A 56,366-nucleotide genomic window follows, 5' to 3' on the forward strand; every position below is an offset into this window, starting at 1 on the left:
ATTTAGTGTTAGAGTCCTCACTTTCGTGCATGGGATTGTGGCTCGCTGCGCCTGCCGGGAGGCAATCATGTCCTGGGCAGGGACTGCCTGCACGCGCAGGCCGGGCGCGTACCACAGACTGTGAATCATCTGCGACAAGGTAAGGGGCATGGAATACATTCAGCATGGCTACCTGGGCATTCTCCTCTTTTTGCTGCTGGGCTCGTTGTTCGCCCTGCTCGCCCTCTTCATCGGGCGCTATTTTCGTCTGAGTCGGCCCTATGCCGAAAAACTGATTGCCTACGAGTCGGGCAATGATCCGACCGAGGCACCTCAGATGCGCTTTTCGGTCAAGTTTTACCTGGTCGCCATCATTTTTGTCCTCTTTGACGTGGAGGCCATCTATCTCTATCCCTGGGCCATCACCTACGATTTCCTGGGGATTTTTGCCCTGGTTGAGATGCTGCTTTTCATTTTTCTGCTTTTGGTCGGCTATGTGTATGCCTGGAGAAAGGGGGCACTTGAATGGATGAAGTAAAAGATATGGGGCTGGGGGGGATGATCCGGCAGCGGGCCGCCCACCTGCCTGAGGGCATGCGGATTTTCCCCGGGGCAGGCGCGATATTGGGCACAATTGATGCCTTCGTCAATCTGAGCCGTGCCAATTCCATCTGGCCTGTGACCTTTGGCCTGGCCTGCTGCGCCATTGAAATGATGGACACGGGTGCGTCCACCAACGATCTGGACCGATTTGGCATTATCTTCCGCGCCAGTCCCCGCCAGGCGGACTGCATGGTGGTGGCGGGCACGGTCACCAAGAAGATGGCGCCGCTGATGCGCCGTCTCTACGATCAGATGCCCGAGCCCCGCTATGTTATCGCCATGGGGAGCTGCGCGTGCAGCGGCGGTGTGTTCGACACCTATGCGGTGACCCAGGGCGCCGATCAGGTTGTGCCGGTTGATGTTTACGTTCCTGGCTGCCCCCCACGGCCCGAGGCTTTGCTGGATGGCTTTCTCAAATTGAAAAAAATCATACTTGCCGAGGAATACCGATGGAGCAAGGCGAGATAGCGGAAAAGATTCGAGACAGATTTCCGGACGACGTGCTGGGCGTAGTCGCCCACAGCGGACAGTTGGGCGTTGTGCTCAAAGCCGACAACAGCGCGGCCATTCTGGCTTGGCTGCAGCAGGACCCCGAGATGCAGATGGATCATCTGCGCGGCCTCTGCGGGGTTGACAACAGTAAACGGGAAACTGGTTTCGACGGTCGTTTTGAAGTGGTGTACCAGTTGTATTCCATCAGTCTTCGCCATGGCATTCGCCTGCGTGTGCCCCTGCCGGCAGACAATCCCCGCGTGGCCACCGTGACGCCGCTCTGGGCTGGGGCGGACTGGCTGGAGCGAGAGGTCTTCGACATGTTCGGCATTCTCTTCGACGGTCACCCCAATCTGAGTCGTGTCCTTATGCCGGATGACTGGGAGGGCCATCCGCTCCAGAAGGAGTACCCCCTGAAAGGCCCGGCCGAATGGTCAGGTCTGGTGGAAACGCAGGAAAAGGCAAAAATGCTCGATGAGCGCTACGGCTTTCATCCGCAGGCTGAACCAGACGGTCAGGCAGAGACAACAGCCGCGGGCACGCAGGAAGGCAAACTATGAATGCAGCAGGCAGACAGACATTGGATGTGCCGGTTCCACGGGGGGACGAGGACCGTTACCACGAGGACCGTTACCGTTTGCGCTTGGGACCGCAGCATCCGGCCACACACGGCGTTTTGCGGCTGGATGTGGAGTTGGACGGTGAGACCATTGTGGTATGCGAGCCCAAGGTCGGTTATCTGCATCGGGGCATCGAAAAGCTGGCGGAAAACCGAACCTATATTCAGGATCTGGTCCTGACCGACCGGCTTGACTATATCGCGGCCATGGCCAACAACTGCGGTTTCTGTGTCGCGGCGGAGGGGCTTTTGGGCATCGAAACGCCCATTCGGGCCAAATACATCCGCACCATGGTCAGCGAGATGTCTCGTTTGGCCTCGCACCTGCTGTGGCTGGCCTCGCACGCGCTGGACATCGGCGCCATGACGGTCTTTCTCTACTGCTTCCGCGAGCGCGAGATCCTGCTGGAGCTGTTCGAGGAACTCTGCGGTGCACGCCTGACCTTTTCCTACGCGCGCATAGGCGGGGTGCGGCAGGATGTGAGCACGTCCTTCATCAGCAAGCTGCAGGACTTCGTCGATATTTTTCCGGACAAGATTCCGGAGTATGAAACCCTGATCGATACGAACCGCATCTGGCTGAAGCGCACGGTTGGCGTGGGGGTGCTGAGCCGGGAGCAGGCGCTTTCCCTTGGCATGACCGGGGCCTGTCTGCGCGCCTCCGGGGTGGATTACGATGTCCGCAAACACCATCCCTACGATGCCTACGATCAGGTGGATTTCGAGGTGCCCATTGCCACGGAGGGCGACTCCTACGCCCGCTACCGTTGCCGCATGGAAGAGATGCACCAGTCGGTGCGGATTCTCCAGCAGTGCATCGACCAATTGCCCCCCGGCCCGATTTTGAGCGAGGATGCGCCCGATCTCCTGATGAAGCCGGCAAGCCGCGCGGCCAAGGCCGGCGAAGACGGAGAGGCGGAAAAGGCGAAAACCCCCTTCCCCGAGGGCGATTTTTATTCCTCCACCGAGGTGCCCAAGGGCGAGCTCGGCTTCTACTTCATTTCCGATGGCTCGGGAAAACCCTACCGGATGCATGTCCGCTCGCCTTCCTTCATTCATATCAGCGCGTTGAAGGCCATGTCCGAAGGCGGCCTGATTGCGGACCTCATTACCAATATCGGCAGCATCGACATCGTGTTGGGAGAATCCGACCGGTAATCCAGGAGAAACATCATGCATGCTCTGGTTCTGTTGCTCTATATCATTCTGCTCTTTGTGGTGGTGCTCTTGCATGTTGCCTATGCCACCTACTTTGAGCGCAAGATCATTGGTCACATGCAGGTCCGCATGGGGCCGATGGAGGCCTGCTGGCACGGGATCCTGCAGCCCTTTGCCGATGGCATCAAGTGCTTTTTCAAGGAAGATGTGGTGCCCGATCAGGTGGACCGGCTGTGCTTCCGCCTGGCCCCGATCGTGAGCTTCACCGCCATGACCGCCTCCCTGGCCGTGCTGCCCTTTGCGCCCGGCTGGGTCGTGGCGGATATCGACATTGGCCTCCTGTTCATCTTTGCCATGAGCGGCCTGGGCAGCTACGGTGTCGTGCTCGCCGGCTGGGGCTCCAATTCCAAATTCAGCTTTTTGGGCGGCCTGCGCTCCATGGCCCAGGTCATCAGCTATGAAATTGCCATGGGTCTCAGCCTGGTGGGGGTGATGCTCATGGCGGGCACGCTGAACTTAAGCGCCATTGTGGCCGCCCAGGGTTCCACCTTTACCGGGATGTACATCTTCCCGCAGATTATCGGCTTCGGCGTGTTCTTTGTGGCCATGCTGGCCGAGACCAACCGCGTGCCTTTCGACCTGCCCGAGGCGGAGAGCGAACTGGTGTCCGGTTACTCCACCGAGTACAGCGGCTTTCGCTACGCCATGTTCTTCATGGCCGAATATATTGGCATGTTCGTCATGTCCGCCATCGGCACGGTCTGTTTCTTCGGCGGCTGGAGCGGCCCCTTTGCCGTGCCCTTCTTTCCCGCCTTCTGGTTCGTGCTCAAGGTCTATGCCTTCATGTTCGTCTTCATCTGGATTCGGGCGACCATGCCGCGTTACCGCTACGATCAGCTCATGACGCTGGGCTGGAAATGGCTCATTCCCCTTGCACTCGCCAATGTGGTCTTGACGGCCCTGTGCAAGGCTATCTTCTGAGGGGCTGACTATGCGGATTCAGTATAAGAAAAAACGCAACCTGCTGCAAAATCTCCTCCTGGTCGAGCTGATGCAGGGTATGTGGCTGACCCTGAAGCGGCTGTTCTCGAAACCCATAACCCTGCAGTATCCCCACGAAATGCCCGTGGTGCGGCGGGGCTTCCGCGGCCAGCACGCCATGGTGCGCAACCCCAAGACGGGCCAGGCCCGCTGCATCGGCTGCATGAAATGTGTTTCCGTGTGCCCCTCCCGCTGTATTCATGTGCATGCGGGCAAAGATCCGGAGACCAACCGCCGCGTGGTCGATCGATACGACGTGGATGCGCTGCGCTGTGTGTACTGTGGTTTTTGTGCCGAGATCTGCCCGGTCAACGCCATCATCCTGACCGAAGTTTTCGCCTACTCGGCCCAGAACCGGGAAGCGCTCCACTGGGATTTGCCCCATCTTCTGGAGAACTGGGACCAGTATCTGGCCTCGACCGGCGAAAGCTTGGAGCATTATGTGAATCCCACGTGGCGGCCACGCGGATTTGCCGACAAACTTCTGCCTCCGGGCAAGCGCTTGCCCGTGGATGAGGAATGGAAGGGTGAAAAGCAGGTGACCGGCCGCGTGTGGCAGCAATCCGTTTCGGAACAAGGCAGGTAATCCCATGTTTCTCTCCATTTTTTTCTGGTATTGCGCGCTGGTGATCGTGAGCTGTGGCCTGCTGGCCATCAGTCTGCGCAACCCGGTGCACAGTGTGTTGTCGGTCCTGGTGCTGTTTTTCCATCTGGCCGGTTTATACCTGATCTTACAGGCCGAATTCCTGGCGGCCGTGCAGATCATTGTTTATGCCGGGGCCATTCTGGTGCTGTACCTCTTTGTCCTCTTCCTCATCAACAGGAAGGCGGAACTCCGTCTGGACAGCCTGGTGCCTGACGCCTGGATGGGCCGGCTCGCAGCCCTGGGCCTGTGCGCCTTCCTGTTCTGGGGACTGCGCTCTTTCAGACCGGGCATTCACGGTTCCTGGACCACGGACAGCATCGCCCAGGGCAGCCAGGCCCGCGCCCTGGGGCTGGAACTCTTCACCAAGTATCTGATTCCCTTTGAAATAGCGGGTGTCATTTTGCTGATGGCCCTGATCGGCGGCCTGGTGCTGGCGAAGAAAATCGACCGCTCGGCAGCCCCGCAGGAAGCAGATGCGCTTTTGCTTGAACAGGAGAAGGAGAACACGCCATGATTCCTCTGGGATGGTATCTGATGCTCTCGGCCGCGCTGTTTTGCATCGGGGTATGCGGCTTTCTGACGCGGCGCAACTTTATCATGATGCTGCTCTCCGCCGAGCTGATGCTCAACGCCGTTAACCTGAATCTGGTGGCCATGAGTCACTATCTGGAATCGCTGCGCGGTCAGGCCTTCACCTTTTTTATCATCACCGTGGCCGCCGCGGAGGCTGTGATCGGTCTGGGCATTGCCGTTGCCCTGTTCCAGCACCGCCGTGACGTCCATACGGATTCCTTCACTGATCTGAAAGGTTGAGGCCATGCCTATTTCCGTTCTTGCCATACCCCTGCTGCCGCTTGCGGCCTTTGTGTTGACCCTCCTCTTCGGCCGGCAGATCGGGACGAAGGTGCACTGGCTGCCCATAGCGGCGGTGCTCGGTTCCTTCTGCTGCGCTGTGGCCGCCTTTTTCCGCACGCTGTCGGGCGAAATCATCAATCAGGATGTCTACCTGTGGATTCACTCGGATGCGTTCCGGGTTTCGGTGGGCTTTTTGGTGGATCAGCTCACGGCAGTGATGCTCTTGGTCGTGACCAGCGTGAGTGCACTGGTGCACATCTATTCGGTAGGCTACATGAAGGGAGAAGAGGGCTATTACCGCTTTTTCGCCTACCTGAGCCTCTTTACCTTCTCCATGCTCATGCTGGTCATGGGTAACAACTTCATGCAGCTCTTCTTTGGCTGGGAGGCGGTTGGTCTCTGCTCCTACCTGCTCATCGGCTTTTATTTCGAAAAAAAGTCTGCCAGCGACGCAGGCAAGAAGGCCTTTATCGTAAACCGCTTCGGCGATTTCGGTTTCCTGCTGGGCATGCTTCTGGTGTACCTGCAGTTCGGCAGCCTGCACTATGCCGATGTCTTTGGCAAGGCGCAGCAGATCAGCGGCATGAGCCTGCACCTGCTGGGCATGGATGTGTCCTTGGCAACGGTGATCGCCATGCTGCTCTTCTGCGGGGCCATCGGGAAATCGGCCCAGATCCCGCTCCACGTGTGGTTGCCTGACGCGATGGAAGGGCCGACCCCGGTGAGCGCGCTCATTCATGCGGCCACCATGGTGACGGCTGGCGTGTTTCTGGTGGCGCGTTGCCATGTGCTGTTTGCCCTGTCGCCCTTTACCCTGCACTTCATTGCCGTCCTGGGTGCCGTCACGGCCCTCTTCGCCGCCACGATTGCCCTGGTGCAGACGGACATCAAGCGGGTTGTGGCCTATTCCACGGTCAGCCAACTGGCCTACATGTTCATCGCCTGCGGTGTTGGCGCCTATGCGGCCGGCATTTTTCATCTCTTTACCCACGCTTTTTTCAAGGCCCTGCTCTTTCTGGGCTGCGGCTCGGTTATACTGGGCATGCACCACGAGCAGGATCTGAAGTATATGGGCGGCCTGAAGAAGTTGATGCCTGTTACCTATCTGACCTTCCTGATGGCCTCACTCTCGATCTCGGGCATTCCTCCCTTTGCCGGTTTTTACAGCAAGGATGAAATCCTGCTTATGGCCTTCAGTTCCGGTAGCGCCGCCGGCCGCTTTGCCTACCTGATCGGACTTTTCGTCGCCTTTCTGACCGCCTTCTACTCTTTCCGTCTGCTCTTTCTGGTCTTCCACGGGACATTCCGGGGGAGCGAGGAGCAGAAGCGCCACGTGCATGAATCTTCGCCAGTGGTGCTGTTCCCGCTCGCGCTTCTCGCCCTGGGCGCGATCTGTGCCGGTTGGTTCGGCATTCCCGAGGCGCTGGGCGGCTCCAACCACTGGGCCAGTTTTCTGGAACCTGTGCTGGGTGAGCCGGAAACCCATGTGTCAAGGCCGCTTGAGCTGGGCCTGATGCTGGTGTCGGTGCTGGCCGGCCTGGGCGGCATTGCCCTGGCCTGGTTCATGTACTGCCTGAAGCCCGATATCGCGCCGGGGCTCGCCAGCCGCTTCCCTGGCCTGTACCGGGTGCTGTTCCACAAGTACTACGTGGACGAGTTCTACCAGCGTGCCATTGTCCAGCCGGCGCTGTGGCTGGCGCGTTCGGTCTTGCTGAAGGGGGTCGACACCCGGGGCATTGAAGGCGTCGTCAACGGTGTGCCGCATTTTTTTGGCACTCTGGCCCAGAGGCTGCGCCTGTTGCAGGACGGTGCGGTCTCCCACTACCTGGCCTGGATGGGTGGCGGCGTCCTGTTGCTCATGGCGTTGCTTCTGGTCAGATAATCAAAAAAAACACGGTTGAGCGGGGCTCATATGCCACTTTTAAGTGTTCTCATTTTCTTTCCGGTGCTGGGCGGCCTTTCACTGCTGTTTTTGGAGCGGAAGACCGAGACGGTACGCCTTGTGGCGCTGATTGTCAGTATCTTTGAGCTGCTTTTTGCGCTGCCCATCTTCTTTCTTTTCGACAAGACGACGCCCCTGGTGCAGTTCAAAGAGCAGCACGCCTGGATCGATGCACTGAATATCCACTATTTTCTGGGCATAGACGGCATCAGCGTGCTGTTCGTCCTCCTGACCGCGCTGTTGACGGTGCTCTGCGTCATGGTCTCGTGGGAGGCCATTCAGGACAGGGCCAAGGAGTTCTATATCGCCCTGCTGACGCTTGAAGGCGCCATGATGGGCGTCTTCTGCGCGCTCGATCTGTTTTTGTTTTATGTGTTCTGGGAGGCCATGCTGATTCCGATGTTCCTGATCATCGGCATCTGGGGCGGACCGAACCGCATCTATGCGACCATCAAGTTCTTCCTGTATACCCTGGCGGGCAGTCTGCTGATGCTTGTCGGCATTATCCTGCTCTATCTGGCAGGCGGCCACAGCTTCGACGTCCTGGCCCTGGCCGAAGCCGGCTTTGACTTCCGCCTGCAGGTCCTGGTGTTCTGGCTCTTCTTTGCAGCCTTTGCCGTCAAGGTGCCCATGTGGCCGGTGCACACCTGGCTGCCAGACGCCCACACCGAAGCCCCGGCCGCCGGGTCGGTCATCCTGGCCGGCGTGCTGATCAAGATGGGAGCCTACGGCTTCCTGCGCTTTTCGCTGCCCCTCCTGCCGCAGGCCACGCTGGCGATGATGGGGCCCATGCTGGCCCTCTCGGTCGTTGCCATCGTGTACGGCGCTTTCGTCTGCCTGGCGCAGAGCGATCTGAAGCGGCTCGTGGCCTATAGTTCGGTCAGTCACATGGGCTTTGTCACCCTGGGGCTCTTTGCGCTGAACCAGAACAGTCTCGAGGGCAGCATCCTGCAAATGATCAACCACGGTCTGGTTACGGGGGCGCTTTTCCTGGCCATCGGCATTGTCTACGAGCGCACCCATACCCGGGAGATTTCGGATTACGGCGGGCTGGCCAAAACCATGCCCATTTTTGCCGCATTCTTCATGGTGTTCACGCTGGCAGCCATCGGCCTGCCCGGCACCTGCGGTTTTATCGGGGAATGGCTGATTCTGCTGGGCGCCTTCCAGGCAAAGCCGCTGGTGGCGATCCTGGCCGCGAGCGGCCTGATCCTGGGTGCCTGGTACATGCTGTGGCTTTACCAGAGGGTCTTTTTCATGGAAGTGGGCGAAAAGGTGAAAGCGCTCAAGCAGCTCAGGCTGCGGGAAGTGCTGACGCTGAGTCCGATGGTGTTGCTGATTTTCTGGATCGGCATCTACCCGGACGTCTTCCTCGACTTTCTCCGCGTTTCCGTCAGCCGCCTGATCGAGCAGGTGCACAGTGCCGGCGGCGCCGAGATCGGGTTCAACCTCCAGACCTTTTGGCCCTGAATCTTCAGTGAGGAACGTAGCGCCATGAACGAACGCTTGCTTGCCTTGAGTGTCCGGTCTTTCGACTGGAGCATTGCGGCTCCGGCCATGCCGGAAATGATACTGCTGGCCATTGCTGTGGGCCTGATTGCTCTCGACCTTTTCGCGCCCCGTCAGCGCCAGTTGCTGCCGTGGCTCACCGTGCTGGGCGTACTGGCGGCCCTGGGGGTCAATCTGGGCATGGTCGTGCCGGCGCGGCCGGACGCCATGCTGGTCAACGACTCCTATGCGGCCTTCTTTGGCGTACTTTGCCTGGCCACTGTCATTCTGACCGCGCTCATGCGGGAGATGTACGCAGACCAAGTGGGGGCGCATCAGGGCGAATTTTACAGTCTTTTGGTCTTTTCCTCGGTCGGGATGCTGGTCATGGCCTCGGCGGTTGATCTGATAAGCATTTATCTGGGCGTGGAGCTGATGGCCCTCCCCATCTACGTGCTGGCCGGGATGCAGAAGGGGGAACGGCGCAGCAGCGAGGCGGCGGCCAAATATTTTCTGATGGGGGTTTTTGCCTCGGCCATGCTGCTCTTCGGCATGTCCCTGCTCTATGGTTTGAGCGGCAGCACCAGTGTGGCCGCGATCGGCAGTTGCATCGCCAATGCAAATCTGGCTGACAATCCGGCGCTTTTGGTGGCCCTGGCCCTGGTGCTGGCCGGGCTCTGTTTCAAGGTGGCGGTGGCGCCTTTCCACATGTGGACGCCGGATGTGTACGAAGGTGCCCCCACAGTGCTGAGCGCCTTTATGAGCGTGGCGCCCAAGGCTGCCGGCTTTGCCGTATTCGGCCGGATTATGCTGGCCATTTTTCCCGAGCTGCAGGGCGACTGGGGGCCGGTGCTGGCCTTTCTCGCGGTACTGACCATGGCGATAGGCAATATTGTGGCTCTGGCCCAGGCCAGCCTGAAACGGATGCTGGCCTACTCGGCCATCGCCCATGCAGGCTATGCGCTCCTGGGCATTGCCGCCGGTACGGCAGACGGCATGGCCGCTACCATGAGCTATCTCGTTATCTATCTGTTCATGAACATGGGGGCCTTTGCCATCCTGATCGTGCTCGCCCAGGGCAAGGAGCAGCTCGAGGGCATCGATTCCTGCAGGGGCCTGGCCGGCAGAAACCCGCTTCTGGCGCTGTGCATGCTGGTCTTCATGTTTTCCCTGACCGGGATTCCGCCCACCGGCGGCTTTACCGGCAAATTCTACCTCTTTCAGGCCGCGCTGGCAGCGGGCTACACCGGTGCGGTCATTGTCGCGGTGTTGCTGAGCGCCGTGTCCGCCTTCTTCTACCTGCGCATTGTCCGCTTGATGTACATGAGCGCCAGCGAGGGCCGGGCCAGCCTGAACAGCCCCTCCCCCGGGCTGGCGCTGGTCCTGGTCATAGCCGTGGCTGGCACGCTGCTTCTGGGCATGGCGCCGGGTCCGCTTTTTGACTGGGCGCTCAAGGCCATGCTGCTGTAATTCCGCCTGGACGCCGATTTTTCCAAACGCCGGGCCAGACTCCTGGCCCGGTTCGAGGCCCAGGCCCGCTTCTGCAAGGCCGCCTCTCCACTCTATCACCGCCTTTTTACCCTTTTGGGCGAAAGGCTCGCTCAGGATGCGGCCTTTGCCGCCTGGATCCTGGAGGCGGCGGCAGGCCGCTCCTCCTTTGACGTGCCGCTTCTGGTGCTGGCCGGTCTGCACTTTCAGGTGCTTAGCCGGCGACCGGAGGCCCGCGAACTGGCCGCCTACTATCCCAGCGTGGGCGGCCCGGCCCCGGCCACTGCGCCTGGACTCGGCCCTACGCTTTTTGCCACGCTGGACGCGCTTCGGGACGAGCTGGCCGCCTTCATCGCCACCCGGCCGGTGCAGACGAACGAGGGCGCGCGCGGTCTCTGCTGGCTGTTGCCGGCAACCTATACCGGCTGGAAAAGCGCGCATCTGGTGGAGCTGGGTGCAAGTGCCGGCCTGAACCTGGCAGCCGATGGCAGGCGCTACGAACTCTCCCTGCAGGGCGGCGGCCTGCAGGTCTTTGGCCTGGGCCGGGAAGACGCCTTTGCCGTGCAGGGCGAGGGGGATTTTGCGCCGCCCGCAACCGGAGTTCCGCCGCAGATCCTGTCTCGAAGCGGCTGCGATCTGGCGCCGCTTGCCCTGGCCGACAGCGCAAAGCGGGCCTATCTGGCCGCCTTTGTCTGGGCCGACCAGCCCGCCCGGCTGCAGGCACTCAAGGCCGGCATCTCAGCCCTGCTGCAGGCAAGCAGCCACTCGCCGCTCTCCTTCGAAGCCTGCCGCCTGCCGGAAGAGCTGCCGGCCTATCTTGCGGGCCTTGGCCGGCTGGCTGCACCCTGTATCCTCTTCAACAGCTATATCACCATGTATCTGCCGGACAGGGGCCGGGGACTTGCCCCACTGGTTGCACGCTGGGCCAGGGCACAGCCTCATCCCGTGCTCTGGCTGCAGTGGGAGCATCTGCGCGGCGACCATGCGCCCAAGGCCCCGGTCCCCGGCTGGCTGGCCTGGCAGGTGGATCTGTGGCAAAACGGTCGGCATGGGCACTGGCATCTGGCGTGGGTGCACCCGCACGGCAGCCGCGTCTGCTGGCTTCCGGCTCTGGCCCCATGGCGGGATTTCTGGTCCTAGGCTCAGGCGCCTGGCCCTGAAGGGCGACTCCGCTTCCTCTTGCCGCGGGCGGCCAGATTGTGTATGTTTGCCGCACACGGCTCCGGCTGTAATGAAAAGAGCGAGGCGCGCCTGGCCGGTGCGCCATCGCGCGTCTCTGGGGTGCGAGCTCTCCTGCCCGCATCCGCTCAGCCCGAATAGAGGAGATACGCCCATGGAAGCACGCGAAGTGACCGATACCAGTCGGGTCAGAAACAAGGCATTCTTGAGCAAAATCATGAGCGCCGAGCAGGCGGCCGAGCTGGTGCCCAACGGCGCGATCGTCGGCTTCAGCGGCTTTGTCGGTTCCGGCTGCCCGCTTTTGGTGCCGCCCAAGCTGGCGGAACGCGCCAAGCGGCTGCACGCCGCGGGTCAGGACTTCAAAATCAGCATCCTCTCCGGCGCCTCCACCGATCCCAACGTGGACGGCGTGCTGGCCGAGGCCGAGGCAGTGGCCTTCCGGACGCCCTTCTTCACCGACAAGAATCTCCGCGCTGCGGTCAACAGCGGCAAAACCGGCTATATGGACGTGCATCTCTCGTCTCTGGCCGGGCAGGTCGAAGCCGGCTTTTTCGGCAAAATGGACTGCGCCATTATCGAGGTGACGGGCATTACCGAGGAGGGCAAGCTCATCCCCTCGACCTCCATCGGCAACAATCCCCTGTGGCTCAAGCTGGCCGACAAAATCATTCTCGAGGTCAACACCATCCAGCCGCCGGAGCTGGAAGGCATCCACGATGTGGCGCTTCTGGGCATCGCGCCCAATCGCAAGCCGATTGGCATCAACAGGGTCAGTGACCGCATCGGCTCGCCCTACATGGACGTTGACCCGAACAAGGTTGTGGCTGTCGTGTTGACCGAATCCGGCGATCGTGTCAACAAGTTCAATCCGCCTGATCCGGTCTCCACCGCCATCGGCGACCATGTCGTGGCCTTTCTCAAGCAGGAAGAGGCGGCCGGCCGCCTGCCCAAGGGCAGGCTCCTGCCCCTGCAATCCGGTATCGGCAACGTGGCCAACGCCGTCCTGGCAGGGCTCGCGCGCGCGGGCTACAGGGGCCTGGAATGCTATACCGAGGTCATTCAGGACGGGCTGCTGTACCTGATTCGTGATGGCGTGGTGGATATGGCGAGCACCGCCACCATTTCGCTCTCCCCGGATGCGGTGGCGGAGTTCCGCAGGGACGTGGCCTTCTACAGCAAGCACATCATTCTGCGTCCCCAGGAATTTTCCAACAATCCCGAGGTGATTCGTCGCATAGGGGTGATCGGCATGAACGGCATGCTGGAGGCCGACATCTACGGCAATGTCAACTCCACCCACATCATGGGCACCGGCATGATGAACGGCATCGGTGGTTCCGGCGACTTTGCCCGCAACGGCTACATCTCCATCTTCCTGACCGGTTCCACGGCCAAAAACGGGGCGATTTCCTCCATCGTGCCCTTTGCCGCCCACATCGACCATACCGAGCACGACACCATGGTGGTGGTCACGGAGTACGGTTTTGCCGACCTGCGCGGCAAATGCCCGCGCGACCGGGCCAGGGCCATGATCGCCATTGCCCATCCGGATTACCGGCCCATGCTGCAGGACTATTTCGACCGCGCCTGCGCCCAGCCCAAGCCCGGCCAGACCCCGCACATCCTCTCCGAGGCCCTGTCCTGGCACGACCGCTATGTAAAAACCGGCACCATGAAGCCGTAAGGCATACGTCTGGTTTATATCCCCTCTCCCTGCCCGGGCAGGGAGAGGCTTCGTTTTTTTGGGCAACAACTTCCTGCTGGAACATGAACATGGCGCCAGAGCATCTGGAGATCGAATACCCCTGCCTCTGGCAGTACCGCCTGATTGGCGAGGACGAGGATAGGCTGCGGGCCGCGCTGGCCGAATGCGTGGATCCGGCGCGCTGCACGATCGGCCGGGGCCATGTCAGCACGGGCGGCCATTATCTGAGTCTGGTGGTGGACCTGACGGTGGACAGCGAGGAGGAACGGCTGCGGCTCTACCAAAGGCTGGCGGCCCATCCCCACATCAGGATGGTGCTGTAATGGCGCAGACGGATGCAATAGCAGGGGACAACAGGCTGCTGCCCCTGATGCGGGAGGCGGTGCTTATGGTGCGGATGCTCCTGCACAGGCAGTTGCTGCAGGACTTTGCGGCGCAGAGGCCGGAACTTGCGCCGGAAGACCGGGTGCGGCTGGCCGGCGCCCTGATCAACGACCTCTTCGGCACAGTGCCTGCAGACGAAAGCGTGGTGGCCTTTGCCCGGGCCCAGCGAGCGCTTGTCGAGGCGGCGATGCGGGGGCTGGCGGCGCACAGCGGCAAGCTCCGGCCGCTCATTACCGATGCCCTCAGGATGCACTGCATCTGCGACGGGCAGGAAGGCGTCAATACCACCGCATCCCTGCTCATGGCCAGGGCCATCGGCCTGCTCGAGGCGGAGCGCCCCATGCCCATGCCTTCGACCTTCATGCTGGCCGTACGGGCGGCTGCTGTTGCTGAAGGCCTGGTGCTGCCCATGGCGCCGGCGCGGGCCGAGGCGGCAAGCCAGCCCCTCTCACCAGGTGGTGGCGATGTCGATCATCTGGGGATTTCTCCGGGCAAAGCCGCCGGTGTCGCAGACAATGCCCGGGCCCAGCGAGGTGGCGACGAGTGAGCCGCGAGGATGGATGCGGTAGTTGGCCGCGACCATGATGTACTTGCCCAGCATCTTGCAGCCGTCAGCCCGCACCCAGTAATCGGTGGCTGCATAGCCGTAGCGTTTCATGTCGCGGACTTTCTGGGCCATGTTGAAATTGTAGTGGGTTTCCCTGCCTGAAGGTCCCTCGATGCAGCCCTTTCTGCGCGTGAGCACCGCGCCTTTGTACCTGGGGTTGGTGATCAGGGGGAAGTGCGGGGACCGCTTGCCTGCATGGGCGCCTGGCGCGGCGGAAGAAGGCACATTTTTTGCGGCGCTTGCCGCTTTTTTCTTTTTTGCCGCGTTTTTCCCGCCTGCAGCCCCGTTGCCCCCTGTTGTTTTCTTGCCCCTCTTTTTGGCAGTCCGCGTCAGGGCCTGCATTGGCCTTTTTGCTGGGCCGCTCTTTATGGTCTGAGGCGCGGCGCCACCCTTGCCCTCTGCTGCAGCAGGCAGTGGCGTCAGGATCAGCGCTGCCATCAGATAGAGGAACAGCGCCGTACAGGGCCAGTGATGTTTATACGTTGTGTTCATTTTGCTTTCAGTCTCCTGAGCCCTAAAGGTCTGCTTCATCCCGGCGCAGCCCGCCATCTCCCATGAGCTGCAGCGCCAGCCGGGCGGTACGGCGGGCGGCGCCGGCAGAGCCCAGTTGTTTTTTGATTTCGTCAAAGCCCGCAAGCATCTCGCTGCGGGCCTTGCCCGCGCCCAGTAGCGGTCGGATGCTGGCCAGCAGCCGTTTAGGTGTGACCGCATCCTGCAGCAGCTCAGGAATGATCTGACGACCCGCAATCAGGTTGGGCAGAGAAAAGAAGGGCAGAACGCGGATGATGAGTTTGCCGAGCCAGTAGGAATGGAAGGCCACGCGATAGGCGGCCACGGTCGGCACCCGAAGCAGGGCCAGCTCCAGCGTGACCGTGCCCGAGGCGGCGAGCGCCGCGTCGCAGGCGGCCATCAGGCTGTAGCGCTGTTCGGTGAGGACCCGGATATCCAGCCGGCTCTGATATTGCAGGAGGCCGCATTCGTCCAGCAGGCTCCGCTTGACGGTCGAGGCCTGGGGCAGCAGAAACACCGGCCGTCTTGCCTCCGGGGCCTCGGCGTCCAGTCGGGCCGCGGTGGCCAGAAAGGCCGGCAGCAGGCTCTGGATCTCCCGTCGCCGGCTGCCAGGCATGATGCCCACGACCGGCCGCTCTGCGGCAAGGTGCAGATTCGCCAGAAACTGCGCGCGCGGCACTTCCGGATGCACGCGGTCCAGGAGCGGATGGCCCACAAAGCGGGCCTGATAGCCGTGTCTCGTGTACAGTTCCGCCTCAAAGGGCAGGATCACGGCCACGCAGTCTGTCAGGCGGCCGATGCTGTGCACCCGCTGCTTGCGCCAGGCCCAGATCTGCGGGCTGATATAGTACAGAACCGGAATGCCCAGTTTTTTGGCGAAGCGGGCCAGCAGGAGATTGAAGTCCGGATAGTCGATGAGAATGAGCAGCTCCGGCCGCCGGGCCCGCATCCGCGCGGTCAGCGCACGTCTGGCCCGCAGGATGTCGGGCAGCCGGCTCAGAACCTCCACCAGGCCCACGACCGCGAGCCGGGCCGCATCGGCCAGCAATTCCACGCCGGCGCTGGCCATTTCCCGACCGCCCATGCCACAGAAACGGAGTTCCGGCCGCAGGGCTTTCAACTCCGTCACCAGTGCCGCACCGTGCATGTCGCCCGAGGCCTCGCCGGCCACAATCATGATTTCCGGTCTGCTGTGCGGGGGCAGGGCGGCCATGGTCTGGATGCTCAGGGCCGTATGGTGGCGTGCTGCAGGAAGGCGCAGTCCCTGAAACCCGCCGCCTGCATGGTCTGGTTGAGCAGTTGGTGATTTTTCTGGGCGGCTGCGATGATCTCGAGCGCCAGCGCCAGGGCGTCCCGGCCCTGGGCGCCGGTCACGGTGGGCTGCCTGCGCGTGCGCACGCAGCCGACAAAGTCGAGCAGTTCCTGCTCCAGCGCGTCTGCGGGGACGACCGGAATCTCCCGTACCACCGGCACCGGCATGTTTTCCAGGGCATCTACCGTGAGTTTGAGCTGGCTGCAGCTTTTTTGGTTGAAGTCAATGGTCAGACATTCGCCGGGCTGGAAGATGCGCATGCGGCGTTCCATCATCGGGGAAACCCGGCTGGTGGTGATGTTGGCGGTGCAGCCGTTCTGAAAGATGAGATGCGCGTTCACGATGTCGGTGTGCGGGGTGATGATCGGCCCGCCCACTGCGCTGAGGCTCGCAATCGGCGCCTGCACGAGCGAGAGAATGATGTCCAGATCGTGAATCATCAGGTCGATGATCACATCCACATCCGTGCTGCGGTGGGTGAACACGCTTACGCGCTTGGCTTCGATGAAAAGCGGCAGGTTCAGGCTGGGCTGGATGGCCCGTATGGCCGGGTTGAAGCGTTCGATCAGGCCCACCTGCAGGATGCGGCCATGGTCCGCCGCGAGCCTGACCAGCGTGTCCGCCTCGGCCAGCGTGGTGGTGATGGGCTTTTCCATCATCACGTCCATGCCGTTCTGCAGGCAGAAGCTGCCCACCTCGAAGTGACTGGTGGTGGTGGTGGCCACGGAGACGGCGTCCACCTTGCCTACCAGTTCGCGGTAATCGGTAAAGGCGGCGGCGCCGGTTTCCCTGGCTGCACGCGCCGCCTGGGCGGGGTTCAGATCAGCGACTCCAACCAGCTTGACGCCCTGCATGGCAGCGTATTTCTGGGCATGATAGCGGCCCAGATGACCCACGCCAATGACACCGATGCGAATGGATTCTGTCATGATTCGAGTACTTGAAAGTCAGAAAGGCAAAGAAATCCAGTCAAAAAGCGCCTTCTTCATACTGCATTGAAAAAATTTTGCACGGAAAATCAGGTCAGGTCCGGGCCCCTTTGCCTTCGTATCGTGCGGCTGGGTCGCCGATGGCATCGGCTTATGAGTTCGGCGTACCCGATGCTTTTAAACCGGGGCGCTGACATTCTGGGCACAAACGCTGTGGAACGGCTCCGGACCGAAGGTATCGGCAGATAGAGGAATGCCAGAACGCGCCACAATTTATCGGTACCAAAGCCTGCGGTAGTGTTGCCATGTTAGTGCAACCCGTATTGGTATTTGACCTGCACCGTCATGGGTATGGGGTCTGGGCCAATAATTTTTGGACGTTTGACAACGCCACTAGCGGCGCGTACCGCATACAGGGCGGCGGCGTCTAGTTGTGGATTGCCGGAGCTTTTCTGCAGGTCTATTGCGGCAAAGTGCCCGTCAGGCTGTATGATAAAGGTACATTGTGCAAGTCCAATGAGATTCGCTGTCCCCCGCTCAAAGCGACGGGTGTGGATGGCGGTCTCCACCTCGGTTAAAAATTGTAAAAAAGCCTTGCGCTTCATGTTGGCAATGCGATTTTGCTCCTGAGCTTCAGGGCTGGGGTTGTTGATACCAAAGCCTGTCCCCTGTGCCGCTGTAACAGCGGAAGATTCCAACTCCAGACTGACCGAAATGGTCAGAGGTGGAATGGGGGTTATCACTTGCCAATGTTCATTTAACAAGAGAAAGTGCGCAAATAGTGACAGAGCGATGCCGACGCGCAGTCGCTCGGAATCTGTCATGGTTTTTCGTGAGCTGAGGTTGGCGAAGCGGTGCCGATGTGCAGTTTTTCTCCTCCCTGCAGGCGTACTTCATCCACTAAAAATATCAGGGATTCCACCGGAGCTGCAGGGGCGGCCTTGAGTACCAGCAGTCCGGGGTTTGTACGGAAGTGTCGTACCAAATTCTGGATGCGCATACGCACCTCTTCGCGTGGTGTAGGCACCCCGTCAATAACAAAGGTGCCATCAGCCAAAAGGTGCAGCTCCACCACGCGCCCTGATAGTGCCTGACTGCTTTGGGCGTGTGGCAAATCCAGACTCAGCCCACGAACAGCAAATGCGGCGGCAAGTATAAAGAAAAGCAACAGAATGAATATAATGTCGATAAGCGGCGTCAAATCGAAAGTACACGCCTCATCTGTAGTTTTAGCGTCAAAATGGAGCATGCCTACTTTCTGTGTGCGTCAACAAGAGTGAGAGCGGCGTTGCCAACCAGCGTCAAGGCTTCACGCACGGCACGGGTACGGCTTTGAAAAAGCCCTACGCACAGCGTCACGGGTATAGCTATACTAATGCCTGCGGCAGTGGTGATGAGCGCCTGCCAAATGCCATCTGCCAGCATCCCCATATCTACGCCGGATGCGGCCGAAGCGATGCGGGCAAAGGTGTTGATCATTCCGATAACCGTGCCTAAAAGACCTAACAGAGGGGCTGTTTGCCCCAAGAGGCGCAAGAGAGATAAGCGTTTTTCCAGAGCCTGCAGTACTCCTTCTCCAGTGGCCTGCAGAGCGGCCTCACGGTTAGGGTGGGCAGAATCACGGAGAATTTCTGCAAAAGGTTGTAGTACCTCCGATTGTTCCAGAGCGTGGATGAGAGGTGTTACATCTTGTGTTGCTAGGCTTTGCCGCACGAGGATATCTATTCTCTGTGCCCCCCTGGCAGGGAAGCAGCACTGTGCAAAAAATAAACACCGCTCAATAATTACGGCCAACGACACAATGGAAATGCCCAGCAACGGCCACATGAGTATGCCACCCCGCATGAGTAATTCCATTGTCCTCTCCTTTGTTTGCTAACATTTTGGGGCATTAGCCCAGAGTGAAGGGAGTAATATCGCGTCCGATAAAAATGAGATAGTCCCCATCTGGATTGTTTTTTGGAGCGGGTTCGAATTGCAACTGTCCTCCCGCATACTGCACCACAGCAGCGGCATCCCTGGCGATGCCATTGGCGCCGTCAGTCAGGTGTACTATACCCTTGACGCGGCACAGTCCATTTCCCGCTCTCGTCAGTAATGCGGAAATGCCACGACGCGTAAGGGGGGGGAGCTGTGTGAGGGCAAAGGAAGAATAGTTTTTTGTACTATGTGTGGCGTGAGTCTGAACGCTCATGTGCTCCAGACAGGGCCTGCGGGAAGGTAGATGGCTGTTGCTATGTTCGTCAAAAAACGCATCTAACGCTGCATATGGCACATTGCCCCGTTGGGCGCGCAACAGCAAGGCACGGGGATTAATCGCTTTGAGGCATGCCTCTGCCTGGAGCAATGCGTTATCTGGTACTATGTCTGTTTTGTTGAGCAACAACACATCGGCTCCGGCCACCTGGTCATGCAACACCCCTTGTGTGGCAAAATCCTCAGGTGCGCGGAATACCTGCCCGCAGTCCACTACAGTGATAACTAGCCCTACGTTGATTATGTCGCTCAAATCTCGCAAATCAGGGAGTATATTTTGTGGATTGGCCAGTCCAGTTGTCTCCAAAATTAAAGTTTCGGTGGGCATTGCAGCTTTGAGGCGTTCTATGCCGGAGCGTAAGCTGTCAGACAGCGAACAGCACACACAACCATCGTCGAGTGCCTCAACACAGGTTTCAGTCCCCAGAAGTGTGGCATCAAGGGCTACCTGCCCAAACTCGTTTTGGATGACACCGGTGTAGCGTTCTCTTCCATTTAGGTAATCAAGCCAAGCACGCAGAAAGGTCGTTTTACCGGAACCTAAGAATCCGGTGAGGATATGCAATACGGGCATATCCTGCGTTGTGTCCTCACTGTATTTGGGCAAATGTGCTATCTTGCGTTGGACAGGGATGGTTGCACCGGGCGCAGCGTAGGCGTCGTCTGCCAAAAAGATCGCTGACGCGGCTGCATCAGCGCCAAAGTCTGCTGTGAGCAACAAGCAGTGTTCTGTAAGCTCGGGGTCGGCACAGGAGCCTTCTTTTGTATAAGCCGTAGCCTGACGGGATGTATGGCGCACTCTGATATACGGCGTTTGTTCCAACTGTTCGGTATACGTTTGTACCAACGGTCCCATAAGGTGCAGCCCCAGGCGGTATTGAGGTACGTCGCATTCTTTGCCCCCAGGGGGGATGACCCATTGGCCGTTGTTGGTGCAAATGCCATCAAGGGCACGGACTCGCCAGCGAGCCATTGCCTCCAGCGCTACACGAAAAAAACTGCCATCCAAGGCCGCTTCCATATGTAACCAGCCTATACCAAATGGCGCTGCCCACGTTTCATGGCGGGCGAAGTCGCGGACAGTTTCGGCGTACTGAGGGGAAAGACCGCGCCGCAACGCCTCCAGCGGCAGGCGTTCCCACAGTGGATCTTCGGCATGCTGCGGGAAGATATAGAGCGAAAAACAGCCGTGTATTTTTTGGTTGTGTATTTGTTCGCCATCAAAGCGCAAACCAAAAACATGATTACTTCCAGCTACGCGCAAAGTCCACGCTGAATGAGGGCCACCACAGGGACGCACCCCCCGCCAGCCCAGACGCCGGGCATGGGCGCGAGAAAAATAGGCTCTGGTCAGAGCCGCGCGGAAAAGAGCGACACACTCGGTACAGCTTGAAGGATCCAGCGGGCGGGGAATAATCGTTTTGAGATTCATTGGGTGCGCAGCCCCCCTTGCTGGCATCCCTTTGGTGGGGGAAGATCGTATGCCAGCAAGGAAGCCGGGTGGAGTATCAGGCAGGGAAGGTCAATTTGTCCCCATTACCCAGGTAGTTTTTGGTTTTGGAGCGGAAGCGTGCCGTACCCGTGACCACGGGATAGCCCGCATCTACAAATTTTTGCGCGGTGATAAGACCTGTGCAATGATTGCAGCCCACACGTTGCAAATTCCATTTTTTAAGACCGATGACCAGATCATCGTATTTGGGATCCCAGTCGTCAAAAGGGGAGATGTGCAGGCCACCATATAATCCATAAAATTGGTCTTTTTCGTACTTAAGTTCCTTGTAGGCGGTATCAGCAAACAGAATGATACCCTGGTGGCAACATCCGGTTATACTCACCAATCCTACATCCTTAACATTGCAGTACATGGACATTTCCCCAAACACCTTGAAGATGATGGGACATTCAAACATATACAGCGCCACGCCCGGCTGTAGATTATGCAGCCCTTTTTTGACTTCTGTCCACTTGCCAACATGGCCACAATCTTTGAGGTACTGCTTGCCAGCCGGGTAGAAAGTGCTGGGTGTGTACACATGTACATTGGGATTGTATTTGGTCACTGCCGGAAATCCCCAGTAGTGATCCATATGCTCGTGGGTTTGGATGAAGGCAGTTATTTCATTATTGGCGAGCATCTTGTCGATGCCTTCACGCTTGAAGCTTTCTTCCATCCACATATAATTCCAACCGCAGTCAAAGAGGTATTTTGTGATGTTACCATCCAAATTTTCAACTTCAACCAGGCAGGAATAACCGCCAGCATTGTCTGCATCAACGGAGTTTTCTTTGGCTATAGCCCAAGCTTCTTCAAGTTTATTGGGCAAAAGGTGTTTTATTTTGGCTATTCCTTCATTATAAGTGCCCTTTCCTATGCCTTTGCCATTTCCAAATGGTGCCCAATTGTAGGTATACTGATCTACCAGCAAGCCGCCAGCACCAGTAACATTTTTCATGAAAATGCTGTTGTCAAACCAACTGGTTTCCGAAATATTTGTTATGCGTACAGATTTGCATACGCCTATATCCTGCATTTTGCGTTCGCTCTTCGGCAGCATACTGAAACGCATGGGCGAGTAAGAGTACACCCCCATGGCTCCAAGGGTGCCTATGCCAAGCCCTAAAGCGGCACCTTTTACAAAATCGCGACGAGTCAAACTCATGTTACTCTCCTATTTTACCAGAGTGAAGGTAGCGCTGCACAGCGGGAGCAACCACAAGATAAAGAAATATACGGCCACACCTCCTACAATACCGACAGCTATGCCTGGATACATGCCAACAGTTACAGTCAGATCTTCAGCAATATGGCGCTGTTCTTTGGCAAAGTCTGCTTCAGTCTTGCGCTCCATCTTCCACCCAGGCCAGTTATCCATGAACCAGTGGTTAATAAGCCATATGTCAATCAGCCATATGGTTGGAATCATAGGAAACTGTTGCGGATGCGAATATCCTTTTTGCGTGCCTAATAGAAAGTGAGCATACTGATAATACAGACAGTATAGCAAAGTGCCTCCGATAATAACAAGTAACGTACGGAAAAGAATATTGACCGATGTACTGAATTTGTTTGGCCAGTTGCCGCAATAAAATTGTATGAATAAGGCCGGTACTAAGAAGAAGATAGCGGTTTCGCCAACATGCAGCCACCGCCAGTCAGGTGCTGCATCTCTACGATGACCTCGGATGGCTTCACCCCATACCAACTCCTGCATATACCAGAAGAATAAGCACAGGGATACCGAGATAACAATAATACCAAAGAAAAGTGCGGCGCGACGAATCCAGGGTGTCTTGATGGCAATAAAGGGATAACGTTCCCAAATACCTTCCACAAACCACACCACAACAGTACAACACATGATCCACGCCACGTGGAAGTTTGCAGAAACCGTCTGTGCGAATTGTTCCCAATAGGGCGGGCAGATAGATGTGAAGTATTGCCAAGGATAGTACAGAATGCCCATATGGTTGTGCATGGTCATGAAATAGATGATCATGCTCAAGCAGAATGTGCCCAGCCAAATAGAAAATCCCTTGGTAGGCTGTTTGTCGTTCGCCCAGGGTTGACCTTCCAGTGCCACTACCCAGGCAGGTGAAATCCAAGAAGCGATAACTGCAAACATCATACACGCTTGCGCAGCGTATTCGGTCGCATAGAATTCCGTAAGACCTGGGAGTTTTTGCAGTTGCTCAGGGTTGAAATAGGCAAAAGCGAAGTTACCCAGTACTCCTTCAAAGAATCCCTTTATAACAACGAGCATGATGGCCACAGACATCAGCGAAAGCACGAGTCCCTTTTGCAGGGGATGGGCATTGCGTACCCAGTTGCGTTTGAAAGGCCAAAAATCGAAGGTGTAGGCCATCCAGATAAGGATAATCAGCCACCAGCGGCAGTAGTTATAGCCTACATATGGGGTGTAAAAACGCATAATACCACGTGGATCCTGAAATACCCACCATGTGATGCCAAAAATGATCAACGTAAAGACCAGATTGGTGAGAGCTGGCCAAGGGCCGGGCCAGCGTTTGACCAGCTTACGTTCTTCAAGATAGGAAATTTCTTCGTGTAACATACACCCTCCTACGATTATGATGATATTTTTTATAACGGATTTATTTATGTTTTTAAAGGTATTTTTGGAGAAATAATTGTCTGTTTTTCCATTATGTTGATTTTATGGCTCGACTTTTTTGAGTTGGTACAATGCAATTTGTCCTAGCGAGTGTCGTCATGAGATTGTCTTACTTATAAGAAATTCAAGGGTATTTACAAAATCCTGGCTGAAAAAACATAACGGCCTGTTGAAAAACTCTCCAGGCAGGGCATAATGGTGCCCAGGCGATCAAACTGTGTCGAGGGGAGGCGTCATGAGTCTTGGTCGGAGGCAGGAGCAGTAGAGCAGCATGCGGCTTTCGTACGATCAGCTGCCCCAGAGTCAGGGGCAGGTCTTGTACCAGCGACTGCAGAAGCTCCTGCATGAGGAAGCATTTGACGCCTTCCCCAAAAAGCTGTGCGCTCCATTCTCCGCCGACAAACTCGGCCGCAGGTCCATCCCGCCGGGCGCTCTTTCCGCATGCTCCTGATCGGCTACCTCAAGGATATCGACTCTGGGCCCGGCATCTGCCGGCGCAGCTTGCGATGCCCTGTCTCTGCGGGGATTCTTGGGCCTTGCCCTCACTGAATCCGTGTCCGATCATTCCTCCCTGTGCCGCATCCGGGGGCGCCTGCCGCTGGAGCTGCACCGCAAACTGTTTGTCTTTATGCTGGGCATTTTGGAAAAAGCCGGTTTGCTGCATGGCAAAGATCAGGGGATCGATGCCCATTGTCATGGAGGCGAATGCGGCCATGAAGCGGCCCGTGCCCAGGGACAGGGGCGAGAGCTATCAGGAAATGCCTGTGCGTCTGGCTGAGGCCAAGCGGCGGCAAGACGCCGGCCCAGGCCGAGCTTGTGGCCTTTGACCGCAGGTGCCAGGGCGAAAAGACATCCAGCAAGGACTGGCAATCGACCACAGACGAGGCAGCGCACAGAGCCAAACTAAACGATGGCCGCACCCATTGCCTGTTCGAGGTGGCGCAACTGACAGGCGCGGGCACAAGGCCTCAGCCTCTTCGCAAGATCAACCTTTGTTCAACGGGATGTTGGCGCTCCCAGTACATCTAAAAAGCCACAGCATCCTGTATTAGTAATGTTAATATTCCTTATTGATTTTTACTTTATGTAAGGTGAGAGATTACAATAATTATTCACGTAGTAATTATTGCCATCAGTTGTAAGGTAGCTCCAATAAGCATACCAATAATCCTTTGAACTTCCACAGATTTCACTGAATTGATAGTTTCTTATTTTATCAAGACGCTTTAAGCCAATATCGTCGAATCCGTTTATCAAAATATATTTATTATCTTTTGATATGAAGTTAATAGAACCTATATAGTCATCAATATTATCTAAATTGAGATCCAATACATAATGATCCCCAAGATAAAAAAGGGAATCAGATGCTTGATAGCCTGTATCAGAAGCAAGCTGCTTGGAAAGATTATTAAGATATTCTTTATTTTTGACATTTCCTGCTATTTTATATTCAAATATAAATGCTCTTTCTGAATTTTGAAACAGTACACAAAGGGTTTTCTGGTGACAGGCCAGAGAATATACATTACTAATTATTAAATCTTCTTTTATATTTTTGATATGGTCACGAACTCTAGCAGCAAAGAGTGTTATGCGTTTGCCACTATGTCCAGTTTCTAACACATGGTCAATAGTATTAAAGATTTCACTTTTTTTTATAAAATTCACCAATTCATCAATGTTGTTATTCGTATATATTTCACCCACATAGACGCCTCTAGCTCTCCAATCTTCACCCTGGTACAGTTGGTATTTGTTTGTTTCATAAAACCAGTACGGACGCTCACCCTGCAGACTTACTATTGACTGTAAATTGCTGGCAACTTTTTCACAATTATCGTCAAAAATATCATATTTCAATAAACCTGTCACTTTCTCTTCAACAATCCATGACACATTTAAAAATTCATCGCACATGGGAAACTTGTTTTTTATCTTCTCATCTACATCTTTCATAAATGCCACATTATCAATGCAGGCATTCTCTTTTGAAAGCACTGATACTGGATATGCAAAAATAATAAATAATATGAATACAGCAAAATATATTGTATTTGTAGTTCTATTTTTCATATTTCTGCCATAGTGAATACAAAAAAAGTCCATGGAGCAGGTGACTTCGAGGTGTAGGCGTACCACTCAGACCGGCCGCGCTGGCACCTCCGGCTTCCGAGTGTGCAATCCGGGTGGGGCTTTCCTGTCTCTTGCTTGCACGGGGCACCTCCGGGGTGGCAGTGCATGGCCTGTATCCTGCCAGACTGAGCCGGCAGGATAGTTTGTGCAGAAAGCGCCTGAAATTTACCTGATGCCTTTCGCGGGCACAAGCTGCTTCTGTGCTCCGTTTCCTGCCCGCTCTGTTCAGTCCATACAAACAGGATCTGGTCAATCAGGGTCAGCCTGACCGCCGGATCCGCAGCGGCCGCAAACTCCGCCACCAGGGTCTTCAGCCTGCCGCTCCCATCCCCCACCATGGCCTCTTTGCAGCCCCTTCGGAAAATCAACCCCCATTCAACGGGCTGATAACGCTGCCGCCTCCTCCATGAAGGCCCTCCAGATGGGTGCGGCTGTGGCGCCGCCGCCTTCGCCCGGCCCCAGATCCACGCTGTGATCGTGCCCGACCCACACGCCCGCGGTGCATCCTGGCATGAAGCCCACAAACCAGGCATCCGCATTGTTGTCCGTGGTGCCGGTTTTGCCGCCCGCGCCTTTGGGCCCGGCCGCCTGTCTGCCGGTACCGCGCTGCACGGCCTGCACGAGTGCGGCCTTGAGCCATTGGGCGACCCCGGGCGACATGGCCTGCTTCAGCTCCGCCTGCGGCCAGGGGCGGATGCGGCCGTTTGGCTCGCGCACACTCGTGATGGCCACCGGCGCGTGCAGGAAGCCGTCGTTGGCGAAGGCGGTGTAGGCGCTGGTCATTTCCAGCAGCGACATCGGTGATGAGCCCAGGGCCAGGCTGTAGTCCTCCTCCAGGCGGGCCCTGATGCCCAGCCGTCTGGCCATGGCGATGAGCGCTGGAAAGCCGGTCTGCTGCAGGAGCCGCACGGCCGCGACGTTGCTGGAAAAGACCAGGGCATCCTGCAGGGAGATCTCGCCCCGGTACCGGTCGCCAAAGTTCTTCGGCCGCCAGGTTCGGCCGTTTTTCACCGTGAGCGCCAGCGGCTGGTCGGAAATGCGGCCTGCGCCCGACAGCCCGCCTTCCAGCGCGGCGGCGTAGAGGATGGGCTTGAAGGAGGAACCCGGCTGGCGGACCGCATGCACGGCCCGGTTAAACTGGTTCCGGTTGAAGTCCGTGCCGCCGATCATGGCCACGATCCGGCCGCTGGCCGTATCCATGGCCACCAGCGCGGCCTGGGGCGTCTTGCGGCTGGGCTGGCGCCGGGCCACCTGGTCAACGCCTCTGAGCAGGGCGCGCATGGCCGCCTCCTGCAGGCGGCTGTCCACCGAGGTCGAAACCTTGAAGCCGCCGGTCAGCAGTTCATCCGGGCTGTACGCCCGTTCCAGTTCCTTCTGCACATACTGGGCAAAATAGCCGTTCAAGGCGCGTTTCCAGCGGTTCCTGAGCTTCAGTTCCTGGGAAAAGGCCTGGTGCGCCATTTCGGCCGTGATGATGCCGTCTTCGGCCATGCGGTTCAGGACGTAGCGCTGCCGGCTCTTGGCGGCCTCAAAGTTCCGGAGCGGCGAGTAGTTGCCGGGCGACTGCGTCAGCCCCGCCAGAAGCGCCATTTCCGCCAGATTCAGGTCCGCCGCCCGCTTGCCGAAATAGGTGAGGGCCGCGGCTTCCACGCCGTAGGCGCCTTCGCCCAGGTAGATTTCGTTCAGATAAATGGTCAGAATGTCCTTTTTGGACAGCGCCCGTTCCAGACGATAGGCGAGCAGGGCCTCGCTCATTTTGCGGCTGAAGGTTTTTTCCCGGCCCAGCATCAGGGCCCGCGTGACCTGCTGGGTGATGGTGGAGCCGCCCTGTTTGCGGCTCCTGGAGAGCAGGTTGTTGAAGGCTGCTCTGAGAATGGACCAGCCGTCCACACCACTATGCTTCCAGAAATGGCCGTCTTCCGCTGCCACAAAGGCCTTGGGCAGGAGTTCCGGCAGTTGTTCGTATGGTACCAGGAGCCGGAATTCCCTGGCAATCGCGTCCAGGGCCTCGCCGTTGCGGTCGAGGATCAGCGTGGCCTGGGGCGGTTGGTAGTCGGCCACCGAGGTGATGACCGGCAGGTTCAGCGGAACCAGCCAGGCCAGAAGCGAGCCGATGAGCATAAGACAGAGCAGGGTAGTGCCCAAAAGCAGCAGACCCAGACCACGCTCGGTGATGAGGCGGGGGCCTTTGCCCGGTGCTGGCGCGTTTGGCGGATATGGACAGGGAACAGTGGACAAGGAAGCCTGGAAACTGTAGGGTGCGGGTCAGGGCGGCATGATCCTGGCTGCAGTTGGCGCATACAGGACCGGCTTGCATGTGGCTTTGTCTTTACCATGCTTTGCCGCTGCCGGCACCTTGAAACCCATATTCGGGGGCACTGTTTTGTCACGCATACGCCTGCTTTCGGAACAGGTATCGAATCAGATCGCTGCGGGCGAGGTGGTGGACCGGCCGGCAGCGGTGGTGAAAGAGCTGGTGGAAAACAGCCTGGACGCCCAGGCCAGCCGCATTCTGGTGGAAATTGAGGGCGGCGGCGTGGGACTGGTGCGGGTGAGCGATGACGGCGCGGGCATGGACCGGGATGACGCGCTCCTCTGTCTGGAGCGGCACGCCACCTCCAAACTGCACGAGGCTGCGGAACTCCCGGGCATTCGCAGTCTGGGCTTTCGCGGCGAGGCCATTCCGAGTATTGCCTCGGTGGCTTGGCTGCTCGTTTTGACCCGGCCGCAGGGCGAGCCCCTGGGCACGCGGGTTGAAGTGCGTCACGGCGTGCTGCGTGACCGGGGACCGGCCGGCTGCGGCTGCGGTACGGTGATGGAGGTGCGCCAGCTCTTTGCCAACATGCCGGCCCGCAAGAAATTTCTGAAATCGCAGCGCACCGAAATCTTCCACATGGAAGAGGCCGTGAAGAATCTCGCGCTGGCGCATCCGGCCGTGGCCTTTGTCCTGCAGGTCGAGGGCAGGAGGGTCCTGGACTATCCGCCAGGAGAAAGCCTGGAGGAGCGGCTGCGCCGTGTCTTTCGCTATCAGGACGAGCTGATTGTCCTGGAGGACGTGGCGGATCAGGGCGAGACAGGGGCAGGGGTTTCGGGCTTCCTCCTGCTGCCGGAAAAAACCTCGCTCAGCTCGGCGAAACTGCGGCTGGTGGTGAATGGTCGCGCGGTGCAGGACAACATGCTGCGCTTTGCGGTGCGGGACGCCCTGCAGGGCTATCTGATGCGCGGCTTCCAGCCGGCCGGTCTGCTGCGGATCGAGGTGCCGCCCGGCGAGGTGGATGTCAACGTGCACCCGGCCAAGCGGGAAATCCGCTTCCGGAATGCCGAGGCGGTGCGGCGGCAGGTGGCGGCCAGCGTGCTGGCGGCCTTGAAGCGCCACGAGCGGGCATTTCGGGAAAGCGTGTTCAGACCGGAAAGTCCGGGTTCAGGCGGGCAAAAGGCGGGCGGCCCGCAGACCTGCGGCCTTGAGGCCGCAGGCAGAGCGCCGCAGGCAAAGACGCTGCCCTGGCACACGGGCGAGCCGCTAGCGCCTGTGCCCGGGAGCCTGCCGCCGGGTCTGGATCCGCCTCCCCGGTTTGCCGCAGACTGCGGAGCGGCTCAGGCCCCGGTGCAGGGCGAGGCTGCCCGGCTGGCCCCGGATTCAGGTTCGAGCTTTGCCGGGCTCCGTCTCATCGGCCAGTTTTTTGCCCTGTATCTGCTCTGCGAGCGGGCAGGCCAGTTGGTGATCATCGACCAGCACGCGGCCCATGAGCGCATCCTCTATGGCCGGATGGTGCAGCATTATCTTGCAGGCCAGGCACCGGGACAGGCGCTGCTTTTTCCGGAAACCGTGGAGCTGCCGCCGGCCCTGCAGGAAGTCATGATCGCGCGGCAGGAGAGCGTGAAGGCCCTGGGCTTTGCCGTGCAGGCCTTTGGCGACAATACCTGGGTGATAGAGCGGGTGCCGGCCCTGACCAGCGCTCTTGCGGCCGCGCTCGTGCTTCAGGAGGTGCTGACCGGCCTGCGGCTGGCGCCATCCGCCCTGCAATCCCCCACACAGGACGGTGAAGGCCTTTTGCCGCCGGTGATGGCGCAGATCTTCGCAAATCTCGCCTGCAAGGCGGCCATCAAGGGCGGTCGCTCCCTGGCGCCCCAGGAAATGCTGGATCTTCTGGCGCAGATGGAGCAGAGTGCGGTGTTCAGCCATTGCCCGCACGGCCGGCCGGTCATCAAGATCTTTTCGGCCGCAGAGGTGGAGCAGTGGTTTCATCGCCGGGAATAGCCGCAAAAAAATGGACAATGGAGAGGCAATCATGAGGCGCGTCAAGGCTTCGCCCCTGCGGATACGGGTACCGGTTGCCCGCAAGGCCACGCAGGTCATGCGGGCCCGCAAGGGCAGAGGCAGCTACCGGCGTTGCCGCCTGCAACAGCAGTGGCGGCGCGAAACGCAGGAATGAAAAGAAGCCCCGTGCTCCCTTTAAGGGAACACGGGGCTTCCTGCGCAAAGGCTTCATGCTGAGCGCCCCGCGCTCGTTTTCGGAGAGCCGCCTGGGCTGCGGCGCCGGCTGCCCCTGCCAGAACCTCATGCCGTTGCAGCACCAAGTGGATGAAATCATCCATTTGCACTCAGCCTGTCGAGTTCTTTGCTCCCGATCCCGGTGCCATGGGCCTTACGGAACTGCCAGGAAAAATTCGAGACTGTGGCAGAGCGGGCGACTTATCACTTGAAGCGCTCTGGCGGCTGGGCTAAAGTTGTAACCGTATAAATGGGGCCACGATTTTGCATTCCAGATGGCCTTGTTCGCCGTTCGGACCGGTCCCGGGCACTTTGTTTCAAAAAAAGGAGGCATTGCAATGAATGAGGACAACTCGTCGGTCGTTATTGACCGGGGAAAATCACAGTGGTCCGATCTGTGGAAAAAGGAGGATTACTGGGCCATCTGGCTGGGTTTTTTCCTCCTGATTGTGGCCGCTGTTCTGGTCTCCGGCGGCAGGCCGGATCTGGAAGCCAGGAATGCCGGTTTTGTGGCTGCCATGCAGGCCGAGGCTCTCAAGCCCATCAAGACCATTGAGTGGTACGAGGCCAAGGCCGCACAGGGCAAACTGCAAGGCCAAGACGTCGGCCCGGTCAAGACTCTGATAAGCCAGCTTAAAACCCCGGACAAATGGAAATCCAATCCCCTGGATGCTCTGTTCATGGATCAGGCCAAAGTGGATCAGGTGAATGCGCCGGTTCAGGCCAAGGTGGACAAGCTGAAGGCTGCCGAGGCCGAGGCCTTGGGCGTGGCCCGTACGGCTCAGGACGCCGCTTCTGCCGCCTCCTACAAGGATGAGGAGTTGAACAAGGCGGCCACCGCGGCCATCGATGCGTGGCAGGATGCCTACAAGAAGAGATCGGATGCTGCCAAAAAGCTGAAGAAACCCTTCAACCGCATATCCTCGCTTATCATTCTGGGCTTGGCCCTGGGCGTTCTGACCACCATCGGCGCGACCTTCATCGGCCTGCGTCCGGGCAAGTTCTTTGTTGCCTTTGTGGGCGTTTATCTCCTCTGTGTGTTGGCCAATATCCTGGGCAACCAGATTGATATGCGCAAATGGGGTTTGAATGCGGAAATCTGGTCCATCATCCTGGGCATGTTGCTGGCCAATACCGTGGGTACGCCCAAGTGGCTGAAAGAAGGCGCACAGGTTGAATACTTCATCAAGACCGGCTTGGTGCTGCTGGGCGCGGAAGTCCTTTTCCACAAGCTTTTGGCCATCGGTATCCCGGGCATTTTCGTTGCCTGGGTGGTCACGCCCATCGTGCTGATCTCCACCTTCATTTTTGGCCAGAAGGTGCTGAAGATGCCGTCCAAGACCCTGAACATCGTCGTTTCCGCCGACATGTCGGTGTGCGGCACCTCGGCGGCCATCGCCACTGCGGCAGCCTGCCGAGCGAAAAAGGAGGAACTGACCCTGTCTTTGGGTATGTCCATGACCTTTACGGCCATCATGATGGTCGCCCTGCCGGCAGCCATCAAGGCCCTGGGCTTGCCCGAAATTCTGGGTGGCGCGTGGATCGGCGGCACGGTCGATTCCACCGGTGCGGTTGCTGCGGCCGGCGCTTTTGTCGGCCCCAAGGCCATGCAGGTCGCGGCCACGATCAAGATGATTCAGAACGTCCTTATCGGGGTTACGGCCTTCTTTGTCGCCCTGTACTGGGCCACCAAGGTTGATGTGCAGCATGGCGAGAAGGTGAGCATGCTGGAAATCTGGCACCGCTTCCCCAAGTTCGTTATCGGCTTTTTGGCCGTTTCCATTATCTTCTCCCTGGCCTGCGGCAGCATGGGCAGCGATATGGCCAAAATTCTGGTGGACAACGGCGCCTGCAAGGTTTCCGTGCCCCTGCGCGGCTGGTTCTTTGCCCTGGCCTTCATCTCCATCGGCCTGACCACCAACTTCCGCGAACTGGGCAAGTACTTCAAGGGCGGCAAGCCGATCATCCTCTATGTGTGCGGCCAGAGCTTCAACCTGGCTTTGACCCTGTTGATGGCCTGGATTATGTTCTACAAGGTGTTCCCGCAGATTACCGCCAATCTGTAACGTGAAGTTCTGACTCAAACTGCCGGCTGCTGCGCTTTTCCCGCGGTAGCCGGCGGATTTTCGCGAAAAGGCAACGGTGTGAAGAACAGGGCTATGCGCATCAGAGCGCTGCAGTTGGGCGCCTGGATTCTGGGGCTGTGGTTTTTTTTCGCCGTGTTGACGCCCCGGATCGAGGCTTTGTCGCCCTCATGGCAGGCATATAACGCGACGCAGGAGAAGTACGATCTGGACAGCGGTGCCTTGTATTACACCAATGTGCCGGTGACGCAGGAAGCCGAAATGCACGTGCGCGAGGCCGTGCGGAAAGGCATGAAAGACTGGCGGGCCCGGTACTGAGGCTGGCCGGCGCTCAGCCTGCTACTCCTGCAATACGGTCACGACTTCCAGCCGTTTTTCCCCCGTTGCCACCCTATCGCCCGGATAGAGCTTGCGCCTTTTGCGGCGCTCGATCTCGCCGTTGACCCGTACCAGACCTGCTGCAATCAGCAGACCCGCCTCGCCGCCTGTGGCCGCGAGGTTTTCCCGCTTCAGCAGTTTGTCCAGCTCGATAAAGGGCGTGTGAATGACTGCGGACCTGACGGCTTGTTCAGTCATGGTGCAAGCGGCATGTGAAAAAGTCGATGGTGAGCGAGGGCCGGCTGGGCACGAACTGCCGGTAGGCGGTGCCGGAGCTGTCCAGCATGATTTTGGATGCGCGTACCGAATCTGTAGCCGCATACTTGTCGGACAGGTAAATGATTTCGCCGATGCCGGACTGAATGATGATCTTCGTGCATTCATTGCAGGGGAAGAGGGCGACGTACATGCGGCAGCCCGTGAGGTCGCGGGTAATGGCGTTCAGAATGGCATTGACCTCGGCGTGGCAGACAAAGGGATATTTGGTGTCCAGATAGGCGCCTTCCCGGGCCCAGGGCAGCCTGTCGTCCGAACAGCCGCGGGGGAAGCCGTTATAGCCGATGCCCACGATGCGGTTGTGGGGGTCTGCCACGCAGGCGCCCACCTGCGTGTTCGGATCCTTTGACCGGCCGGCCGAAAGCAGGGCCAGCGACATGAAGTATTCGTCCCAGCCGAGCACATCCTCCCGCTTGCCGCTCATGACTGCGGCTCCCCGTTTTGGGGCGCCTGTCCGGCCTTGAGAGCCCGGCGCCGTGCCCGCCAGTCCGGCGCCGTGCCAGCGGCCTTGCCGACAAAGTTGCCGATGGCCGTAAAATAGTGGCGGCCGCCTTTTTCAATCACCGTATTGTGACCCGCGCCGGGCACAACCTGCAGCTCCTTGTTTTTCGCCGCGCTCCGCTCGTGTAACAGCTCGGCCTGCCACAGGCCGATAAGCTGGTCGCAACTGCCGTGGAGAATGAGGGTGGGTTTGCCGATGCCGCCAATCTTGGCCGCATTGGCAAAGGGATCCTCCGCGTCGGTCAGATCCTCCTGCTCCAGGCCCAGTGCCTGGGCCACCGGCAGTGCCCGGGCAAAGCCGGATTCGATGACGAGCGCACGGATATCATCCCCGTATCTGGCCGCCACCTCTATGGCGCAGGCGCTGCCCAAAGACCGGCCCATGACCGCGAGCGGTCCTGTATAGCCGTGTTCGGCCAGCCAGTTTTTGACGTAGAGAAAGGCTGTCCCGGCATCGGGAAGCAGGGTGGCGAGCCTGGGCTCGTCGCCGCTCCAGCCAAAGCCCCGGTAGTCGATAACCAGAAAATTCAAGCCTTCGGCCACATAGCAGGGCCCGATTTCGTCATGCTCCGGCACGCATTCGGTGTTGCCGTGAAAGAAGATGAGGGTCGGGCTGGATGCGGCGTGGCTGAAAAACCTTGCCCCCAGAATCACGCCGTCCGCCAGCGGAATGTCGATATTGACAGCACCTGCCGGGGCTTCGTTTTTTGCCCGTTTGGTGGGATGAAAGAGCAGCCGCTCAACAGCCTGGATATTCATGATGTGGCCCGCGTCGTGGGAAGGGCCGGCAGACAGCGGGGCCTGCCGGCGCAGAAGGCAGCCTTATGCCAGCAGTTCGATGCCGGAGAAGAAATAGCCGATCTCGAATGCCGCGGTTTCCGGGGCATCGGAGCCGTGGGTGGCGTTGTTGTCGATGGAGGTGCCAAATTCCTTGCGCAATGTGCCCTGAGCCGCATCGTTCGGATTGGTCGCACCCATCAGCTCGCGCCATTTTCTGATGGCGCCCTCGGCCTCCAGCACCATGACGATGCAGGGGCCGCTGGACATGAAGTTGGTGAGGTCGTTGAAGAAAGGCCGCTCCCTGTGCACCGCGTAAAAGCCCTCCGCTTCTTTCTTGCTCAGGCACAGCTTTTTCAGCCCCAGGATTTTGAAGCCCTCGGCATAGATGCGGGTCAGGATTTTCCCGGCATTGCCGGCCTTGAAGGCGTCCGGTTTGATGATGGCAAAGGTACGTTCCATGAGACATCTCCTTGAAATGGAATTGGTAACGAATGCTGGACAATAACACAGTGGGGCCGCTGGAGGCGAAAAAAAACGGCAGAATGCACCGCTCTTTTCACATTCTCTGCCACCTGGCCGCAGGCGGGACGCGGGCTGGGGCCAGCACCCGGCCAGGCTGGTTTCGGAAGAGATTGCTCGGCAGCGGTTGTGGCGGAGCAGGGGCTCACTGCAATTTTTTCCGCTTTTTGGCAAAGACAAAAAAACGCTGGCCCAGATAGTTCATATAGGTAAAAAGGCACATGCCGCAGAGCAGGGCGATATTGTCACGGGTACTGACCGACGAGGCGGCGAGCAGCCAATACATCATTTTCATGGCCAGGTAATAGGCAAGAAAATAGCAGGCGGCAATGTGGAGGATGAACTTGAAGATCATGCCGAGCGAGTGCTCATTGTTCTGAAAGGTGTAGTATTTGTTGAGAAAATAGCTGAGGGTACTGCCAACGATATAGTTGGCGGCCGAAGAGAGCCAATAACTGAGCCCCAGCATGTTATAGGCAACAAACATGACGCTTGCCCCGAGAGCTGTGTTGATCAGGCCCACGAGCAGGAATTTGTAGAGTGTTTTGTCAGGATGTCCGAGCACAGTGGTCCCCCCCTGAATTGAGCATATCTCTCACTGTTTGATTTTCAAGGCTGTTGCGTGGCCGTCCTGCTGGAAAGTTTCGACGCCGCAGTCCGCCAGCTTGTGCGGCCTGTCGCGGCCGCCCGTGCTGCCGAGAGAGGTGATTTGCGGGGCCTGCGCCGCAACGGGCGCCTGCACGCCAAGGGAGCCGCTTTCATCGATGAGGCGGCGGGCTCTGTCGAGGGAAACGGGCCTGGGGTCATGGGCTTTTTTGCAGGAGTTGGCGGATGCCTTCGGGGGAACAGGTTTTCACGCCGTTCTGCGGATCGAGGGCGGCGGCGAGCAGGGCGCGGGCGAGGTCCGTGACGGGCAGGGGACGCTGGCTGCGCAGCAGGCCGATGGCGTTCAGGCCGTGCAGGATGCGGACGCTGATTTTTTCGCCGGGGCGGTCGCTGTCCGGGCGGATGAGCAGCGGCGGGCGGCAGATGCGCAGGCGCGGGTAGCCGAGCGCGGTGATGGCCTCTTCCAGCGCGCCTTTCATGCGCGGATAAAAGAAGGGCGAGCGGGCATTGGCCCCGGCGGCGGAGACCAGCACCAGGGTGGAAGCGCCGTTGTGCCGGGCGGCGCGGGCGAAGTCGAGGGCGGCCTGATAGTCGATTTGCCATTGCGCGGCCTTGCTGCCCGCCACTTTCAAGGTGGTGCCGAGGCAGATGAAGACGGCATCGCCCTGTACCTTGTCCGCCCATTGCTGCGGCTGATGGAAGTCGATGATGTGGCTGTGCAGTTTGGCGTCGGTCAAGTCCGGGGCCCGGCGGCCGAAGCTGTCGATGCGCTCTACCGCCGGGGCGGCGATGAGCAGCGGCAGCAGGGCTTGGCCGGTGGCGCCCGTCGCGCCGATGACGAGGGCCTTCATGTCGGTTTCCTTGGCTGGTGTTGTCTGCGGCCGTTTGAAAAGGCTTGTCAAACGGCCTTCGTCGTCTCCGGCTGCCTGAAAACGTCAGGCGTAGTGTTTTTCCAGATGGGCCATATAATCCGCCGCGCTTTGGGCGACCAGTTTTTTGGCGCCTGCGTCGTAGCCGGCGTTGCTGTCGATGGTGTGGAAGGCGAACAAGGGCTGCCAGTTTGCATGGCAGTAGCGCATGGAAAGTTCGAAGGGGCGCAGGACTTCGGCGACGCTGCAACCGACTGCACCGTTTGCCCGGTAGTCTGCAGCGGGTGCGCCCAGCGAGACGGCGATGCCGGTTTTTCGCCCGGCCAAGGCCTTGCCTCTCGAGCCGTATGCCCAACCGTAGACGAGCACGTCGTCAAACCATTGTTTCAGCAGCGGCGGACAGTTGAACCAGTACACGGGGAATTGGAATACGAGGCTGCCGTGCGCTGCCACCAGTGCCTGTTCACGGGCAACATCAATTTTGCCGTCGGGATAGGCATCGTAGAGGGCGTGGACGGTGTAGCGGCCGGGATGCTTCGCCAGCTCGGCGAGCCAGCGCTGGTTTACGGTGGACTGGGCGAGGTTCGGATGGGCGGCGATAACGAGGGTTTTCATGGATTTTCCTTGTTGAGGTCGGGGCAGGGAGGCTGGACGGCGGCAACGGCGTTGGATACGACATCCAAATCCTGCAAGCCGGTAATGGCGAGGTTCATGCTGCATCTCCCTGGGTTTGGTGGATGAGGGGAAATGGTGCCACTTGATCAGCCATCGCTCAATGTTTTTTTGGAATAAGCCACGCCTTCTGGAAGATGCCCTTCAGACGGCTTTTTTATTTCAGCAGTTCGCTGACGGTTGTCAGGGTATAGCCCTGGGCACGCAGGCCGTCGATGATGTGCGGTAGTGCTTCGCGTTCGGCGCGGCAGGCATCAAGGCAAAAGGGGTGCAGCAGGATGATGGCGCCGTTGTGCGCCTGGGCGAGGGCAGCGGCGGTAATGGCTTCGGCGCTGGGCGGCTGCTGGCGGGCGGGTTCGCTGTCCCACATCACGGTGGTGATGTGGTGGCGGGCGAGATACCACGGCAGGCCGAGCAGTTTTTTGCCGTAGGGCGGGCGGAAGTGGATGGGGCCGTGATAGCCGGCGGCGCGGATCAGGGTGTTGGTGTCTTCGATTTCGCGCGCGATGAAGGCCGGCGAACGCAGCAAAAAGCGCCGGTGGCTGTAGGAGTGGTTGCCCAGTTCGTGTCCGGCGGCGGCGATGCGCTGCGCCGCCTGCGGGTGGCGCGCCATGTTTTCGCCGATCATGAAGAAGGTGGCCTTCACGTTTTTTTCGGCCAGCACCGCCAGCACGGCATCGCTGGTGCTTTCGCTGGGCGCGTCATCGAAGGTGAGGGCGATGCGTTTGTGGTCGTTCGCGCCGTGGCAGACGAGCTTGCCGATGAGCTGGTAGCAGCGGGCGTTCATCAGCAGGTAGAGGCCAACAGATGCGGCCATTGCCACTGCGAGACCGATCAGCAGTTTGTTTGGTTTCATCGGCTATGGCCCAAACGGTTATGGATGCAAGTCCACAAGATTGTCCCATCCGGCGGGATTGCGCAGCGGCAGAATCAGCAACAGGCTGCAAAAAGTTTACTTGCCGCGCCGCTGCTGCATCAGCCAGTCGCGGGCGGGTTCAAGCAGGTAGGCGTAGTCAAACGAATACATATGCTCTGCGCCTTTGTGGGTGCTGTTTGCGGGAATCACCGTATTCGGCGTGAAGCGGATGAAGTTGATGCGTTTGCCTTGGGCGAGCATTTGTTGGACTTTTGCATTCTGTTCCGCCTGCGGCAGTTTGGCGGAAAACTCGGTTTCGGCGTAGGCGACTTTGTTTTGTTGCAGCATTTCGCCGACTTGCGCCATGCCTGCCGATGCCTTCGGGTCGGCGGCGGAAACGGTGTAGATGAATTTCGCCCGCGTGAGCGGTTTCAATACGTTGATGTCCCATTGGCTGCCGACGAACATGGAGGCGGCAAAGAAATTCGGCTCGATGCTGTTGAGGTAGAAGGAAATCATGCCGCCCATGGATTGACCGGTGGTGTAAACGCGGTCGGGGTCAATCGATTTTTGGGTCATCAGGCTTTTGACGAGGCGCAGGGTCATGCCGACTTCGTCCGTGGTTTGCCATTGGTCGTTGACCGCCGTTTCGGTGTAGGACGGCACGAGGACGAAGGCGGGGTGTTTTGCCTGCGCTTCGTCGGTTGCCCAAATAATGCCGCCGTAGCCCTGCATCAACGGGGCTTTCACGCCTTTGCTGGCGGTGCTGGCATCGGCAATGAACATCAGCAGCGGGTATTTGCGGCCGGGTTCGAGGTTTTTCGGCGTGTACAGATTGTACTGCATTTCCTTGCCCGTTTGCGGGTCTTTGAAGGTCAGCACCTCAAAACGCGGGGCGATTTGCTCGCGCAGGGCGAGCAGGCGGCTGTCGTAGGATTTATCCGCGCCGCCGTACTGCTTGTCCCACGCGGGATTTTGCGTGCTTTGGGCGGCGGGGCTGTTTTCGATGGTGTTTTGCGTGGTGGTGCAGGCTGTCAGCAGCAGGCAAGCGGCGATGACGGCGGCGGTCTTTTTCATAGACTTGATCCTTGAAAGATTGAGGGAAACAGTTAGTTCGCTTTTATGCCCAGGCGGTTCAGCGCATCAATGGCAGGCTGCGAAACATGGTCGCCGCGTGCGGCGGATTTTTGATGCCAGCGCACGGCTTGGGTCATGTCTTTTGCCGTGCCGATGCCGTTTTCGTAGCAGTAGCCCAGCCAATATTGCCCCGTGATGTCGCCTGCTGCTGCCGCTTGCGTGAAGTAGGCAAAGGCGGTTTGCGCATTTTGGGCGACGCCTTCGCCGTTCAGATACATCAAGCCCAGATAGCGCGGCGCTTTCATATGCCCCGCCTGCTGCGCCTGCTCAAAGTAGGGCATGGCGTGTCGGTAGTCCTGCTTCTGATACAGGGCAATGCCTTGGTCCAGCAGGGCTTTCGCCTGTTCTTTTTGTGAAGATATGGCGCAGGCGGTGAGTAAGGCGGCAAGGATGGCGAGTACCAGGATTTTGAATTTCATCGTTTTTCTTTGGTTTCATCGGCTATTGCCCAAAGGGTTATGGATGAAAGTCCACAAGATTGTCTCATCCGGCGGGCCTGCGCAGCGGCAGGCTCGGTGGCAGGCCGCATGGGCTGAGGATTTCGGGGTGGCGCGCTCCGGCGCGGATGTGGTGACCGGGGCGGCGGGTATTTTGGTGCAGGCCTGGGCCACGCGGTCGGTGGCGCCGGTGATAAGGCTATTCATGGTATTTGTGAAGGCTTGCGGGCAGGGGGCTGCCTGAAAAATATCCGTTCCGTTTCACCCGTTGAAATCCAGCAGAATTTTGCCGATATGCGTGCCCTGGTCGATTTCGCGGTGGGCGTTTTGCACGTCCCGGTAATCGAATATGCGGTGCAGCAGCGGCTTGGCGATACGCCCGTCGGCAAGCAGCGGCCAGACGCGTTCGCGCAGCGAGGCGGTGATGGCGGCTTTTTCCGCGCCGCTGCGCCCGCGCATGGTCGAGCCGGTAATGTGGAGGCGCTTGATGGTGATTGGCAGCAAATCCGCTTCCCTTGCGGTCTTGCCGCCAATAAAGCCGATGAGGAACAGCCGCCCGTCTTTGTTCAGGCAGGCAATGTTCTGCGTGAAATAGCGCGCGCCGACGATGTCCAAAATGCCATCCGCACCGCCGTTTGCCTGTACGACGGCGACGAAATCTTCGGTTTTGTAGTTGATGGGCATCGCGCCGAAGGCGGCAACTGCCTGTTTCTTATCGTCGTTGCCGACAGTGGCAAAGGTTTTCAGGCCCAGGCCCCGGGCGATGGTCAGTCCGGCCAGCCCGATGCCGCTGCTGCCGCCATGCACCAGCAGGCTTTCGCCCGCCCTCATCTGCCCGTCCATAAACAGGTTCGCCCACACCGTGAAAAAGGTTTCGGGCAGCATGGCGGCGTCGGCAAGGGAAAAACCGTGCGGCAGCGGCAGCACCTGCCCGACGGGGACGACGCAGTATCCGGCATAGGCACCGCCGTCAGTCAGCGCGCAAACCTGGTCGCCGATTTGAAAACCGCTCACGCCTTCGCCCAATGCCACCACTTCGCCCGACATTTCCAGGCCCAGAATCGGCGTTACGCCTTCGGGCACGGGGTACAGGCCCTGGCGCTGCAGGATGTCGGGACGGTTCACGCCCGCATAGGCGGTTTTGATGAGGATTTCGCCCGCCTGCGGCTGCGGGATGGCGGTGGTTTCGAGGTAGAGCACGTCGGGGCCGCCGGCGCTGTGCGTATTGATGCGTTGCATAGTCATGGGTGTTCCTCATTGGTTGAATTTCAGTCCGGCCAGCCATTTCACCTGCGCGATGCCCTGATAGCGTGGCGCGGTGTCGTAGGTGCCGTCCAGGGTGGCAATGGCGACTTTATCGTCATTATCCAGCGCGAAGTCGAAGGCGGCAAGGTTTTCATGAATACGGGCGGGGCAGCTTTTGCCCCGCTCGGCGGCCAAGCCGTTCAATCCAGCCCTTTTTTGTGCAGCCAGTTCGCGATGTGGTCGGCGACTTGTGCGTTATTCAGGTCGCTGAACAGGAAGTGGGTGTTGCCTTTGATGCCGACTTTCGGCAGGTGGACGAGTTCGGCCTTGCCACCGTGTTTGTTGACGGTATCGACGAACTGCTGCGCCATTTTCATGCATTTCCTTATTGGACAAGTGAAAGTTAAGCGTCAATGGCGGCGTATTGCGCGTCATCAACGGGTTCACACCACTCGTTGTTTGCGCCTTCTTTCGGCACGGTAACGGAAATGTGTGAAAACCATTGGTCTTTGACGGCGCCATGCCAATGTTTGACTTCGGGCGGAATATCCACCACATCGCCCGGTTGCAGACGGCTTGCCGCTTTGCCGGCTTCCTGATACCAGCCCTCGCCTGCCGTGCAAATCAGGATTTGACCCGCGCCGTGGTGGATATGCCAGTGGTTGCGGCAACCCGGCTCGAAAGTGACGTTGACTACCGCCGCGTCGCGAACGGCAAGCGGGGCAAGATAGCTGGTGCCGGTAAAAAATTGGGCGTAAGCGGTATTTACTTCACCAGTAGGGAAAGGTTGTTTGAAATTTTCGGGATGGGACACGGTTTTCTCCTTATTGTTTGGCAATTTGCTGAATTTCCAAAACGGCTTCGTCGTCCAGACCGATGTTTTTGGCGATGGCGATATGGGAAGCCAACTGGTTTGCCACGCCGTCAAGAGTGCTTAGGGCGGCGATGGTAATGGTTTCTCGCTCTTGGTGCGTCAGGCGGTCGTCTGAAAAGATGTCGCCAAAGAGGTGGGCGGTCAGGTAGTAATCGCTGCGCGGGGCAAAGGCGGCAAGCGCGCCGCCGACGGGGTGTCCGACCAATTCTTCACGCAATATGCGCCCGCGCTCTGCCATATCGCCTGCGGGTAGCGGGGAGGGCGGCTGCCCTTCGTGTGCGGGTTTGCCTGATTCTTTACGCTCTTCTACGACGTTCATCAGCGTGGTCAAGGCGTTTAAGCTGCGCGGGAAACCGCAATAGGCGTAAAGCTGCTCCAACGCACTTTGTGCCTGCTGGACAGTTAAGCCGTCCGCACCGAATGCCGCGTGAAGATGACGGGCCAGCGCGTCTTGGTCGCCGCCTGCGCTAGCAGCGGCAAGGGCGGCGAGATGCTGTTGGGTTTTCGTTAAAGACATGATGGTTCTCCAAAAGGGTTGGTCACGGTTTCGCCGTTCACCACGGCAGTGAGGCGGATTTTGTTGAGCAAGATGGAGGTCGCGCCCATGTGGACGAACACGGCGGCATCGTCAATCAGCGGCACGGCGGCGGCTTTGTCGGCTTGCAACAGGGCGTGCCAGAGGCGGGTGGAAAGGTTGGGGATATCCGGTTGCATAAAGATTCTCCTGAATGATGTGGATTAGCGCATCTGTTTTTTCCAGAACGCCAGCGCGTCTTTCTCCCAGCCAGCGGCGGATGTGCCGCTGCCGAGGGCGAAACCGTGGCCGAGGCGGGGATACTCGTGAAATTCGGTGGGCACGTCCATCGCTTTGAGCTGTTCGATGCGGCGGCGCATGACGCGCGGTGCAGCAATGCCGTCGTTTGCGCCCACGGCGACGAAGGTGGCGGGTTCGCCGGTGCGGTTGATATCGCTGTGCCCCGTGTACAGCATGATGACGCTCACGGGTTTGGACGGTTCGCGTTCGCCGAAAGCCTGCGTGCCATAAGAGCCGATGGCTGCCGCCATTCGCGCACCGGCGGATGCTCCCCAGACGGAATAGCCGTTTGGATTGACCTTGAGCGCGGCGGCGTTTTCGCGCACAAACGCCACCGCCCGCACCATATCCTGCGTGGCCGCCTGCCCGCCCGCGCCGGCACGGTATTTCACTACGAAGGCGTTATAGCCCTGTGCCGCCACGCGCTTGGCGATGGGGAAGCCCTCGTGCAGCGAGCCGACGTAGGCAAAACCGCCGCCCGGCGCAATCATGGCAAAGGGGGCGTTGTCCCTGCCTTTGAACATGAAGATGCCGGTGTGACGTTTGCCCGGGTCGCGGCGTTTGTCGGCTTCGGCATAAATCTCGTAAAACACCGCCTCGCCGCGCGCCCGCTGCGCCGCCATATGGTTGAGCGTTTCGACGATCTCTGCGGGATGAATGTGGCTGTGATACGGCATCAGCTCCGCCACGCGGTTAAGCGGCAGATTGGGCGGCTCGCGGCCGTCGTCCCACGGCAGCAGGCGCTCGGCAAAACCCTGAAAAGCAGGCTGGGCGAGAACATCGCGGATGGTGCTGTCCGTGCTCAGCGGCTGGGCATGAAGCGGCGCCATGACCGCACTGCCGCACAACAGGGCGGCGAGCAGCATTGAACGATTCCGTTGCATATAACCTCGTGAAAACCGCCGGCAAACGATCTAGGAAAACAGATTCGGCAAGGATAACCACCGCGTTATGGACAATTTGAGTTTCATGCTTTTAGTTATCTTTGAAGGCTGCTTGAAGATTGGGGGCATTTCCAGGCAGCCTTTTTAATGATGGTTGGGAAGGCGTTTCCCGGTTTGCGCAACAATCAAACCGCCGCCAGTTTCCGACTGTCGCTGATCATGAAGTTGGCGATGCGGCGCTTGATGAGCCAGCGGGCGATGACCTGGGCGATGCTTTTGCCGTGTTTCCTGGCGATGGCGGCGAGCGCCGGGTTTTCAAAGATGCCGAATTTGCCTTCGGCGAACGGCCCCCACGCTTCGGGGACGATGCCTTCGGCGCGGAGCGTGTCCACTTGTGCCGCCTGCTGATGGAAGGGGTTGATTTCAATCTGGTCGGCGGCAGGCATGACTGTGTTGAAGATGCCAAGGTCGATGACGCGGTCGGCGGTGAAATTGCTCACGCCGATGGCGCGGATTTTTCCCGCTGCCTGGTATTCTTCCAGCGCGCGCCAGGTGCCGTAGATTGTCGTTGAAGGGCTGGTGCAGCAGCATCAGGTCGATGTGGCCGCAGTCAAGGCGCGAGAGCGTGCGGTCAAGCGAGGCTTTGGCGGCTTCATAGCCGTAGTTTTCCACCCAGACTTTGCTGGTGATGAAGATTTCTTCACGCGCCACGCCGCTTTGTTTGACGCCCTGCCCGACTTCGGCCTCGTTCATGTAGGCCTGAGCGGTGTCGATGTGGCGGTAGCCTGCTTTGATCGCCTCCGCCACTGCCTGCGCGGTTTCTGCGGGCGGAATCTGGAAGACGCCGAAGCCGAGGACGGGGATTTGTACGCCGTTGTTCAAGGTAAAGGTTTGCATGGTGGTGTTCCCTATAAATGATCAATTAACGATTCACCATCCGCTGCGAGGCGGCGGTGTAGCGGTGGCCGACGATTTCAATGCGGCGCAGGGCTTCGTCCAGTTCGCCCAAATCGGCGGCAGTCAGCGCGGTGTTTACAGCGGTAAGGTTTTCTTCCAGGCGATGCCGCTTGGTCGTGCCGGGAATCGGCACAATCCACGGCTGCTGCGCCAACACCCAGGCCAGCGCAATCTGCGCCTTGGTCGTCCCGTGGCGGCGGGCGACACCATCAATCACTTCAAGCAGCGCAGCATTGTGCCGCATGGCATCTTTCTGAAAACGCGGCAGGTTCTGGCGGAAATCATCGTCGGCAAGCGGCGTGTCCGTGGTCATCGCTTCGGTCAGAAAACCCTTGCCGAGCGGGCTGAACGGCACAAGCCGATGCCCAGTTCGCGCAATACGGGGAAAATCGCCGTTTCCGGCTCGCGCCACCACAGCGAATACTCACTTTGCAGGGCGGAAACGGGCTGCACCGCGTGGGCACGGCGGATGGCGTCCGCACCCGCTTCGGACAGGCCGAAATAGCGCACCTTGCCGGCGGCAATCAGGTCTTTCACCGCCCCCGCCACCTCTTCCATCGGCACGGCGGGATCGACGCGATGTTGGTACAACAGGTCGATGTAATCGGTATTCATGTGGGCAAGCGACTGCTCAACCACGGCACGGATGCGTTCGGGGCGGCTGTCCAGGCCGTCGGTGACGATGCCGTTTTTAAAACCGAATTTGGTGGACCTGACCTGACAATCGCAGCATCCCAAACGGAGACACCTGTCAGATCAGGCCTGGGCTACCGCTGACAGCCTCCAATGCGTCGCATCTATCCTGAAAATCAGTCTTCCTCGCCCAGCTCTTCCAGCATTTCCATTGACGGCACAAAGAAAAGCGTTCCGGTGACCGCCGTGCTGAAATCGAGCAGGCGGTCGGTATTGCCCTCCGGCTCGCCTATGAACATGTTTTCCAACATCTTGCGCGTGGTGGAAAAAGTGCCCGCGTATCCGATAAAATAAGTGCCGAACTCCCCTTTGGCCGGATTGGAAAACGGCATGTTGGCTCGGACTATTTTGAGCTCGTTCCCGTCCGCGTCCTCGATGTTGGTCACCGCATTATGTGCATTTTCGGGTTTCTCCTCGTCGCCCAGTTCCACATCATCGAATTTTCTTCTGCCGATGGCCTGCTCTTGTTCTTCCGTGGACAGGGCATTCCAAGCCTCCATATCGTGCATGTATTTCTGTACGAAGGCGTAACTGCCTCCCGCGAAAGAAGCATCTTCTTCGCCGATGACGGCGGACGCGAAGCGCTCCTCGTCTTCCGGGTTTTCCGTGCCGTCCACGAAACCGATGATGGCCCGGCCGTCGAAATAACGGAAGCCGTGTACTTCATCGACGTAACTGACCGCCCCCCGGAGTTTGGTGCTGATTATGGATGCTGCCTCGTGGCAGACATCCATTCTGGCGGCCCGGATATGAAAGAAAAGATCGCCCGGTGTGGAGACCGCCGTGTGTTTCGCCCCCCGTATTTCCCGGAACACTTCCAGTTCTTTCGGCTTCCCTCGTCCGGGAAAAAGCCTGTCCCACGCCTCCGAACCGAATCCCATAACACAGCTGACGGCCGAGGCGGGCAGACGTGTACGCAGGCTTCTGGCCACAACCGGGAAATCGGCGCACATCTCCTTCACCTGGTTCAGTGCGCCCTTTCAGTGCGCCCTTTTCGTCCCGCAAGCCGAAAACCATGAAAATGGCGTGCTCGCCCGGCCCGTTGGTGACATCCTGGGGTTTCATCGGAATCTTCCTTCTCTCGGTACAAGTCGTCATGTTTGTCTCCTCAAACGAAATTGGTTAGGTAAAAGTGCGGTCGTCTTTCGCAGCCAGTTTAGGTTGGTTTGGAACCAGACAAAATTGCTAACTATTTAGAAATGCTGGATTTTTCAACCCAGCTTATCCGCTTATCTGAAGATAATTGCAGTTCTGTATTTTCAGGTGGTCTGAAAGACCGTCTGAAAAGGGATTTTTAGATAGTGCCGTCAAATTATTGCTGCCCACAATGAGATACATCTGATTTGCACGGCGGCAAAGAATGAGAGGCTTCGTTTTGCATAACGCGTGGCGATGTTGGCTATTATAGCATATCCAGGATAGTTACGCCTGCCCGAAGCTGTGTTGATCATGCCCGGAGCGGGAATTTATAGCCTGTCCCGTCTGGATGTTCCCGGGCATCAGAGCGCGTTGAGCCGAATGCAGAGCAGGTAGAGCAGCATGACCGTCACAATGCTGCAGGCCCGGTACAGTTGACCCGCGAGAATCAGTTCCGCCGCCACTTTGGGCCGGAAAATGCCGGCAAAGTAGGGGTACTGATGTCTGAGCGCCCGCACCGGCGAGGACAGCACATTGCCGGCCAGCAGGGCCAGCACCACTTCGTGCCCCTGCATGGCGTCGCTTTGCAGCAGAGCGCCGGCCGCGGCCACACCAGCGGTAAATTCGGAGACCACCTGAAAGGTGATGATGCTGATGGCCTGCGGCGAAATCCATTCCAGCCATGACAGGTGCTCGGCCATGAAGTGCTCGGCACCGGCAAAAAAGCCGGATTCGTTGAGCGCATAAAAGAGGATGTAGATCGGCACGGTGTAGCTCGCAATCTTGCGGATCCGCTTGCGAAAACGCTTCCGGGTGTTTTGCCAGGCCTCGCGAAAACCGGGCTTTTTGGCCTCCGGCCCCGGTTCCTTGATCGGGCCGGCCGCGGCATCGTGCCGCAGGGCAAAGCGGGCGACAACGCCGATCAGCACGGTGCGGCCGATGGCGGCGCTCAGGGTCAGGCCCAGATACACAAGGGCAGCGCTCCTGATGATGGGCACCATGATGAAGAAGGTGGTGGGCAGGTGTGTGAAGTTGCTGGGCAGACTGTTGAAGAGGTTGGCCAGGATCAGGACCTTTTTGCTGATGCGCCCCTCGCTGTAGCTCTCGGCCAGGAGCGTGTTGGCTGCCATGCCGGATACAAAGGAAATGGAAAAGGAGGCCCCCACCACCTGCGGCAGGCGGGCGAAGCGGGTGAGGGGCCGGGCCACGGCGGCCAGCTTTTTGGTCCAGCCCAGCGACTCGATGAGCAGGGCCGCCAGGAGGCCGATGCCGAGAAAGATGAGCAGGCGCACCAGGGGCCAGCCCAGATGCAGCCAGAGATGGGTCAGGGTCGCGAGCATGATGATTCCGGAAAGGGGCCAGATGAATGCGGCATGTGATGCCGCCGACGGATGCGCCCCACTATACCTGCTTGGATGCTGGAGGGAAAGGGCGGCTTGCCCGGTGTGAACCGGCAGTCCGGGGCCGGGACTCATGAAATCCTCCCTGAAGCTGCTCTGCCTGGCCCGTTGATCGGAGCGGACGCTGGGCCTGCCGGCGGACGGGAGCGCCACTGTACGGGATAAAAGAGGCGGCACGAGTTTTTTGCCCCATTTTCCAGAATTTTTCCCGTTTGCCCGGCCGCCCGTGGTAAAAAGGCGTGGCAGGCTTGCGTAGCCGGACCGGCGCCTCCGGTCCTGTTCTCTTTTTTTGCGTCAATGGAGTCATCATGCCCGAAACGGTTAGCCATCTGTACCGCAGGATCAACGACAGACTGTCCTTTTGCTTCAATATCGAAACCACAGGCCCGCTGACAGCGGAAGAGGCCAGGTGCCTGCGCCTGATCCTGGCCGACGGCTTTCGGGCCGACACCATCACCGATGCGCCCCAGGACAGCGGCCAGACTGTGGTGGAAATTGGCCCCAGGCTCAATTTTGCCACGGCCTGGTCGGCCAACATGCTGGCCATCTGTCGCTCGGTGGGGCTGAACATGGTGAGCCGGGTGGAGCGTTCCCGGCGCTACGTGGTGCCGGCAGGCGAAGACCTGGCCGCCTTTGCCGCGGCCCGGCACGATCGCATGACCGAGTGCGTGTATGCAGAGCCCTTGGCGAGCTTTGCGCACAAGGTCCAGCCGGAGCCGGTGTACGAGGTGGACCTCATAGGCCGGGGCAAGGAGGTGCTGGCTGAAATCCCGGGGCTCTCCATGGACGAGTGGGATCGCCAGCTCTACTACGACTATTTTGTCGGGCATGCCCGCAGAAACCCCACGATCGTGGAGCTGATGGATCTGAACAACGCCAATTCCGAGCACTCGCGCCACAGCTTTTTCAGGGGCAGGCAGGTGATCGACGGCAAGGCCCATGAGCAAAGCCTTTTCGATCTGGTCAAGGGCACCCTGGCTGCAAATCCCCGGGGCAGCCTCGTGGCCTTCAAGGACAATTCCAGCGTGATTCAGGGCCGGAAGATACAAACGCTCGTGGCCGAAAGGCCCGGTCAGCCCTCGGCCATCGCCATGCGTTCGGTGGAGCTGCACCCGCTTCTGACCGCGGAAACCCACAATTTCCCAACCGGTGTGGCACCCTTTCCGGGGGCCGAGACCGGCACCGGCGGCCGCATCCGCGACGTGCAGGGCACGGGCCGCGGCGGAACGGTCATGGCCGGCACTGCCGGCTACTGCGTGGCCGGTCTGCATATTCCGGGCTATGCCCTGCCCTGGGAGCCTGCCTTGCCCTGTCCGGATACGCTCGCGCCCGCGCTCACCATTGCCATAGAGGCCAGTAACGGGGCCTCCGATTACGGCAACAAATTCGGCGAGCCCCTGATCCAAGGTTTTGTGCGCAGCTTTGACATGCGGCTCAAAGGGCAGGGCGCGGGGCAGGGCGAGCGCTGGGGCTTTCTCAAACCCATCATGTTTACCGGCGGCATTGGCCAGATTGACGGCCTGCATACGGAGAAAAAACGGCCGCTTGCGGGCATGCGCATCGTGCAGGTGGGCGGTCCGGCCTACAGGGTCGGTTTTGGCGGCGGCGCGGCCTCCAGCATGTTGCAGGGTGAAAACGAGTCGGCCCTGGATTTTGACGCGGTGCAACGCGGGGACGCGGAGATGGAGCAGAAGATGAACCGTGTCATCCGGGCCTGCATCGAAATGGGGGCGGAATCGCTGATCGAGGTCATCCATGATCAGGGGGCGGGCGGCCCGGCCAATGTGCTGAAGGAACTGGTGGAATCGGCGGGCGGCAGGGTGGAGATCCGCAAGATTCACGTGGGCGATCCCAGTATGTCGGTTTTGGAAATCTATGTGGCCGAATATCAGGAGCGCGTGGGCATGCTCATCCAGCCGGAAAACCTGCCTGCGCTTCAGGCCATCTGCGCACGGGAAAAGGTGGTCTGCGAAGATCTGGGCGAGGTCACGGGCGATCTCCGCTTTATCGTGCACGACAGCCAAAACAATACCACGCCAGTCAACCTCGAGCTGGACCGGCTGCTGGGGCATCTGCCGCAAAAGACCTACACCGACGAGACGCGGCTGGAGCCGCCAGCTCCCCTGGTGCTGCCTGCGAAACTCTCGCCCAAGGAGGCGCTGGAGCGGGTCCTGCGGCTCCTGTCGGTCGGTTCCAAGCGCTTTCTCACCAACAAGGTCGACCGCTCGGTGAGCGGTCTGGTGGCCCAGCAGCAGTGCTGCGGCCCGCTGCAACTGACTGTGGCCGACTGTGCCGTGGTCGCGCAGAGCCATTTTGAGCTTTTTGGCATTGCCACGGCCATTGGCGAGCAGCCGGTCAAGATGCTGGTCAATCCGGCGGCTGGGGCGCGCATGGCGCTTGCCGAGGCCCTGACCAATCTGGTCTGGGCGAAAATTGACGATCCCCTGCAGATCAAGTGCTCGGCCAACTGGATGTGGGCGCCCAAACTGCGGGGCGAGGGGGCGGCCCTGCGTCAGGCGGCCGAGGCCATGGCAGCGGCCATGATCGCGCTGGGTGTGGCGGTGGACGGCGGCAAGGACAGCCTTTCCATGGCCACCAAGGTCGGCGGCGAGGTGGTGAAGTCGCCCCGTGATCTGGTCATTTCGCTCTATGCTGCCATGAGCGATCTGCGGCAAAAGGTGACGCCGGACTTGAAATCCACGGATTCGGTGCTGCTGCTGGTGGATGTGGCGCCTGGCAAGCGGCGGCTGGGCGGCAGCGCGCTGGCCCAGTGCTTTGGGCAGGAGAGTCTGGGCGACGAAGTGCCGGATCTGGACAGCCCGGCTCTGCTCAAACGCGCCTTTCTGGCCGTGCAGGACCTGATTGCGGAGGGGCTGATTCTTTCCGGCCACGACCGCAGCGAGGGCGGCCTCATCACCACGGTGCTGGAAATGGCCTTTGCGGGCAACTGTGGCCTCAGGCTGGCCCTGCAGGGCGGGGAGGCGGAGGCGCTGGCCACGCTTTTTGCCGAAGAACTGGGCCTGGTGCTGGAATGCTCCTGGCAGCACTTGCCGGAAGTCAAAAAGCGGCTCGCTGAAGCGGAGGTGCCGCTCGTGGTCCTGGGGCAGACCACGCCGGACAGGATCGTGAACGTCCTCTACAATGGCCGGCCGGTCCTGGACGAGTCGCTGGTTTTGCTCCGCCAGTGGTGGGAGGAGACCAGTTACCGGCTCGAGCGCCTGCAGGTCAATCCGGACTGCGCGGAAGAGGAACGGCTGAACTGTCTTGATCGGCCCGGCCCGGGCTATCATCTGCCCTTCACGCCGCAGCCCACGGCGCTCTCGGTCCTGCAGGCGGCGGACAAACCAAGGGTGGCGATTCTTCGTGACGAAGGTTCGAACTCCGACCGGGAAATGGCGGCAGCCTTTTACAGCGCGGGCTTTGAGCCCTGGGACATCACCATGACCGACCTGCTTGCGGGTCGTGTCCGGCTGGATGGCTTCCGGGGTCTTGCGGCAGTGGGCGGTTTTTCCTATGCCGATGTGCCGGAGAGCGCCAAGGGCTGGGCCTCGACGATTGTGTTCAACGATGCGCTGCATCGGGAATTCCAGAGCTTTTACCAGCGGCCCGATACCTTCACCTTTGGCAGTTGCAACGGCTGCCAGCTCTTCGCCCTGTTGGGCTGGGTGCCCTGGCAGGGGCTGGACGCCGAGGCGCAGCCGCGTTTTGTGCGCAACGTCTCCGGCCGCTTTGAATCCCGCTGGAGCACGGTAAGGGTGCAAAAAAGCCCGGCCATTATGCTGCGGGGCATGGACGGCCTGATCTTCGGCATCCACGTGGACCACGGCGAGGGCCGGCTCGTGTTCCCGGACGCCCTCGTGCGCGAGCGTGTGCGGGTGGAGGGCCTGGCGCCCCTGGTCTATGTGGACGACAGCGGCCGCGCTACCGAGGACTACCCCTTCAATCCGAACGGCTCCGGTGATGGCCTGGCCGGTCTCTGCTCGCCGGACGGCCGTCATCTGGCTCTGATGCCGCATGCGGAACGCTGCTTTCTGCCCTGGCAGGCCCACTGGTTGCCGCAGCACATGAAAGACCTGGCTGTGAGCCCTTGGCTCCGCATGTTCCAGAACGCCTATCACTGGTGCATGGAGCGCAGATAGGCGAAGGGTATTCCAGGCCCGGATCAAAGCGCTCTCCGTGTCGGCTTCGGAAAATGCTCGCCGGAGTACCAGATGTGCGCCGGCGCCGCATGCCCCTGCCTCCTTGAGGTTGTCTTTGCTCGGGAGCCCCGGAATGGGCAGAGAAAAAGGGGGCACGGATCGCGTGCCCCCTTTTTATCGAAACTGTGGTGTGACGGAACGGCCAGCGAGGGACAGCCTGCGGTAAATTTTTTTGCCCCTGCCCGTATCGGGCGCATGCTGTCGCGGTTTTGGCGAGGAGCGATCAGAAAGACTCGGCCCCTGGAGAAGGCCCGGCTGTGCCTGTGGACGAAGAGTCTGATGATTCCCTGCCCAGGGAATGGCGCTGGAAAAGGCCCGAGTGGAGAAAAGGCAGGCTACCGGCTGCGTGCAAAGCTTGTCTTCCGATGTCGGAAAAAGCTGGCGCCTAGGGGGGACAGGGCAGGGTTGCGGTCAGGCCTTCTTTTCTTCGCTCTGCTCGCCGGTCTTGCTGTCAATGGCTTTTTTTTCTTCGCCCTTGATGGATTCCTTGAAGTTTTTGATGCCCCGGCCGATGCCGCTGCCGATTTCCGGCAGTTTGCCGGCGCCGAACAGCAGGACAATGATGACCAGAATGACGAGGAGTTCGGGCATATGCAAACCAAACATACATTGACCTCATGTTGAGTTCATATGGAGCTTGAGGGCTGCCAAGATAGCACTTTCTGGCCCGGGCTGTCAATTGCCAAAGCGTGAGGGCGAAAGGCCGCAGCCCTGGCGGCTGACAGCCCTGGCGGCGCGCTTTCCTGAGGGCATTGGCGCGCACCGGGTGCATTCAAATTGCCAATGCACTGTCAGATGGTTGTGGGGCATGGCGGGCTCCTTCTGACCGGGTGTTTGTTGCTGCTGCCAAGTCCGCCGGAATCCCGCCCTGTCCTTTTCACCTTTGCTCTCTATCCGGGTGGCGCCTTGGCAACGAGCATTACGGTACAGCGCCCGCCGCCTTCCGGTGGTACGAAATGACGGATATGGCTGGACGGCATTCCCGGACCTGCGAAGCCCGGCAGGCGGTTCCGCAGCGGGCATGCTGTTCTGTCCGCCTGTCATCCAGCGGCCAGGGTATCGGGCTCGAAGATGAGGGTTGCGAAGTAGTCGGTCACGTTTTCCGCCCGCCGGATGCGTTCCACACTGCTGTCTGTCCGCAGCAGGAGTTCCTGCGGTCTGAGTCTGCCGTTGTAATTGAAGCCCATGGCGTGACCATGGGCGCCGGTGTCCTGAATCACCAGCAGTTCCCCGCCTTCGAGGTGGGGAAGCTGTCTTTGGATGGCGAATTTGTCATTGTTTTCGCAGAGCGGGCCCACCACATCCACCAGCTCCAGGGGCCGGTCTTCGCAGCCTGGAGCCTCGATGTGGTGGTAGGCGCCGTAGATGGCCGGCCGCATGAGTGCGGCCATGCTGCTGTCCACGCCGATATGGGTGCGGTAGATGTCCTTGCGGTTGATGACCCTGGTCACCAGCACCCCGTGCGGGCCGCTCATGTAGCGGCCGCTCTCCGTGAAGAGCCTGGGGACGTAGCCGTAAGCCTTTTTGAAGTCCTCCAGGAGTCTGCAGACCTCGCGACCCATGGCGGGGAGGTCAAGGGGCGCGTCTTCCGGCCGGTAGGGGATGCCCAGACCACCGCCGATATTGACGAACTCCATGCGGATATTCAGTTCCAGTTCGAGCCGTCGGCACAGGTCCAAAAGCATGCGCGCGGTCTCCACGATGTAGCGGTAGTCCAATTCATTCGAGGCCAGCATGCTGTGCAGGCCAAAGCGTTTTGCCCCGCGTTCCTGGGCCTTGCGGTAGGCGTCCGCGATCTGCCCGTCACTGACCCCGTATTTGGCCTCTTCGGGCTTGCCGATGATGGCGTTGCCGGAGCGTTTCGCACCCGGGTTGTAGCGGAAGCAGATCAGCTCCGGCATGAGCGGCACCTTGCCGATCAGCGAGATGTCGTCCAGGTTGAGGATGCAGCCCCCGTGAGCGGCTGCGGCCAGAAAATCGGCCTCGCTCGTGTTGTTCGAGGTGAACATGATGTCTGTAGGCGCGACGTGGGCGTTTCGGGCCAGCATCAGTTCGGGTATCGAGCTGCAGTCAAAGCCGAAGCCCATTTCGCGCATGATGGTCAGGATGAAGGGATTGGGCAGCGCCTTGACCGCGAAAAACTCGCGGAAGCCCTCCGCGCCGGCAAAGGCGTCTTTCAGGGCCTGACCGGTTGCCCGGAGGCCTGCCTCGTCGTAGATATGAAAGGGGGTGCCGAAGTGTTTGGCGATGCGGTCGAGCTGGGGATAGAGTCTGGTTTTGAAGGTTTCGGAAATAGGCATGGATGCGCCTCGGAATTGGGTTGCAGGGAGCGCCCGGGGGGCGGACGAAACGAGGCGCCCACTATACCGTGTTTTCCCGGACAAACCAAGTCGCAGCCCATTTCCCGCAGCCACCGGGCGGCATTGTCAGGGCCGCCAGGAAGAGTCTGCCTGCAACTGTTCCCGCTGGCCCTGGCGCAGGGCCCCATCCACCGTGCCCCGATTGAAGAGCAGCATCCAAAGCAGCAGGCCGTAGCTCAGGACCGCCAGTACCGCGAAAGGCGGCAGGAAATAACCCAGCGGGCAGAGCATCAGCACGGTCAGCCAGTGCAGGGCGATGATTTTACTGGAATGGAGCTGCAGAGGGAAATCGTCATGGCGGCCAATCACTATCAGGCCGCTCAGATTCCATCCGTAGAGGGCGGTGAAGGCGTGCAGCCGCAAGAGCGGCTGGCTGTACTGGGGCAGATAGTACGCTGACATGGCCAGCATGATATAGGCGATGCCGGTTATGGAGGTTATCAGCAGAAAGAGAATGCCCGAGCTGAGAAAGGCCTTCTGCTGGAGCCGCATGCCCAGCCGCCAGTACAGCCAGAACACGCTGGCCACGGCCACAAAGAGGGCAGTGGCGATGAGCACCTGGGCCCGGAACATGTTGGCCAGAATAAACAGAAAAAAGATGATCACCCCCAGGTTGATCACCCAGAAGGCCGCCTCCTTGAGTGCCTTGACGGCATTGCTTGTGGCCCGCTGCATCAGACTGAAAATGACCGACATGGAGATCAGCGAAACCGGAAAGGAGAAGCCGAGAAAGAAGGTGTCCAGCTTCAATTTTTCAATGTGCCACCAGTGCAGGTATGCGGAATTGAGCATGACCACGCTGGACATGCCCAAACCAATGGAGAGGCACAACAGCGCTGCCTGGTGAAATTTGCGGCTTACCGGCTCGCCGGCGCTGAAGAGCGCCCTGGGCACGAGGCTGCCGAAATGCTCCACCCGCACCCGTTCCACCACCCCGGAAAGGACAAGCGCCAGACACAGGGCCGGCGCATACCAGCGCAGGAACGCGGATACGGCAAAGGCAAGCGCCAGCAGCAGAAACAGCCTGCCTTTGGGGCCGAGCCTGCTCTGGCCTTCGGTGTAGTACACCAAAAGCGTGCCGCCGCTGCACAGGTTGAAGAGAAAGATGTGCAGGCGTTCAAAATTGATCTGCTCCGGCGCAACCATGTGATGTAAAAAGCCGCAGGCCAGGGCGTCTGTCATCATCAGCCAGAGGATACCTTTCAGATTGGTGCTCACGGTTGAGTGCCTCCAGGTTGGTGGAAAATTTGGGACAGGCCGGGGGCAGTGCCCTGCTGTCTTGCGGACACCGATACCCTTTGCGTGTCGTTGACGAGCCGCCTTGCCCCTTGTCCCCGGTCAGACCCTGCCGAGCAGGGTCCTGAGCGCTGTTGACAGGTCTGGATGACGAAAACGGTAGCCCGAGGCGAGCAGCTTGGCGGCAGAAGCACGGCAACTGTCCAGGAGCACCTCCTGTCCCATCTGGCCAAAGAGCAGCCGCACAAGCCCGGCGGGCACCGGCGGCAGCAGCGGCCGGCGCAGCACGCGCGCGAGAGTGGCCAGCAGTTCGCGGTTTGTCACCGGTTCCGGAGCGACTATATTCACCGGCCCCTGCAGGCTTTTACTGACCAGCGCGTGCAGCATCGCGCCAATGGCGTCGTGCAGGCCGATCCAACTGATGTACTGCCGGCCATTGCCAAAACGGCTGCTGAAACCAAGAGCCGAAGGCGCCAGCAGGCGGGCCAGGGCGCCGCCTTTGGGCGTGAGCACCACCCCCAGACGCAGGCAGACGGTGCGGATGCCCAGATCCCTGGCGCTTCCGGCTGCCGCTTCCCATCTGGCACAGACCTCGGAAATGAAGGCGGAGCCGGCCTGATCGTCCTCGCTGACCAGGCGATCCGCACAATCGCCATAAAAGCCGATGGCAGAGGCGCTGAGCAGCACCTCCGGCCTGGAGGCGCAGCGGGCAATCTCCCGGATCAGCAACGAAGTCCCCTGCAGGCGGCTGGCGATCACCCGCTCTTTTTTTGCCGCTGTCCAGCGACCCTCGCCAATGTTGTCGGCAGCCAGATGGATGACGCCGTCAAAGTGGGGCAGATCCTGCAGGTTGAGTTCGCCCCTGGCCGGATTCCAGTACACCTCTCTGGCCTTTTGCTCCGGCCGCCGCCGCACCAGACGCCATATCTCATGGCCACCGGTACTGAGCAGGGGCAGGAGACGGAGCCCAGCAGGCCGCTGGCCCCACTGACCAGGATACGCAAGGGGCGTTTGCTGGCATAGGCGTGCAGCAAAAGATCATCCTGCAGGAGGGCGTGGCGGTAGCGAAAGGTCCGGTTCAGCACCGGTTCCACCAGGAGCCTCCCTATCCAGGGGCAACAGGACTGCGCTGGCAGGGCATAGTCAATATGATCCTCAAGGCGCGCGCCTGCCGCAGTGGTTGAAAAGCTGTGGGTATGCACCCAGCGCCTGAAGGGGCCACTTGCCTGAATATCGCGGAAATACTCGTAGGGCCTGTTCTCAATGTGCTGCGCCCGCCACAGATAGGGCAGCGGCCCGGCATGCATGCGCATGGTGACCCGGCCGCCCGGATCGATGCCACCGCTGCGGGCCAGCACGGTGGTGTCTTCCCAGGGTGGAATCAGGCGTTCGAGCGCGCCGGGGCGGCGGTGCCAATCGTAGAGTTCGGTTACGCTGCAGGGGAACACCGAGGCGGCCCTGAAGGAACCCGGTTCACCTGTGCAGGAGATCACGG

55 protein-coding genes and 5 pseudogenes (1 of these 60 only partly in view) are annotated in these 56,366 nt (G+C 59.5%); 22 read left to right on the forward strand and 38 right to left on the reverse strand.

Going from position 1 to position 56,366, the window contains the following annotated elements:
* Positions 1-148: 148 nt before the first annotated feature.
* From CAY53_RS07000 to CAY53_RS07070, 15 genes are all read left to right on the forward strand, one after another.
* The gene (locus tag CAY53_RS07000; protein WP_017866714.1) at positions 149-517 is read left to right on the forward strand and encodes an NADH-quinone oxidoreductase subunit A; all 369 of its coding nucleotides are present in this window, start codon (positions 149-151) and stop codon (positions 515-517) included.
* A 56-nt stretch (positions 518-573) separates the two neighbouring features.
* Positions 574-1,050: an NADH-quinone oxidoreductase subunit B gene (locus CAY53_RS07005; protein ID WP_181040461.1), complete on the forward strand. Its 477-nt coding sequence runs from the start codon at positions 574-576 to the stop codon at positions 1,048-1,050.
* Positions 1,032-1,634, forward strand: a complete 603-nt coding sequence (locus CAY53_RS07010) for an NADH-quinone oxidoreductase subunit C (RefSeq protein ID WP_104936514.1) — start codon at positions 1,032-1,034, stop codon at positions 1,632-1,634. Before CAY53_RS07005 ends, CAY53_RS07010 begins: the two co-directional genes overlap by 19 nt.
* Entirely contained in the window at positions 1,631-2,851 is a 1,221-nt protein-coding gene (locus tag CAY53_RS07015; protein ID WP_245874755.1) for an NADH-quinone oxidoreductase subunit D, read from the forward strand. The genes CAY53_RS07010 and CAY53_RS07015 overlap by 4 nt, the downstream gene beginning before the upstream one ends.
* A 15-nt stretch (positions 2,852-2,866) precedes the next feature.
* Complete coding sequence (gene nuoH, locus CAY53_RS07020; protein ID WP_017865734.1) at positions 2,867-3,832, forward strand: NADH-quinone oxidoreductase subunit NuoH; 966 nt, start codon at positions 2,867-2,869, stop codon at positions 3,830-3,832.
* A gap of 10 nt (positions 3,833-3,842) precedes the next feature.
* Positions 3,843-4,478 carry an NADH-quinone oxidoreductase subunit NuoI gene (nuoI, locus tag CAY53_RS07025; RefSeq protein ID WP_104936515.1) on the forward strand — a complete coding sequence of 212 codons (636 nt, stop codon included), beginning with the start codon at positions 3,843-3,845 and terminating at the stop codon, positions 4,476-4,478.
* Between the two features lie 4 nt (positions 4,479-4,482).
* Complete coding sequence (locus tag CAY53_RS07030; RefSeq protein WP_104936516.1) at positions 4,483-5,052, forward strand: NADH-quinone oxidoreductase subunit J family protein; 570 nt, start codon at positions 4,483-4,485, stop codon at positions 5,050-5,052.
* On the forward strand, positions 5,049-5,351 hold the full coding sequence (gene nuoK / locus CAY53_RS07035) for an NADH-quinone oxidoreductase subunit NuoK (protein ID WP_017865737.1): 303 nt from the start codon (positions 5,049-5,051) through the stop codon (positions 5,349-5,351). The genes CAY53_RS07030 and nuoK overlap by 4 nt, the downstream gene beginning before the upstream one ends.
* 4 nt (positions 5,352-5,355) lie before the next feature.
* Complete coding sequence (gene nuoL, locus CAY53_RS07040; RefSeq protein ID WP_104936517.1) at positions 5,356-7,275, forward strand: NADH-quinone oxidoreductase subunit L; 1,920 nt, start codon at positions 5,356-5,358, stop codon at positions 7,273-7,275.
* Between the two features lie 30 nt (positions 7,276-7,305).
* Positions 7,306-8,805 carry an NADH-quinone oxidoreductase subunit M gene (locus CAY53_RS07045; protein ID WP_104936518.1) on the forward strand — a complete coding sequence of 500 codons (1,500 nt, stop codon included), beginning with the start codon at positions 7,306-7,308 and terminating at the stop codon, positions 8,803-8,805.
* Between the two features lie 24 nt (positions 8,806-8,829).
* Positions 8,830-10,293: an NADH-quinone oxidoreductase subunit N gene (locus tag CAY53_RS07050; protein ID WP_017865740.1), complete on the forward strand. Its 1,464-nt coding sequence runs from the start codon at positions 8,830-8,832 to the stop codon at positions 10,291-10,293.
* Between the two features lie 42 nt (positions 10,294-10,335).
* Positions 10,336-11,451, forward strand: coding sequence for a DUF2332 domain-containing protein (locus CAY53_RS07055; protein ID WP_245874912.1), 1,116 nt, complete (start codon positions 10,336-10,338; stop codon positions 11,449-11,451).
* 193 nt (positions 11,452-11,644) lie between these two features.
* Entirely contained in the window at positions 11,645-13,174 is a 1,530-nt protein-coding gene (scpC, locus tag CAY53_RS07060) for a succinyl-CoA:acetate CoA-transferase ScpC (protein ID WP_104936520.1), read from the forward strand.
* A gap of 89 nt (positions 13,175-13,263) precedes the next feature.
* On the forward strand, positions 13,264-13,518 hold the full coding sequence (locus CAY53_RS07065) for an HP0495 family protein (RefSeq protein ID WP_245874756.1): 255 nt from the start codon (positions 13,264-13,266) through the stop codon (positions 13,516-13,518).
* On the forward strand, positions 13,518-14,126 hold the full coding sequence (locus tag CAY53_RS07070) for a hypothetical protein (RefSeq protein ID WP_104936522.1): 609 nt from the start codon (positions 13,518-13,520) through the stop codon (positions 14,124-14,126). Before CAY53_RS07065 ends, CAY53_RS07070 begins: the two co-directional genes overlap by 1 nt.
* Here CAY53_RS07070 and CAY53_RS12635 read toward each other — a convergent pair.
* The 9 genes from CAY53_RS12635 to CAY53_RS07115 form a co-directional block, all read right to left on the reverse strand.
* Positions 14,028-14,678, reverse strand: coding sequence for a hypothetical protein (locus tag CAY53_RS12635; protein ID WP_146106443.1), 651 nt, complete (start codon positions 14,676-14,678; stop codon positions 14,028-14,030). The genes CAY53_RS07070 and CAY53_RS12635 overlap by 99 nt on opposite strands.
* 22 nt (positions 14,679-14,700) lie before the next feature.
* Entirely contained in the window at positions 14,701-15,909 is a 1,209-nt protein-coding gene (gene lpxB, locus CAY53_RS07080; protein WP_104936524.1) for a lipid-A-disaccharide synthase, read from the reverse strand.
* Between the two features lie 11 nt (positions 15,910-15,920).
* Positions 15,921-16,937 carry a Gfo/Idh/MocA family oxidoreductase gene (locus CAY53_RS07085; RefSeq protein WP_104936525.1) on the reverse strand — a complete coding sequence of 339 codons (1,017 nt, stop codon included), beginning with the start codon at positions 16,935-16,937 and terminating at the stop codon, positions 15,921-15,923.
* 308 nt (positions 16,938-17,245) lie between these two features.
* Positions 17,246-17,761, reverse strand: coding sequence for a TonB family protein (locus tag CAY53_RS07090; RefSeq protein WP_104936526.1), 516 nt, complete (start codon positions 17,759-17,761; stop codon positions 17,246-17,248).
* Positions 17,758-18,186 (reverse strand): ExbD/TolR family protein, encoded by a 429-nt coding sequence (locus tag CAY53_RS07095; RefSeq protein ID WP_104936527.1) that lies wholly within the window; start codon positions 18,184-18,186, stop codon positions 17,758-17,760. Before CAY53_RS07095 ends, CAY53_RS07090 begins: the two co-directional genes overlap by 4 nt.
* A 2-nt stretch (positions 18,187-18,188) precedes the next feature.
* Positions 18,189-18,794: a MotA/TolQ/ExbB proton channel family protein gene (locus CAY53_RS07100; RefSeq protein ID WP_104936528.1), complete on the reverse strand. Its 606-nt coding sequence runs from the start codon at positions 18,792-18,794 to the stop codon at positions 18,189-18,191.
* Positions 18,795-18,828: 34 nt separating this feature from the next.
* Positions 18,829-20,625 (reverse strand): CobW family GTP-binding protein, encoded by a 1,797-nt coding sequence (locus tag CAY53_RS07105; protein WP_181040211.1) that lies wholly within the window; start codon positions 20,623-20,625, stop codon positions 18,829-18,831.
* Positions 20,626-20,701: 76 nt separating this feature from the next.
* A complete protein-coding gene (locus CAY53_RS07110) occupies positions 20,702-21,850 on the reverse strand; it encodes an MBL fold metallo-hydrolase (protein WP_104937482.1) in 1,149 nt (382 codons plus the stop codon).
* Between the two features lie 15 nt (positions 21,851-21,865).
* Entirely contained in the window at positions 21,866-23,269 is a 1,404-nt protein-coding gene (locus tag CAY53_RS07115) for a hypothetical protein (RefSeq protein ID WP_104936530.1), read from the reverse strand.
* A 331-nt stretch (positions 23,270-23,600) separates the two neighbouring features.
* Between CAY53_RS07115 and CAY53_RS07120 the strand changes: the two genes are divergently transcribed.
* Positions 23,601-23,780 carry a hypothetical protein gene (locus CAY53_RS07120; protein WP_104936531.1) on the forward strand — a complete coding sequence of 60 codons (180 nt, stop codon included), beginning with the start codon at positions 23,601-23,603 and terminating at the stop codon, positions 23,778-23,780.
* A 626-nt stretch (positions 23,781-24,406) separates the two neighbouring features.
* Here CAY53_RS07120 and CAY53_RS12640 read toward each other — a convergent pair.
* Positions 24,407-25,405, reverse strand: coding sequence for a hypothetical protein (locus tag CAY53_RS12640; protein ID WP_146106444.1), 999 nt, complete (start codon positions 25,403-25,405; stop codon positions 24,407-24,409).
* A gap of 435 nt (positions 25,406-25,840) precedes the next feature.
* Positions 25,841-27,703 (reverse strand): penicillin-binding protein 1A, encoded by a 1,863-nt coding sequence (locus CAY53_RS07135; RefSeq protein WP_146106445.1) that lies wholly within the window; start codon positions 27,701-27,703, stop codon positions 25,841-25,843.
* Between the two features lie 145 nt (positions 27,704-27,848).
* On the opposite strand from CAY53_RS07135, the gene mutL reads away from it, so the two are divergent.
* The 4 genes from mutL (at position 27,849) to CAY53_RS07150 (ending at position 32,359) form a co-directional block, all read left to right on the forward strand.
* Positions 27,849-29,723 (forward strand): DNA mismatch repair endonuclease MutL, encoded by a 1,875-nt coding sequence (gene mutL, locus CAY53_RS07140; RefSeq protein WP_181040213.1) that lies wholly within the window; start codon positions 27,849-27,851, stop codon positions 29,721-29,723.
* Between the two features lie 31 nt (positions 29,724-29,754).
* Positions 29,755-29,898 (forward strand): hypothetical protein, encoded by a 144-nt coding sequence (locus CAY53_RS12920; protein WP_181040214.1) that lies wholly within the window; start codon positions 29,755-29,757, stop codon positions 29,896-29,898.
* 397 nt (positions 29,899-30,295) lie between these two features.
* Positions 30,296-32,023, forward strand: coding sequence for a putative sulfate exporter family transporter (locus CAY53_RS07145; RefSeq protein ID WP_104936536.1), 1,728 nt, complete (start codon positions 30,296-30,298; stop codon positions 32,021-32,023).
* Positions 32,024-32,116: 93 nt separating this feature from the next.
* The gene (locus tag CAY53_RS07150; protein ID WP_104936537.1) at positions 32,117-32,359 is read left to right on the forward strand and encodes a hypothetical protein; all 243 of its coding nucleotides are present in this window, start codon (positions 32,117-32,119) and stop codon (positions 32,357-32,359) included.
* Positions 32,360-32,380: 21 nt separating this feature from the next.
* On the opposite strand, the gene CAY53_RS07155 is transcribed toward CAY53_RS07150, so the two are convergent.
* The 10 genes from CAY53_RS07155 to CAY53_RS07200 all read right to left on the reverse strand — a co-directional run bounded on the left by CAY53_RS07155 (position 32,381) and on the right by CAY53_RS07200 (position 39,054).
* Positions 32,381-32,617, reverse strand: coding sequence for an RNA-binding S4 domain-containing protein (locus CAY53_RS07155; protein WP_104936538.1), 237 nt, complete (start codon positions 32,615-32,617; stop codon positions 32,381-32,383).
* Entirely contained in the window at positions 32,610-33,119 is a 510-nt protein-coding gene (locus CAY53_RS07160) for a deoxycytidylate deaminase (protein ID WP_104936539.1), read from the reverse strand. Before CAY53_RS07160 ends, CAY53_RS07155 begins: the two co-directional genes overlap by 8 nt.
* Positions 33,116-33,955, reverse strand: coding sequence for an alpha/beta hydrolase (locus tag CAY53_RS07165; RefSeq protein ID WP_104936540.1), 840 nt, complete (start codon positions 33,953-33,955; stop codon positions 33,116-33,118). The genes CAY53_RS07160 and CAY53_RS07165 overlap by 4 nt, the downstream gene beginning before the upstream one ends.
* 63 nt (positions 33,956-34,018) lie before the next feature.
* Positions 34,019-34,435, reverse strand: a complete 417-nt coding sequence (ndk, locus tag CAY53_RS07170; RefSeq protein ID WP_104936541.1) for a nucleoside-diphosphate kinase — start codon at positions 34,433-34,435, stop codon at positions 34,019-34,021.
* Positions 34,436-34,640: 205 nt separating this feature from the next.
* Positions 34,641-35,060, reverse strand: a complete 420-nt coding sequence (locus CAY53_RS07175) for a GtrA family protein (RefSeq protein ID WP_181040215.1) — start codon at positions 35,058-35,060, stop codon at positions 34,641-34,643.
* A gap of 238 nt (positions 35,061-35,298) precedes the next feature.
* The gene (locus tag CAY53_RS07180) at positions 35,299-35,952 is read right to left on the reverse strand and encodes an NAD(P)H-binding protein (RefSeq protein WP_104936543.1); all 654 of its coding nucleotides are present in this window, start codon (positions 35,950-35,952) and stop codon (positions 35,299-35,301) included.
* Positions 35,953-36,036: 84 nt separating this feature from the next.
* The gene (locus CAY53_RS07185) at positions 36,037-36,585 is read right to left on the reverse strand and encodes an NAD(P)H-dependent oxidoreductase (protein ID WP_104936544.1); all 549 of its coding nucleotides are present in this window, start codon (positions 36,583-36,585) and stop codon (positions 36,037-36,039) included.
* Positions 36,586-36,799: 214 nt separating this feature from the next.
* On the reverse strand, positions 36,800-37,498 hold the full coding sequence (locus CAY53_RS07190) for a polysaccharide deacetylase family protein (RefSeq protein ID WP_104936545.1): 699 nt from the start codon (positions 37,496-37,498) through the stop codon (positions 36,800-36,802).
* 96 nt (positions 37,499-37,594) lie between these two features.
* Entirely contained in the window at positions 37,595-38,575 is a 981-nt protein-coding gene (locus CAY53_RS07195; protein ID WP_104936546.1) for a carboxylesterase family protein, read from the reverse strand.
* Positions 38,576-38,607: 32 nt separating this feature from the next.
* Positions 38,608-39,054 carry a tetratricopeptide repeat protein gene (locus CAY53_RS07200; protein WP_104936547.1) on the reverse strand — a complete coding sequence of 149 codons (447 nt, stop codon included), beginning with the start codon at positions 39,052-39,054 and terminating at the stop codon, positions 38,608-38,610.
* Here CAY53_RS07200 and CAY53_RS07205 point away from each other — a divergent pair.
* Positions 39,044-39,316, forward strand: coding sequence for a hypothetical protein (locus CAY53_RS07205; RefSeq protein WP_146106446.1), 273 nt, complete (start codon positions 39,044-39,046; stop codon positions 39,314-39,316). The two genes, CAY53_RS07200 and CAY53_RS07205, sit on opposite strands and share 11 nt — an antisense overlap.
* A gap of 17 nt (positions 39,317-39,333) precedes the next feature.
* Here the strand turns inward: CAY53_RS07205 and CAY53_RS07210 are convergent, their stop codons facing one another.
* The 12 genes and pseudogenes from CAY53_RS07210 to CAY53_RS07265 all read right to left on the reverse strand — a co-directional run bounded on the left by CAY53_RS07210 (position 39,334) and on the right by CAY53_RS07265 (position 47,151).
* On the reverse strand, positions 39,334-40,311 hold the full coding sequence (locus CAY53_RS07210) for an NAD(P)H-quinone oxidoreductase (protein WP_104936549.1): 978 nt from the start codon (positions 40,309-40,311) through the stop codon (positions 39,334-39,336).
* Between the two features lie 15 nt (positions 40,312-40,326).
* Positions 40,327-40,512 carry a hypothetical protein gene (locus CAY53_RS13190; RefSeq protein ID WP_219842631.1) on the reverse strand — a complete coding sequence of 62 codons (186 nt, stop codon included), beginning with the start codon at positions 40,510-40,512 and terminating at the stop codon, positions 40,327-40,329.
* A 5-nt stretch (positions 40,513-40,517) separates the two neighbouring features.
* A pseudogene (locus CAY53_RS07220) lies at positions 40,518-40,694 on the reverse strand (alpha/beta hydrolase); the annotation flags it as partial.
* A gap of 26 nt (positions 40,695-40,720) precedes the next feature.
* Entirely contained in the window at positions 40,721-41,131 is a 411-nt protein-coding gene (locus CAY53_RS07225; RefSeq protein WP_104936550.1) for a cupin domain-containing protein, read from the reverse strand.
* 10 nt (positions 41,132-41,141) lie between these two features.
* Positions 41,142-41,708 (reverse strand): carboxymuconolactone decarboxylase family protein, encoded by a 567-nt coding sequence (locus CAY53_RS07230; protein ID WP_104936551.1) that lies wholly within the window; start codon positions 41,706-41,708, stop codon positions 41,142-41,144.
* Positions 41,699-41,905, reverse strand: coding sequence for a hypothetical protein (locus CAY53_RS07235; protein ID WP_104936552.1), 207 nt, complete (start codon positions 41,903-41,905; stop codon positions 41,699-41,701). The genes CAY53_RS07230 and CAY53_RS07235 overlap by 10 nt, the downstream gene beginning before the upstream one ends.
* Before the next feature lie 24 nt (positions 41,906-41,929).
* Positions 41,930-42,871, reverse strand: a complete 942-nt coding sequence (locus CAY53_RS07240) for an alpha/beta hydrolase (protein ID WP_245874757.1) — start codon at positions 42,869-42,871, stop codon at positions 41,930-41,932.
* Between the two features lie 248 nt (positions 42,872-43,119).
* Positions 43,120-43,786, reverse strand: a pseudogene (locus CAY53_RS07245) (aldo/keto reductase); the annotation flags it as partial.
* A gap of 25 nt (positions 43,787-43,811) precedes the next feature.
* A pseudogene (locus tag CAY53_RS13920) lies at positions 43,812-44,584 on the reverse strand (aldo/keto reductase).
* A 71-nt stretch (positions 44,585-44,655) separates the two neighbouring features.
* Positions 44,656-45,604: pseudogene (locus tag CAY53_RS07255) on the reverse strand (Dyp-type peroxidase).
* Positions 45,605-45,846: 242 nt separating this feature from the next.
* A pseudogene (locus CAY53_RS07260) lies at positions 45,847-45,933 on the reverse strand (IS5/IS1182 family transposase); the annotation flags it as partial.
* 105 nt (positions 45,934-46,038) lie between these two features.
* Positions 46,039-47,151 (reverse strand): hypothetical protein, encoded by a 1,113-nt coding sequence (locus tag CAY53_RS07265; RefSeq protein ID WP_245874761.1) that lies wholly within the window; start codon positions 47,149-47,151, stop codon positions 46,039-46,041.
* A 233-nt stretch (positions 47,152-47,384) separates the two neighbouring features.
* On the opposite strand from CAY53_RS07265, the gene purL reads away from it, so the two are divergent.
* On the forward strand, positions 47,385-51,215 hold the full coding sequence (purL, locus tag CAY53_RS07270) for a phosphoribosylformylglycinamidine synthase (protein WP_104936555.1): 3,831 nt from the start codon (positions 47,385-47,387) through the stop codon (positions 51,213-51,215).
* Between the two features lie 471 nt (positions 51,216-51,686).
* Here the strand turns inward: purL and tatA are convergent, their stop codons facing one another.
* The 5 genes from tatA to CAY53_RS07295 form a co-directional block, all read right to left on the reverse strand.
* Entirely contained in the window at positions 51,687-51,881 is a 195-nt protein-coding gene (gene tatA / locus CAY53_RS07275) for a twin-arginine translocase TatA/TatE family subunit (RefSeq protein ID WP_104936556.1), read from the reverse strand.
* A 434-nt stretch (positions 51,882-52,315) separates the two neighbouring features.
* Positions 52,316-53,575 carry a diaminopimelate decarboxylase gene (locus tag CAY53_RS07280; protein WP_104936557.1) on the reverse strand — a complete coding sequence of 420 codons (1,260 nt, stop codon included), beginning with the start codon at positions 53,573-53,575 and terminating at the stop codon, positions 52,316-52,318.
* A gap of 126 nt (positions 53,576-53,701) precedes the next feature.
* Positions 53,702-54,853 carry a hypothetical protein gene (locus CAY53_RS07285; RefSeq protein ID WP_104936558.1) on the reverse strand — a complete coding sequence of 384 codons (1,152 nt, stop codon included), beginning with the start codon at positions 54,851-54,853 and terminating at the stop codon, positions 53,702-53,704.
* 120 nt (positions 54,854-54,973) lie between these two features.
* Positions 54,974-55,786 carry a TIGR01777 family oxidoreductase gene (locus tag CAY53_RS13490; protein WP_245874762.1) on the reverse strand — a complete coding sequence of 271 codons (813 nt, stop codon included), beginning with the start codon at positions 55,784-55,786 and terminating at the stop codon, positions 54,974-54,976.
* A 558-nt stretch (positions 55,787-56,344) separates the two neighbouring features.
* Positions 56,345-56,366 carry the 3' end of a TIGR01777 family oxidoreductase gene (locus tag CAY53_RS07295; protein ID WP_245874763.1) on the reverse strand. Its footprint extends 872 nt past the window's final position, so the window shows 22 of its 894 coding nt (coding positions 873-894); its start codon lies beyond the right edge, outside the window — the gene reads right to left on this strand; it ends in the stop codon at positions 56,345-56,347.

It is taken from the genome of Desulfobulbus oralis, assembly GCF_002952055.1.
Lineage (GTDB): Bacteria > Desulfobacterota > Desulfobulbia > Desulfobulbales > Desulfobulbaceae > Desulfobulbus > Desulfobulbus oralis.

Excerpts from the sequence above, each read along its gene's own strand:
- CAY53_RS07000 (WP_017866714.1), top strand. The coding sequence starts at position 149 with ATGGAATACATTCAGCATGGCTACCTGGGCATTCTCCTCTTTTTGCTG.
- CAY53_RS07005 (WP_181040461.1), top strand. The coding sequence starts at position 574 with ATGCGGATTTTCCCCGGGGCAGGCGCGATATTGGGCACAATTGATGCC.
- CAY53_RS07010 (WP_104936514.1), top strand. The coding sequence starts at position 1,032 with ATGGAGCAAGGCGAGATAGCGGAAAAGATTCGAGACAGATTTCCGGAC.
- CAY53_RS07015 (WP_245874755.1), top strand. The coding sequence starts at position 1,631 with ATGAATGCAGCAGGCAGACAGACATTGGATGTGCCGGTTCCACGGGGG.
- nuoH (WP_017865734.1), top strand. The coding sequence starts at position 2,867 with ATGCATGCTCTGGTTCTGTTGCTCTATATCATTCTGCTCTTTGTGGTG.
- nuoI (WP_104936515.1), top strand. The coding sequence starts at position 3,843 with ATGCGGATTCAGTATAAGAAAAAACGCAACCTGCTGCAAAATCTCCTC.
- CAY53_RS07030 (WP_104936516.1), top strand. The coding sequence starts at position 4,483 with ATGTTTCTCTCCATTTTTTTCTGGTATTGCGCGCTGGTGATCGTGAGC.
- nuoK (WP_017865737.1), top strand. The coding sequence starts at position 5,049 with ATGATTCCTCTGGGATGGTATCTGATGCTCTCGGCCGCGCTGTTTTGC.
- nuoL (WP_104936517.1), top strand. The coding sequence starts at position 5,356 with ATGCCTATTTCCGTTCTTGCCATACCCCTGCTGCCGCTTGCGGCCTTT.
- CAY53_RS07045 (WP_104936518.1), top strand. The coding sequence starts at position 7,306 with ATGCCACTTTTAAGTGTTCTCATTTTCTTTCCGGTGCTGGGCGGCCTT.
- CAY53_RS07050 (WP_017865740.1), top strand. The coding sequence starts at position 8,830 with ATGAACGAACGCTTGCTTGCCTTGAGTGTCCGGTCTTTCGACTGGAGC.
- scpC (WP_104936520.1), top strand. The coding sequence starts at position 11,645 with ATGGAAGCACGCGAAGTGACCGATACCAGTCGGGTCAGAAACAAGGCA.
- CAY53_RS07065 (WP_245874756.1), top strand. The coding sequence starts at position 13,264 with ATGGCGCCAGAGCATCTGGAGATCGAATACCCCTGCCTCTGGCAGTAC.
- CAY53_RS07070 (WP_104936522.1), top strand. The coding sequence starts at position 13,518 with ATGGCGCAGACGGATGCAATAGCAGGGGACAACAGGCTGCTGCCCCTG.
- CAY53_RS12635 (WP_146106443.1), bottom strand. The coding sequence starts at position 14,678 with ATGAACACAACGTATAAACATCACTGGCCCTGTACGGCGCTGTTCCTC.
- lpxB (WP_104936524.1), bottom strand. The coding sequence starts at position 15,909 with ATGGCCGCCCTGCCCCCGCACAGCAGACCGGAAATCATGATTGTGGCC.
- CAY53_RS07085 (WP_104936525.1), bottom strand. The coding sequence starts at position 16,937 with ATGACAGAATCCATTCGCATCGGTGTCATTGGCGTGGGTCATCTGGGC.
- CAY53_RS07090 (WP_104936526.1), bottom strand. The coding sequence starts at position 17,761 with ATGACAGATTCCGAGCGACTGCGCGTCGGCATCGCTCTGTCACTATTT.
- CAY53_RS07095 (WP_104936527.1), bottom strand. The coding sequence starts at position 18,186 with ATGCTCCATTTTGACGCTAAAACTACAGATGAGGCGTGTACTTTCGAT.
- CAY53_RS07100 (WP_104936528.1), bottom strand. The coding sequence starts at position 18,794 with ATGGAATTACTCATGCGGGGTGGCATACTCATGTGGCCGTTGCTGGGC.
- CAY53_RS07105 (WP_181040211.1), bottom strand. The coding sequence starts at position 20,625 with ATGAATCTCAAAACGATTATTCCCCGCCCGCTGGATCCTTCAAGCTGT.
- CAY53_RS07115 (WP_104936530.1), bottom strand. The coding sequence starts at position 23,269 with ATGTTACACGAAGAAATTTCCTATCTTGAAGAACGTAAGCTGGTCAAA.
- CAY53_RS07120 (WP_104936531.1), top strand. The coding sequence starts at position 23,601 with ATGCGGCTTTCGTACGATCAGCTGCCCCAGAGTCAGGGGCAGGTCTTG.
- CAY53_RS12640 (WP_146106444.1), bottom strand. The coding sequence starts at position 25,405 with ATGAAAAATAGAACTACAAATACAATATATTTTGCTGTATTCATATTA.
- CAY53_RS12920 (WP_181040214.1), top strand. The coding sequence starts at position 29,755 with ATGAGGCGCGTCAAGGCTTCGCCCCTGCGGATACGGGTACCGGTTGCC.
- CAY53_RS07145 (WP_104936536.1), top strand. The coding sequence starts at position 30,296 with ATGAATGAGGACAACTCGTCGGTCGTTATTGACCGGGGAAAATCACAG.
- CAY53_RS07150 (WP_104936537.1), top strand. The coding sequence starts at position 32,117 with ATGCGCATCAGAGCGCTGCAGTTGGGCGCCTGGATTCTGGGGCTGTGG.
- CAY53_RS07155 (WP_104936538.1), bottom strand. The coding sequence starts at position 32,617 with ATGACTGAACAAGCCGTCAGGTCCGCAGTCATTCACACGCCCTTTATC.
- CAY53_RS07160 (WP_104936539.1), bottom strand. The coding sequence starts at position 33,119 with ATGAGCGGCAAGCGGGAGGATGTGCTCGGCTGGGACGAATACTTCATG.
- CAY53_RS07165 (WP_104936540.1), bottom strand. The coding sequence starts at position 33,955 with ATGAATATCCAGGCTGTTGAGCGGCTGCTCTTTCATCCCACCAAACGG.
- ndk (WP_104936541.1), bottom strand. The coding sequence starts at position 34,435 with ATGGAACGTACCTTTGCCATCATCAAACCGGACGCCTTCAAGGCCGGC.
- CAY53_RS07180 (WP_104936543.1), bottom strand. The coding sequence starts at position 35,952 with ATGAAGGCCCTCGTCATCGGCGCGACGGGCGCCACCGGCCAAGCCCTG.
- CAY53_RS07185 (WP_104936544.1), bottom strand. The coding sequence starts at position 36,585 with ATGAAAACCCTCGTTATCGCCGCCCATCCGAACCTCGCCCAGTCCACC.
- CAY53_RS07190 (WP_104936545.1), bottom strand. The coding sequence starts at position 37,498 with ATGAAACCAAACAAACTGCTGATCGGTCTCGCAGTGGCAATGGCCGCA.
- CAY53_RS07195 (WP_104936546.1), bottom strand. The coding sequence starts at position 38,575 with ATGAAAAAGACCGCCGCCGTCATCGCCGCTTGCCTGCTGCTGACAGCC.
- CAY53_RS07200 (WP_104936547.1), bottom strand. The coding sequence starts at position 39,054 with ATGAAATTCAAAATCCTGGTACTCGCCATCCTTGCCGCCTTACTCACC.
- CAY53_RS07210 (WP_104936549.1), bottom strand. The coding sequence starts at position 40,311 with ATGCAACGCATCAATACGCACAGCGCCGGCGGCCCCGACGTGCTCTAC.
- CAY53_RS07230 (WP_104936551.1), bottom strand. The coding sequence starts at position 41,708 with ATGTCTTTAACGAAAACCCAACAGCATCTCGCCGCCCTTGCCGCTGCT.
- CAY53_RS07235 (WP_104936552.1), bottom strand. The coding sequence starts at position 41,905 with ATGCAACCGGATATCCCCAACCTTTCCACCCGCCTCTGGCACGCCCTG.
- CAY53_RS07240 (WP_245874757.1), bottom strand. The coding sequence starts at position 42,871 with ATGCTGCTCGCCGCCCTGTTGTGCGGCAGTGCGGTCATGGCGCCGCTT.
- CAY53_RS07265 (WP_245874761.1), bottom strand. The coding sequence starts at position 47,151 with ATGAGTCCCGGCCCCGGACTGCCGGTTCACACCGGGCAAGCCGCCCTT.
- purL (WP_104936555.1), top strand. The coding sequence starts at position 47,385 with ATGCCCGAAACGGTTAGCCATCTGTACCGCAGGATCAACGACAGACTG.
- tatA (WP_104936556.1), bottom strand. The coding sequence starts at position 51,881 with ATGTTTGGTTTGCATATGCCCGAACTCCTCGTCATTCTGGTCATCATT.
- CAY53_RS07280 (WP_104936557.1), bottom strand. The coding sequence starts at position 53,575 with ATGCCTATTTCCGAAACCTTCAAAACCAGACTCTATCCCCAGCTCGAC.